Here is a 57,671-nt window from a genome sequence, read left to right as displayed (position 1 = left end):
TACCCCGGGAACGGCCCCGCTTCTGGACTGCATCCAGTCTTTAAAGCCGCCTTTTCCATCGCTGGAATCCATGGAATAACCGGTCATGACCGAGATGGCTTCCGCCAGGGTATTGGATGCCATCTCAGCGCCGTTGCTGCTTGTGGTCCAGTAGATGACCTCACCCTGGGAGTGGTAGCTGATGGTAATGGCCCACGGGTACTGTTCCGCCAGTGAAAAAAGGGCTCTGCTCTCCGGTTCCGAAAAAGGGGCGGTGCCTTTGTAGGCAGCGTAGGAAGGAGCCGCCAGTGTGGTGGACAGATCTTCCCAGCCATATGGGAAATTATAATTCAGATCCACACCGGCTGCATTTGCCTTCCATTTTGTCAGATATACTTCAAAGGAATCGGATGTACGGCCAAGGCTCACATCCCGGGCATAGCAGTCCATGATGCCCTGTTTCAGTCCCTGGTCGCGTATGGCATCAATGCCGAACTGGCTTAAGGTTACGCCGTCCGGATTTGTCATGGGAACAAAATGAATGGCCACCTTCTGAAGCATATCAGATATAGATTTGTAATTGTAGTGCCCTGTTTCATAAAATGCCAGGGCATATTCCAGCTGACCCATCATTACCAGCGGGGTCATATACTCTCTTGCATGGATAGCCCCCTGGATGAGGATCTGTGCCTTGGCATCTGGGTTTCCCAGAATGATATCATAGATATTTCTTCCGTCCAGGGAGGTTCCGATGACCTGAACGGAGATTTTATCTCCATATGTATTCTGAAGGGACTGGATATCGGCCTCCATCTGTTCATAGGAGTACCGGTCCACTGGTTTGACAATGGGATCCGCCACCTCCTGATCCAAAAAATCACTGATCCCAACCGCTGCCCTGATTCCAGGTCCCACAGCATTGGCCTCCGCATAGGAGGGCTCTGCCCCGTAACTGACAAAGCTGCCCAGCCCCACGGCCCTCTGTCCGGCGTCCCACGGTCCCGTGCTGCCCAGCCCCATATTGCCAACAACCAGGATACCGCTCAATAAAGCGCAAATCACACGTTTTGTCATTGCTTTCCCTTGCCCTTCTTTATTTATTTGCTATGTTGTACAGTTTCGATTCCATATGTTCTCAATCTAATATAAATGAGCATTTCAGTCAAATAAAGTTTTCTTACATTTTTATTCCGTTTTTATGAGTGTTAGAAATGTTTTTAATTTGAAATGATTTAAAGACAGGGATGATATGTGCGGTTGAAACATAAATCATATCGGCCTGTGAGGAAGAACGTTTCCATATGGATTTGACAAAAGGCCGGTAAGGAGGCGCTCATCCCACAGGGGAATAAAATAGGATTGAAAGATCAGCGGTCAATCAGGTATAATGTTGTCAGACGGAGGTGTTGAGATGAGTCAGTCAGACAAGGTACCCAAAGCCATCATTTTTATGGGAATACAGGCAAGCGGCAAATCTACATTTTTTCAGCAGAATTTTGCCCGGGATTTTGTACATATCAATTTGGATTCCCTGCATACCAGAACTAAGGAGGCAAAACTGCTGGAGGAATGTCTGAAGCAAAGGGCCAGTTTTGTGGTGGACAACACAAACCCCACGGCCGGGGACAGGAAGCGGTACATACAGGCGGCCAGGGAAAATGGCTATGAGATAGAAGGATATTTCTTCCAATCCCTGGTAAAGGACTGCATCCAGCGGAATTCCCGGCGTTTGGGAAAAGCCTGCGTCCCCGACAGGGCGATCGCATATACCTCCAACCGGCTGGAGATGCCGGCTCATGATGAGGGATTTGACCGGTTGTATTTTGTATGCATCCGGAACGGGGAATTTAAGGTGGACGAGTGGAAAAATCAGTGTTTTAATGGGAGGGAAAGATGAATTTTGAAACATTAGATATTAATATGCGCAGATTTGAGACCTCACTGGATCAGGTGATCCTGCCTGACCTTTATTTGGTGGTACGCATTGACGGCAGGAATTTTACAAGGCTGACCAAGGAGATCTGTGAGTTTGAGGCGCCCTTTGATACACGGTTCAGGGATGCCATGACAGATACGGTAAAGCATTTGATGGAATGCGGGTTCAGGATCGTATACGGGTATACACAGAGCGATGAGATCTCCCTTCTGTTCCATCCGGACGACAGGACATTTGGCAGGAAGACAAGGAAGATAAATTCGGTTCTGGCAGGGGAGGCCAGCGCCTTTTTCTCCTTAAAGCTGGGAGTGCTGGCTTGTTTTGACTGCCGTGTGGTCCCCCTTCCTAACCTGGAATGTGTGAAGGACTATTTTGCATGGAGGCAGGAGGATGCACACAGGAATTCACTGAATGCCCACTGTTATTGGCTGCTGCGGCAGGAAGGGAAGTCCGCCCAGGAGGCAACCAAAGAGATTGAGGGAAAATCGGTTTCCTTTAAAAACGAACTCCTCTTTTCCAGGAATATCAATTACAATGACCTTCCGGGCTGGCAGAAGCGGGGGATAGGGCTGTACTATTCCTCCTATGAAAAGACAGGGTATGATCCGATCAAACAGCAGAAAGCAGTCAGTATCCGGAACCGGATAGAGACAAACATGGATCTGGATACGGGGGATGGATATACGGACTGGGTGGTTTCACTGATGCAGGGCAGAGGATAGATCAGGGTGGGATCCCATGGAAGCGAAATATGCTTTGGTGGGATCTTTTTATATTGGCAAGCAGGACATTGCGGTGCGTTTGATTGGGGGACAGAGCAGGAGCCGCCAAGCTGATGATGCAATTATGATGCAAAAATGATGGAAATCGGATGCAAGGGTGCCTTACAATAACAGTCATAAACAAATAAACAGAATGGGCTGAAGGAGGAGATCAGAGTGAGGCGTTCGTTGTTTTTAATGGTTTTTCTGCTGGCCGCGGCAGCGGCCGGATGCGGTGTAAGGTCTGATGATACCGCCTGGGTTAGCTGTTTTAACGCTGTCCGCCCGGATGCCAGGTCTGTCCGCCCGGATGCCAAGTCTCCTCGGACAGGGCATAAAGGGGAGGAGAACTCCGGGTATCCGTACCAGGCCGTGCCTGAATCAACGGGCCGCATCGATCTTGCAGTGGAATCAGAGGGAATCTATTGGGTCCACAGCGGTGAGGCATATGGATTTATGGACGTGGAGGGGGAGGAGATAACCCCTTTTGTCTATGATGAGGCATATCCCTTCAGCCAGGGGCTGGCCTGTGTGTCCTATGAGGGGAAATACGGGTTTATCAATAAGAAGGGAGAGACGGCCCTGCCTTTTATTTATGACAGTGCCGCCCCCTTTGCGGAGGGGCTTGGGTATTTTGCCATAGGTGACAAATATGGTTTTATGGACAGGGAAGGAAATCCTGTGTTTTACCTGGATTGCGACAGTGTCAGTTCCTTTCAGGAGGGGATGGCTTATTTCAGTATGGGCGGAACATACGGGTATATTGATTTGGAAGGAAAAACCGTGATTGAACCAATTTATGATGATGCGGATTATTTCCAGGATGGCCTGGCGGAGATCGTAAAAAACGGCGCCCATGGTATGATTGACCAAAAGGGAAATGAGATCATTTCCCCGGAATATGATCGTATTGAGAGAAATGACGGGTTTGTGGTGGTTCAGTCAGACGGTCTGTACGGGTGTTTTGACAGAAAGGGTTCCATGCTGCTTCCGGCTGCCTATGACCTGATCTTCATTGAGAATGACCTGATCTGTTTTCGTACAAATGGCAGGGCCGGGTTTGCGGACAGAGAGGGCCGGGTGATCATGGAGGGCTCCTATCATCATGTTCTTCCAATTTCTGGAAGGAATCTGGCTATTGTGGAAAGCAACGGACAGTGGGGCGTGGTGGATTGTGAGGGCACGGTCAAGGTGCCTTTGATCTATCAGTGGATCGGAAGCGGCGGGCAGGACAATGAGGTGCTGATCCTTTCACTTAATGGAAAAACGGGATGCCTGAGCGCGGAGGACTGTTCAGAGCTGATACCGGTCAAGTATGACCAGATTTATGGATTTATTAATGACCAGGCAGTTGTGCGGATGGGCGGAAAGTACGGTGTGGCGGATAAGAAGGGGAATCTTAAGATACCTGTCCTGTATGATGAGATACGTCTGTTTGACAATGGCAGTATGGCTCTGACAGGCAGGGGAATCACCCGCCTGGTTGACGGCAGTGGGAAGCTGATTCATGTGGGGATCTATGATTATGTGTCTTGGCGGGGAACGTGCTATGAGGTGGAGAAGGGGCGCAAGACCGGATTCCTGGATGAGACAGGCAGGATGGTGATCGCCCCGGTATATGATTATGTGTCCTATGACAACCGGCTGTCCCCTGGCGTGTGCGTGGCATCCCTGTATCAGTCCGATATCCGCAGCCATGTGATCAAGACGGGGGAGAACGTGGATGGGGATTTGTCACAGATACTTCTCAAGAATATGATCACGCCCAAAATGGCGCTGTTTTATGAATTTGTGCAGCATAGGACCATGGGCGCAGAGGATGGATTTTTGGGCTATGGCAGGACATACAGGCTGTATGGCATAGACGGATCAGGAGAGCCTGCTTTATATGCCTGTGCGGAGCCCTATGACCAGCCTGCATTTCCCTGGTCCTGCAGCGGCTTTTATGCCATGGGGGATAATGAAGTAAAGGAGCTGGTGACCGGGTCTGAGTGCGGCGGATCACTGCGGGGGGACCGAGCGCGCCTGTGGTATGACAAAGAGACAAAAAAGACCATGGTCGGAACCCAGGGAAGCTGGGGCGGATTTGGCGGGCGGGCTTATGGCGGTGCGGTTTATGAATACAGCGGCAAAGCGGTGCGTCAGGTATGCTCGTTTTACTGCGTAAGCCGGACATCAGGGGGGACGGAGTACTCGGTCAATGGGATCCGCGCCACGGCGGAGGAATTTGAAGCTGTTTACAGGCGATTTAAGTAGAGGATGGATCAAACATGGCTCTGTACAAAATGTAAGGTTTTTTATCAGGGTATCTGTGATATAATGAAAAAGCCGGATCTTTTTTGCCAGAACAATCTAAGGACTCGCTCTGGGAACGGCCGGTTACCATATCAGGGTCAGGAGGGTCGCTCTCTATGAGGAAATATATTATGGCTGCATAGCATAGGCTGATGCAGTGAATGAAAGTAATTGTATAGCCTTTGCTATTCCGGACAGAAGAATATGTTTGGGAGGCGGCGATGCGCTATCAGAAGGCGAATGAAATTCTTCCGGAGAATCTGGTTGAATTAATTCAAAAGTATATTGACGGGGGATATGTATATATTCCCAGGAAGCAGGAAAACAGAAAAAATTGGGGAGAGTCTTCCAGGGCAAAGGAAGAACTCCGGAGACGGAATAAAGAGATATTTACAAAATACAGACAGGGGATGGGGGTAAAGTCCTTGGCTGAGCAGTATTTCCTGTCTGAAAAAAGCATACAGAGGATTGTGCTTCAGGAAAAGAAAACATTTCAGGAAAAAAAGATACTTCAGGAAACAGAGGACCAGGGCAGTGTACCGGATTGACGGGATACACTGCCTTTTTCTTGTTTCTGGGCAGTGTTTAAGGTTTATGGCAGGCAGGCTCCATGATAGAGTAGCTGATGGAGGAACTTAAAAATGAAACAGGAATATAGAAAGAAATGGATCGTCCTGCCCCAGACGCTGCCCGGGGTTTTAAGAAGGTGTCCGAAATGCGGACGGAAAGCAGAGTTTGAAAACAGCGGAACATTCAGGGTCAATGCAAATGGACGGCTGCTGGACGTGTGGCTGGTTTACCGCTGTACGGTGTGTGAGACAAGCCTTAACATGACCGTATATGAACGCGTGGAAGCGGATACGCTGGAGCAGGGGGAATATAAGGGCTTTTTAAACAATGACAGGACCCTGGCCGCTGCCTATGGAAGCAGCCGAAGCCTGTTTGCAAAAAACAGGGCTCAGATGGTGGAGCACTGGGATAAGTACACGGTGCGGGAGACAGATACCACGGTCCCCTGCAGACAGGAGCAGTGGAGCGAGGTGGAGGTATGGCTTGGGGGATACCTGAAGCCGAGGATGGACGCCCTGTTTGCAAGGCAGCTGGGAGTTTCCAGAAGCCAGATCAAAGGCCTGTGCGGATCAGGCCTGGTTTGTGTGATGGAAGGGAAGGCGGATGCCGGGGCAAGGGTGAAGAACGGACAGGTCTTTTATATCAGCAGGGAATGCCGGGCCGGGAGGAAATTGCTGGCAGTTGGGGATGCAGGTTGTTTTTATGACGGACATGCTATATACTGAAGGAATCACAGGACAGAAAGATAAGGTTGATATAGTATGACACCATCATTTCACACACATTACCATCCCTTAACATCCCGCCCCTATCTGCAAAACAGCACTTATACGGAACATACGCCCTGTCGGGCGCTAAAACCGTATGTTGCCTGTTTTTGGACATCCATGGGGGAAATGGAAGACGGGGAAGAGAAAGCTGCGGTTTCCGTTGCCGGGGAGCGGGAACCCTTATCCGGGGTTCTGGTTATCCCGGATACCTGTGTGGATGTCATTATAGAATTGAACCATGGACCGCAGACCGTCAAAAGCCGCCTTTGCGGGATCCAGGATTATTCCGTCACCGTGGGACCGGGAACAGGAAAGAGGAAGATGACTACCTTTGCGGTCAGGTTTTATTTTTGGGCCGTTCGCTTGTTCCTGGATCTGGATATGAGGGATATTTATAATGGAGTGCTGGACTTTGAACTGCTGGTGCCCGGAAGCAGGGATGCATTTCAGGAACTGTTTTATCAGCAGTCCCTGAGGGATAAAATAGAATGGATGGAAGAATATCTTCTTAAAAAACTGGATACCGGCAGATTAAATGCCAATTTTTTTAATTCCGTTGACCATATGCTAAGATCCAGGGGATGTGCCGCGGTCAAGGACATCTGCGGCTGCGCCAGTGTAAGCCAGCGGCAGATGGAACGCCTGTTCAGGCAGGAAATCGGTATTTCCATCAAGCGCACCGCCAGTCTGGTGCGGTATCAGAATGTGTGGAGGGAGATCGTATGCCGGGAGCGGTTTGAGATCCAGGAAGCAGTCGGTCAATTCGGCTATGCGGATCAGGCACATCTGCTCAACGATTTTAAACGGTTTCACAGCGTATGGCCGGTCCAGGCAAAGCAGATCGCAATGGCCAGCCGATAGGGGAAAGCCGGGGGCCGGGACCCGGACATGTCGCTTTTTTTCAATACAGTTTCCTCCGGTTGTGGTATATTTTTTCTACTATGACACAACCTGGAGGTACGAAGATGAAACAGTTAGGCGCAGCCGCATATGATGAGATACGGAAATGGATCTACCGCAATGCCAGACCACTGGACCTGGCGTTATGGCAGTTTGAATTTGAGGGCGGAAACCGGGAAACGGTGATGGAGATCCTTGGCTTATACCAGAATGAGGACGGAGGCTTTGCAAACACGCTGGATCCTGATAACTGGAGCAGGGAATCCTCACCCTATACAACTATGATTGCGGTCAGCATCCTCCGCACCTGCGGCCTTACAGATAAGGAGCATCCCATTGTACAGGGGATCATAAGGTTTCTGGACAGCGGAGTACACTGCTCCGAGGATGGATGGCATTTCACTGTCCCATCCGGAGATGACCCGGCACAGGCGCCATGGGCCGTGTACAGTGAGGAAACCAACAGGGAACAGGACATGGGATTGACCGCAGGGCTTTGTGCATTTGTCCTGCGCTACGGGGGCAGCCGGTCCGGGTTATATGCCAGGGCGGCGGGATATGTGGATAAAATATTAAAAAAGGTAAAGACAGCGGAGGATTTGGGGGAAATGGGAGCCGGCGGCCTGGGAATCCTGTTATGGGATATCGCAGAGTCAGGTTTATCCACCCGCTTTGACTGCTCAGCTATCGCCGGCGTGATGCCGGATCTGATCAACAGCCGGATGGAGCGCAACCCGGAAAAGTGGGCTTTCTATACGCCGCGGCCTTCTGAGTTTATCTGGTCGCCTGAAAGCGTTTTTTATAAAGGAAATGAGGAAATAGTGGATACTGAGTTGGATTACCTGATTGATACCAGAAACCCGGGCGGTGTGTGGAATATCACATGGACATGGTTCCGGCAGGGGGAGAAGTATCCAAAGGAATTTGCTGTCAGTGAGAACTGGTGGATGGCCAACAAGGCCATTGAAAAACTGCGTTTCCTGAAAGCGTTTGGAAGGATGTAAACGAAAGAAACCCTGGTTCACCGAGGGTAAAATAAGGAAAGGGTAATAATGGGCATGGGAATTTACAGGATCGGAGTGATCTCAGACACACATGGACTGATCAGGGATGAGGTAAAGGAGATACTTACAACCTGCCAGGTGATCCTGCATGGTGGCGATATCAACCGCCAGGCGGTATTGGATGAACTGGCTCAGATCGCTCCGGTCCATGCGGTGAGGGGCAATAATGACAAAGAGTGGGCAGAGCATATTCCGGAGACATTATGCCTTGAGATTATGGGACTTTCAATCCTTATGATCCATAATAAGCAGCACCTGCCGAAGGACCTGGGCGACAGGAACCTGATCATCTATGGGCATTCCCACCGGTATGAGGAAAAACAGGAGGGCGGCAGGACCTGGCTGAATCCGGGCAGCTGCGGCCCGAGAAGGTTTAGCCAGCCCATCACCATGGCCGTGGTGGAGGTAGAGGAGGGGAGGGAGGGGTACCGGGTACAAAAACTGGAGATCCCCCACAACTAGGGCCTGAAATCAGGTTATGAGCCGGCGCCCCGGATCCAATCCACCCATATGGAATAGTATTTACCTAATACATGGGAACCGTCTGAGGTGTATGCGGCCTTCAGGTTCCCATTTTCATCATCAAACAGTTCGTTTACGTTTATATAATAGCAGCGTTCAGCGTCTGCTATTTTTTTGATTTCCCCATTCAGTGCATTGATGTTTTCATTGTTGTAGATGGGGCTTTTAGATGATTTCTTCTGGGTTACGTGCAGGTTGGCTTCCAGGATCAGCTGGGCTTCTGGCTGCATTTCCTGTATCCTGTTTACAATGGATCGGTATTGAGCCACGGTGCGCTGGCGGTCATAGCCCAGTTCATTGATTCCCAGCATTACATAAATGGTGAGATAACGGTCCTGGGAAAGTACCTGCTCCAATGTCTTTTTGCTCCCGTCCCTGAGCGTTACCTTGGCATCAAACAGGTTGTAGACACTCATGCCTGAATTGGCAAACACCTGGGCATTGCCCAGATTTCCATATTCCCACAGCCCCACGGTTCTGGAATCTCCAATAAACAGAACACCGGAGAAATTTTCGTCCGGTATGGGCGCTGCCTGGGAGTTTGCAGAAGCATCCGCATCGGATGGCGCCTGGCCTTTTGCGGAAGCATCCGCATCGGATGGCGCCTCTGCTTCTGAAGAAAGTTTTGCAGGCATTTTCCGGGAGATCTTCTCCGGATCCGAAGCCTTATCTGTTTTCTGTGCTTTTTGCCGCGTCCATCTTCCATGGACCGGCACGGAGGCCTTTGCGTATGCAATACTTTTTCCCTGCAGATAAGACCCTGACCTGAGTACGGCGTGGTCCATCCAGCCGGGAAAGACATGAGTCACGGCAGCTCCTGCCAGACTGATGGTGAGAATAAAGGTATACCAGCATTTTCTCATAATGACATCCCCCTTAAAATCTGAAATATAGAAATGGGTCGTCAGCTCCCATTTTCATACAGTAAATACACAGCCAGAATATGGCTAACAGTGCCGCTGCCGAGATCAATCGGTATTTAACCCTGTGATAGATCCTTGCGGGCAGATCTGTCATGAAGAGAAATCCGGCGGCAATGGAGATAAAATAGAGTTTCCCGTATTTAAACACATCACCGGAGTAGTAGGTGAAATGCCTGTCCGGCGCCAAGATAGGAAACAGGCGCTGGAAGTAGACTGCCATCTGTGACAGGTCCGTAACAGCAAATACCAGCCAGGTGAGCGCAATGGCAAGCATCATATAGGCGTGGCCCAACGGGGGGATCCGTGACAGGATGCGGCTCATTCCCAGCTTTTCCACTGTTATGAGAACAAACAGGACAGCGCCCCATAATATAAAGTTCCAGCTGGCGCCGTGCCAGAAACCGGTGAGAAGCCATACTGCGGACAGGTTGAGGATGGAGCGCAGGCTGCCCTTGCGGTTTCCACCAAGGGGAATGTAGACATATTCCCGGAACCAGCTTCCCAGGGTCATGTGCCACCTTCTCCAGAATTCGGTCATGGAAACTGCTGTATAGGGATGGGAAAAGTTGTCCGGCAGCGAAAACCCCATGAGTCTGCCCAGCCCCTTTGCCATCAGGGAGTAACCATAGAAATCAAAATAGATCTGAAGGCTGAAGGCAGTCAGCCCCAGCCAGGCCAGGGGGGTGGAAATGCTGTCATAGCCAATGGCGCCCACCTGGCTCCACAGGCCGCCGATCTGATTGGCCAGCAGAACCTTTAGACCCAGGCCGATGGTAAATTCCCGCAGCCCGTCTTCAATATTGATTACGGTGTGCCTTCGCCTGCTGATCTGCCTGCGGATGGAGGAGTATGTGACGATCGGGCCAGCGATCAGCTGGGGAAACATACAGATATACATTCCAAAGTTGATAAACGAGGTTTCGTATGGCGCATCCTGCCGGTAAACGTCCACCAGATAGGATATTGCCTGAAAGGTATAAAAGCTGATGCCCACAGGAAGGATCATGTTAAAAACAGGAACAGACAGGCTGATCCCGGCCCATGAAAAGAGCTGATTTATGTTCCCGGCAAAAAAGCCGGAGTATTTGAACAGAAAAAGCCAGGAGAGGTTATAGATGATCCCCGCAGCCAGCCACCTGCCTTTGTTGATCTTCTGCCTTTTCTGGCCCAGTTTGATCCCCAGCCTGTAATTGACCAGTATGGACAAAACCAGCAGGGCCAGATAAAAGGGGTGTTCCCTGATCCCATAAAAGTAAAAAGCCAGGCTGCCGGTAAACAGGCAGAGGTTTTTCCATCTGCCCGGGCATATGGTATACAGGGTAAAAAATATTGGAAGAAATATAAATATAAAGTTTAGACTGCTAAAAACCATGTTTCGATCATCCCATCTTTTAGTATTCCATAGATTAGATGGATGGGAGGGTCGAAAAGTTGCAGCATTTGACAAAAATGAAATAAAAGATCATCGGATAGGAATATACAGGTCGATCTGGCTCTCAGGATGGTCAGATCCAAGAAAACGCTCATCATACAGTTCAAAGTCTTCCCGGTTGTCAAGTTCCTGCTCCGCCTTCAGAAACCAGGTGCCCCAGATATATTGGAAGGACAGGTTCAGGTTCCGTAAGCCGCCGGTATGGGTAAAAACCGCATACCGGCCGCCTTGAAGGACTTTTGGCACAAAGGGCCGGGGAAGGCCCTCAAATGAGGAAACCTCCAGGGCAGCTACTTCTGAAAACAGGACATCATCGTTCATGGTATACAGGTTGTTGCCGTCCCGGCAGGCTTCACAGATGCCAAAGCCGCGGCCGTCCGGAACCGCATGGGGGATCATGGGGATCATGCCCGTGAACTGTTTCCAAAGGTCGGGCAGCACATTGTTGCTGAGGCTGGTCTGTCCCCTCAGTCCGGCGGCCTTAATATCAGGAAGCTGGACGATCCGGGGATGTACCGTAAGGTTTTTAGTCAGATGGGTCATCAGCTGCTGATCCACCTTCGGCTTGGCGCTGATAAAAAGGTCCAGGCGGTTTTTCCGGTACTGGACAGGGCTTGCCTGATAAACAGACTTAAAGGCCCGGCTGAATGCTTCGCTGGACTCAAATCCATTGTCCAGCGCAATGTCAATGATCCGTTTGTCTGTGTAGAGAAGCTGGCCGGCAGCATTGGAAAGGCGGCGCTTTTTGATATATCCGCCCACATTTTCACCCAGCAGGGCGTAAAACAGCCTTGTCAGATGATAATAGGAGTAGCCTGCATGGCAGGCTACCTCCTCCACTGTCAACGGGTCACCCAGATGGTTCTCTATATACAGGATAGCCTGTTCCAGCGCTTTTTCGTAATTCATATACTGCTCCTGTTCTGAAAGATGGATGGAGGGGCAGGCTTGTTGCAGATGGTGATGCTCCTGCTTTCCTCACAAAACGGTTCATGGATGGAGAAATGCCGCCATCCGTTTTCTTCCCGTCCGCCCCAGCACAGATCCATGGTAAGTTCTTCCGGGTCTATGACCATGCTTTTGGTGGTTCCAAAAAAGTCTTTGTAAAAGGGGCAGGAAAGTCCGCCGGGATAGGGGGTGAGAAGAAACTGCTTCAGTTCCTCCTGCCCGTACCCGCCCTTTTTCTTGGTTAAAAAATGTTCCATGGTTTGGCAGCGCACCAGGGAGTGCTCCATGGCCTGGGATTCCCGAAGGATCATTTCATTGAGAAGGGGATGGTTGGCAGCAAACAGGTATTGATCCCGGGATGAGGGGTCAATGGACTTATACGCCTTGTGTCCGTCAAGGGTTTCATAAAGGGCCGCATTTTTGCCCCTGTCCACCAGGATCAGATTCATGTTATAGGCAATGGGCATATCCTCCAGGCGCTCCAGGGATTCTTTTACATCCCGGCAGGTGTCAAGAAGGGTGCGGATCACGGCCCAGAACTGAAGCCCGGTAACGGCAGGGCGGCGCATGCCTGGATTGGCTCCCACAGGAAAACCGCAGGAACTCATGGTTACGGATAGTCCGTGTTCATTGAGTCCGTCATCCCGTCCGATCCCCAGCACACTGGTGCCAATGTGGGTATAGGTGTCCTTGATGCAGGTCCTGATCAGAGTAAAGTCTTCCATCTCATCATTGAATTCGTAATTGCGGGCCACCAGGGGATGGCTGTTTGACGTCATGGACGGAAGGAGGGCCATGTGGCTGCAACCGGGATGAAGCCAGGTCATGGCGTAATAAACCAGGTTTTCCGGCCGAGTCTTAAGTCCATCGGCGAATCCGGCCAGCTCCTCATTGAGGCCGGGGCAGCAGCTGGAGAACAGGTCGGCTGCCATTGCCGTCTCCTTTGCCCCCAGTCCCGGGAATCCGGCCGTACAGATATGTTTGTGTGGTGAATGAACTGACATCCAGGTTCCCAGGTGATAACCTGCCTCATAGTGGGTGCCTGTAAGTTCAATGGTGTGTGTGGTTATGGTTTTCATATGATTCTTCCTCCTTGTGCGGTACATATGTATGCCTTAATTGTACAGGAGAAAGAATATTAATCATGATATTTCCTGCTGTTTTTTGCCGGCGGCTACAGGATCTCCCCCAAAATCTCCTTTTCCGCAAACAATGCGGTGGCCCCTCCTGTATGCCAGAACACCACGGTGCTGCCCTGGGGAACCCTGCCTATTCGTATATGATCCAGCATTCCGGCAAATGCCTTCCCAGTATACACCGGGTCAATGAACAGACCCTCCGTTTGGGCCAGCAGCCGGATGGCTTCGGTGGCGCTTTCGCTGGGGATCTCATAGCCGGGCAGGTAGTAATTTAAGTCCGTATGGATATCTCTGGAAGCTTCCACTGATACAGGCGCTCCTAGAAGCGCCAGGCTTTCATTGGCCAGGTCCTGGGTGCGTTTGGGATAGCCTTCATCCTTCCAGCTAACATTGATGGAGATGATCTCTGTATCCAGGCCGGTCAGCACCTTGCCGGCGGCCAGCCCTGCCATGGTCCCGCCGGTTCCGGTTCCGTGGAAGATATAGTCAGGGTGGATACCCATGTCAGCCACCTGTTCAGCAAATTCCACAAAACCTTCAATAAAGCCCACAGAACCCACCGGGCTGGCTCCTCCCATGGGCACCTCGTAGCATTTGTGTCCCTGGGTTTCCAGCTGTTTCATATGTTCCCTTGCCATCTGGACGGAGCGTTCCTCCGCTTCCGCTTCCTCCTCGCCCGGATTCATCCTTACCACGTGGATCTCCGCCCCCATGATCCTATCCAGGAGCAGGTTGGAGCGCAGATCCTCCTCGTCCGGTTCCACGATCGCTACCAGGTACAGCACGGGCTTTAGTCCGCAGCGGCGGCAGGCGGAAACGGTCTGCATGGCGTGGTTGGACTGGGTCGCTCCAAAGGTAAACACATATTCACATCCCTTTGCGGCAGCATCCCCGATGAGATACTGGAGTTTGCGGATCTTGTTTCCGCCAAACAGGTTCATCCCTGTAAAGTCATCCCTTTTAATATACAGATTCACGCCCAATTCCTCTGACAGGTGGTCCAGCTTGTAAAGAGGAGTAGGGAAAAACCCCAGGTCTGCCTTGGGCATTTGTTTTAGAAGGTTTCTCGCAGCAGCGCATGTTTCTTTTAAATGGTCCATATTTTATTCCTCCGTCCTTTTGATCATGTATACCTATGTGACCGATGACCATAGTATACCATAAAATACCGGTTCCACAAAGCGTGTATCAAGTATAAACAGAATCTGATTGCAGGATGATAAGCGTGTGGGGTATAATATCCACGTAGACGGTGAGCCGGGAGAGCAGCGAAACCTGAGACTTTGGCAAAACGTGCCGGAGGACGGTCATTTAGAAAAGGAAGGGGGCAGGTTCATGAAAAAGAATCCCCAGGGAAAACGCTGGCACAGGCTGGACAATACGGGAAAGATCTTCCCCATGATCGCCAACGAAAACCTGAGCAACGTATTCCGCATATCAGTCGTATTAAAACATGAAATCGATCCAGTACTTCTTCAGCAGGCCCTGGAAGATACCCTGCCGCGCTTTAAAGGATTTAAAGTCAAGTTAAAGCGGGGTTTTTTCTGGTACTATTTTGAGGGAAATAAACGGACCCCTTATATAGAGAAGGAAAACACCTGGCCCTGCCGTTATATTGATCCAAAAAGTAATCAGCTGTACCTGTTCCGGGTAAGCTATTACCAATGCCGTATCAACCTGGAAGTGTTTCATGCTGTTACGGACGGGATGGGGGCCACGAACTTTATCCGTGAGCTCACTGCCCGGTATCTTGATTTGAGAAGCGGCCGGCAGCAGGAACTCAGGGAGGAGGAGCAGGGGCCGGCTGATAAGATCGAGGACAGCTATCTGAAAAATTACAGGGAAATGCCGCGGACCCGGTACAGCTCCAAGCCGGCCTACCATCTGGAGGGAAACTATCTTCCCCTGGGAGGGGAGAGCGTCATACACGGCCGTGTCAATATACGGGATCTGAAGCAGGCATGCCGCGCCCGGAAGGTGAGTGTCACAAAATACCTGACCGCCTCTCTGATCTGGTCCATCTGCCAGGTCTACATGGACGGTAAGCCCGGCCCCCAGCGGATTGAAGTCAACCTTCCCATTAACCTCAGGGCTTTTTTTGGGTCTGACACATCCTCCAATTTTTTTGCGGTAACAGGCATTTACTATGGTCAGCCCCAGGGAAACGGGGATTTTGACTCCATCCTTGCCTCTGTATGTACCCAGATGGATGAAAAGATCGTCAAGGAAAAGCTGGAGCAGACCATTTCCTATAATGTATCCAATGAAAAGAAGTGGTATGTGCGTATACTGCCCCTTTGTGTCAAATGGCTGGCCCTTGGGTTTATCTTTAAACGCAATGACAGGGCCCATACCATTACCCTGTCCAATATCGGCCCCATATCCATGGATGAGAAATATCAGGAGGAGATTGAGAACTTCCTTCTGCTCATCGGCGTATCCAAACGCCAGCCGGCCAAATGCGGGATCTGCGCCTACGGTGACACGGTCACCATTACCTTTACCAAGGTGTTTGATGATGACCGCCTGGAGGACTGCTTTTTTCAGCGCCTTAAAGAGGATGGGGTTCCAGCGGAGCTGGAAAGCAACGGTCTTGTAAAGCCCCTGTGCTGGAAGGGGAATTATCCAGTGATCGAGTATGATAAAAATAAATGGAAAAAACTGGTCTATCTGTTTTATGGGGTGCTGGCCGCCATGGCCATTGTCCTGGGACTTGTGAATATAGCCACTTATGACCATCTGTGGTGGTCGGGTATCGCCATTCCGGGCATTGCCTATGCTGGCCTTACCATGCGCTATTCCATTTTGCGCCATGCCAATCTGGGCAAGACAGTGATGATAGAAACCATTGGAATGCAGGTGCTTCTGGTGATGATCGACTGGGTGCTGGGATATGAGGGATGGTCTGTAAATTATGCCGTTCCCGCAACCATCCTGTTCGCGGATGTGGCGGTTGTGTTCCTGATCCTTGTTAACAGGCTGAATTGGCAGAGTTATTTTATGTATCAGCTGGCCATTACTATTTTCAGCTTTATCCCGCTGATCCTGTGGGCGGCGGGACTTGTAACCCGGCCTCTTATGGCTGTGATAACCGTGGTTCTGACCGTGTTTATCCTGGCCATGACCATTTTCCTGGGAGACAGGGGCGTAAAGAACGAGCTGATCCGGCGGTTCCACCTGTAATGAGATGCCGGGGCGGAGCAAACAGAGAGGAAACAGACAGAGAGGAAACAGACAGTATGCGGAGTAAAAAGGTAAGCATCCGGGGAGGCCTGATGCGCGATATGATCCACGATATTATGGAAACCTCCCTGGGAAAGCCGATAAAGACAGGAGAATTCCGGAAAAATCCGGTAGAGCCGGCCTGGGTCTGCCCGTCCGGTTACGAATATGAGATCATTGAAAATGACCCCTTTAAAATGGAATACCTAAAGCCCGAGGGTGTGGTCACCGGAAGGGTGGTGCTGCAGCTGCACGGGGGAGGTTATATTGGTCCCATGAAAAATATTTACCGCAAATTTGCGGTGCGCTATTCCCGCCTAAGCTTTGGGGGGGATGTGCTGACCATCGATTACCGGGTGGCTCCGGAGGATCCCTACCCTGCGGCCCTGGAGGACGCCATCCATGCCTACCAGTGGCTGGTCAAAGAAAAGCATTACAGGCCGGGGCAGATCGTGGTGGCCGGGGATTCAGCGGGGGGAGGTCTTGCCCTTGCCCTGTGCCTCTACCTCAGAGACAGGGGGCTTCCCCAGCCGGCCGGCCTGGTGCTTATGTCCCCGTGGGCCGATGTCACATGCAGCGGTGACAGTTATGAATTTAATTTCCAAAAAGACCCATTATTTGGAAATACCAGGGAGAGTATGCTGTACAATTCCTCCTACGTGGGGGATGCGGATCCGAAGGACCCATATCTTTCCCCGATTTTTGGGGATTTTCGGGGACTTCCGGCCATGCTGCTTCAGGCAGGAAGCTTTGAGATGCTTCTCAGCGATACGCTGTCGGTTGCTGAAAAGGCCAGGGAAGCGGGGGTGCGCCGCCGCGTGTCTGTTTACGAGGGAATGTTCCATGTGTTCCAGATGAGCATGGATCTGATACCCGAAAGCCGGGAGGCCTGGGATGAAGTGGCCAGGTTTATGCAGATCGTGTTCCGGATCGACAGAAAGCCGGAAGGCCGTGTGGTAAGGAAGGTCAAGAGGACAAACAGAACAAAAAACGAAAAATAAAAGGGATAAGAAAATGTGATTCTGCATTTTCTTATTTTTTTGTATTTTTTCAGATGGGCTCCAGTCATATTTTCAGGCATGTCTCATATATTGAGGTAAAAGGGGTGAAGCTCATGGCAAAGAAGGAAGAGATATTAAAAATATTTCCCAGGGAACTGAGGACCATATTGGGACAGGTCCCTGTGGACTTTAAGGAAGTGCAGGAAATACGCCTGAGATCAGGGAAGCCGATGATGATGATCTGCGAGAACAGGGAATACCTGGTGACCAGGGAGGGCAGGCTTCGGCAGGATCAGGGCGGTCTGGACATGAATGGATTTCTTACCGTCACCCAATCCCAGATGAAGGAAACCGTGGAGTATATGAGCAGTTTTTCCCTTTACGCGGAGGAGGAGGAGCTGAGGCAGGGATTCCTGACCATACAGGGAGGGCACCGCATTGGAGTGGCGGGAAAGACACTGGTCCAGGGGCAGGATATCCGGCTGATGAAATTCATTTCCTTTATCAATATACGGGTGGCCCACGAGATTTTGGGCTGTGCGGATCCGGTTATGGATTACCTGTACATGGACCGTTTCCTGAACACCCTGATCATTTCACCTCCAAGATGCGGTAAGACCACACTGCTCCGGGATATCATACGCCAGGTCTCCAACGGAAGAAGCAGGGACCGGTGGATTCCGGGCATGAGCGTGGGCGTGGTGGATGAGCGGTCGGAGCTGGCGGCCTGCTATCAGGGCATTCCCCAGAATGACCTTGGAGTGCGCACGGATGTGCTGGACTGCTGTCCCAAAAGCCAGGGCATGATGATGCTGGTGCGCACCATGGCGCCGGGGGTGATCGCAGTGGATGAGATCGGAAGCCGCCAGGATATGGAAGCCATTGAATATGTAAGGAACTGCGGCTGTTCCCTGGCGGCAACCATTCACGGCAATTCCCTGGAGGACATCAGGCAGAAGCCCTGCATGGGAGAACTTCTGGCCCAGGGCACCTTTGAGCGGCTGATCCTGTTAGACAGCCGGGGAGGGCCGGGGCATGTGAGATCCATATGGGACAGGGGCGGAAATGTCCTTTATGGGGAAAAAGATCCGGGCAGCTGAAGGGAGAGGAGGTAGCCATGGCATTTAAGTGGTTGGGAAGCCTGCTGGTACTGTTTGCGGCAGGCGGATTTGGCGTATGGTCAGCCATGCAGTGGCGGGAACGGCTCCGCCTGCTTGAGAAGCTGCGGCAGATGATCTATTTTTTAAAAGGTGAGATCACATACAGCCATGCGCCTCTGGCCGAAGGGCTGGAGCGTGTGGGAAAGCGGGACCCCGGTCCGCTGGGAACGCTTTTTACCTCAGCGGCGGAGGGAATCTGCCGCCAGGAAGGGGAATCCCTTCAGGAGATATGGAGCAGGGAGGTAGGGCTGCTTTCCTCTCCTAAGGTAAGGCTTCCCCTCACAGATGAGGATCTGGAACAGCTGACCGGCCTGGGGGAACATCTGGGGTATCTGGATGTGGACATGCAGGAGCGTACCCTGAAGCTGTATTTAGAACAGCTGGATCTGTCCATTGATTATCTGAGGACTAACCAGAGGGAAAAATGCAGGCTTTATACCAGCCTTGGCATTATGGGGGGTATGTTCCTTGTCATTATGATGTATTAATACCGGATCATGATGTACGAATGCCGGATCACGCTCCGGCGCGTGTTGAAATGGAATATTAAAAGTTGAGGAGACGGCAAATGGGTGTAAATCTGATATTTAGAATAGCGGCAGTTGGAATCCTGGTTTCCGTAATCTGCCAGGTGTTAAAACACAGCGGCAGGGATGAACAGGCATTCCTGACAAGCCTGGCAGGGCTGGTCCTGGTGCTGTTCTGGATGATACCATACATATATGATCTGTTTGAAACCATGAAGAACCTGTTTGCGTTATAGGGAAAGGCGGTGGCTGTATGACAATCATCACAATCGCGGCAGCCGGGATTGCCACCGTATTGCTGGCAGTGCAGTTAAAGGGGATCAAAGGGGAGTATGCGGCCTATATGGTCATGGCGGCAGGCTTTTTTATCTTTTTTTACGGCACTGGCAAGCTGAGGGCGATCCTGGATGCGCTGGAACAGATCCAGGGATACATAAAGGTAAACAGCGTGTATCTTGTGACCCTTCTCAAGATGATCGGCATTACATATGTGGCGGAATTTGCCTCAGGCATCTGCAAGGATGCGGGATATGGCTCCCTGGGAAACCAGATTGAGATCTTTGGAAAGCTGTCCATACTGGGCATCAGCATGCCCATCCTGCTGGCCCTGTTTGGCACCCTGGAGACATTTTTGTCATGAGAGGGACGGAAAAATGGTTTACAAAGGCAGCTGTTGTCACGGGCCTGGTCATTCTGCTTTCTGCCTTTGGAGCCGGCAGTGCAATGGCCTGGGCCGTTACCGCGGATACCTCTGCTTATAATATGGACGGATTGCCGTCCGTTTTGGATGGGAGCGTTTCGGAAGATTCAGGAACGGACATGGACCATGCGGCCCAGGAACTGGGCATCCAGGATGAGATGGAAGGGCTTCAGCAGTTTTTAAACGAAGTCATGGGACAGCAGGATGGGATCCAGGGAAATTTTTCCTTCTGGGAACTGATGAAGGAGCTGGTCAAGGGAAATCTGAAAGGGATTTTGGGACAGGCGGGAGCAGGGATTCAGAACACGCTGTTTTCCGAGGTGAGAAGGGGCGGGCACATGCTGTTTCAGGTGGCGGCCATTGGGATCATAGGGGCTGTGTTTTCAAATGTATCATCCGTGTTTAAGGGCGGACAGACTTCAGATACGGGATTCTTTGTAACCTACATCCTTCTCTTTACATGTCTGGCAGCCAGTTTTGCGGCCAGCCTTCAGGTGGCGGCCCAAGTGCTGGATCAGATCCTGGAATTTATGAAGCTGATGATGCCCGCATACTTTATGTCGGTGGCATTTTCCGGGGGAAGCATGAGCGCCCTGGCGCTATATGAAGGAATGCTGGGGGCAGTGACCCTGGTCCAGTGGATCTGCAGTACGGTCCTGCTTTCCATGGTGAAGATCTACGTGCTGATGGTCCTGGGCAGTCATGTGGTGAAGGAAGCCCTTCTAACCAAGCTTACGGAACTTCTGGAACAGGCAGTGGGATGGGGCCTTAAGACACTTACCGGCCTGGTGGTGGGGTTCCATCTGATTCAGTCCATGATTTTACCCTATGCGGATGCGGCCGGTCAAGCGGGAATGAAGCGGCTGCTGGAGATTATACCGGGTCTGGGCCAGGGGGCCGGAGCCATGGCCCAGATGGTTCTGGGCTCAGGTGTATTGATCAAGAATACCATGGGAGCGGCGGCCGTGGTGGTGCTGGCAGTGATCACCGTGATCCCCATTATAAAACTCATGGTGCTCATGGTACTTTACCAGTGCGTGGCTGCCGTCATGCAGCCGGTGTGCGACAAGCGGGTGGTGTCCTGCGTGTCGGGGGTGTCCAAGGGGCACAAGCTTTTGATCCAGATCGTTCTGTACTCCATGTTCCTGTTTATGATATCCATTGCCATTACCTGTGCATCCACGAATGTGAATTATTTCGCATCCTAGAGTTTGAGTGAACAGAGCGCCGGATGATTTCTGAAATTATTTAAATGGAGGTTTGTATGGAGTCTGTCTACAGCTGGGTAAAAAACATCATATATTATATGATCTTCCTGTCCGTGGTGAGCAACCTTCTGGCAGACTCTAAATATGAGAAATATATCCGCTTTTTTGCCGGAATGGTGCTGATCCTCCTGGTGGTAAGCCCTCTGACCGGTAAGCTGCGCCTGGATGAACAGATATCCTCCATGTTCCGGTCCATTTCCCTGTATAATGATACGGCGGATCTAAAAAGCCAGCTGTGGGAGATGGATGACAAGAGGCTGGACCGTATTATGGGAAAGTATGAGGAGGCTGTGGAACAGGATGTGGCAGCCATGGCCGCTGCTGACGGCTTTGCCTGTGTCAATGCCAGGGTGCAGATCGACAGTGACAGGAACAGCAGCACATATGGGCAGGTGACGGACATTCAGATGCAGATCCGGCGCAGTGAAGGGGAAGAAAAGGGAAAGGAAGACTATATGGGCAGCCGCCCTGTGAACGTGGAGGCCAACCAGGTGGACAGTATCATGGTGGAACCGGTGGAGCTTGGGGAAGAGAGTCAGGCAGGTGACCGGGCAGATGGCCGGGGTGACGGCCGCAGAGGTGGCAGGGAAGATGATGGGGAAAACGGATCATCTGGGGGAGGGGAAGCTGCCGGGGGCAGGAATCAAATCATTCACCGTTTAACGGGAAAGGTGGCGGGGTATTATGGGATTGAAGAATCGCATATCCAAATTCAGTGGAAAAATGACTAAGGAAAAGTGGCTGCTGTTATTGCTCATAGGGGTTCTTTTGATGATCCTGTCATTTCCTTTGCCGGGCAGCCAGAAAAAGGATAAAGGGAAGGAGAACCAGACTGCTGCAGACAGCCAGGGTCCGGGGGCGGTGCCCCTTTGGACCGGAGACGCACAGGATCCGGCACAGACCGGAGAGTCCTCCATGTTCGGGTCATTGGGCCAGGATCACATGGGCGGCGGTTCCTCTGAAAACAGTGAGGGGGATCCTGCATATCCCGCATCAGCGTCTCCTGGCGGGGAAGGTTCCTATGAGACCCAGATGGAAAACCGGATCAAGAACCTTCTTAAGTCAGTGGACGGGGTGGGAAAGGTGGATGTTATGGTGGTCTTAAAATCCTCCAGTGAAAAGGTGGTAAGGGTAGACCGATCCACCAGTTCCAGCACAACCCAGGAAAAGGATTCGGGCGGGGGCACCAGGGAAGTTGCAAACAGCCAGTCGGATGAGAGCACGGTGTTGTCCGGCTCAGGTTCCAACGGAAGCGGGAACGTGCCTATCATAGAGAAAGAACTGAGTCCGGAGATCTCCGGAATCATCATCAGCGCGGAGGGCGGAGGCAGTCCAACGATAAAAGCTGAAATTTCTGAGGCAATGGAAGCATTATTTGGCCTTCCCCCACATAAAATAAAAGTATTAAAGAGGGTGGAATAAATAAAGGAGTGCAGGATATGAAAATCAAGAATATGAAACAGGTCAAAGAGCATATGAAGGACATGAACATGAAACGTTTGTTCCGCAGGAACCAGATCATCATCACCACGCTGGCTGTCATGATCGCAGCGGCAGGATATCTGAACTATGCGGGGAAAAAGGATCTGGCAAACGGAAACACGGTGTACGAGGCAGGGGCCATGGACATATCAGATGAGGATATCCTGGCGGAGAATCAGGCAGCTTCCCTGACCGGACAGTCAGGACTTCAGGAAATACCCAGTCTTGACCAGGATCCATCGGATCTGGATGCGGTCAGCGATGCGGACGGTGCCCAGGCGGCAGCTGATCCTGGAACGGATGCAGGAGCTTTGGCTCAGGCCGGGAATAACGCAGCGGTTGAGGAAGCAACCCAGGCCGCAGACGCAGGACAGACAGCAGACGCGGGACAGATGGCTCAGGCAGGAACAGACGGTTCAGCCCAAACCGGCCTTGAGAACCCGGGGGAAGCGGTCCTGACCAGCGGGATGAGCGTGGCTGATTACATAGCAAATGTGCAGCTCAGCAGGGAACAGATCCGTGCAAAGAATAAGGAGACCCTGATGACCCTGATCAACAGCACCAGCATTGATGAGGCTGCCAAGCAGCAGGCAATCCAGGATATGATCAAACTGACCGAGGTTTCCGAGAAGGAAAATGCCGCAGAAACCCTCCTGATGGCAAAAGGCTTCTCAGACCCGGTGGTGAGCATCACCCAGGATAAGGTAGATGTTGTGATCAATGCCCCGTCCATAACCGATCCCCAGCGCGCACAGATCGAGGATATCGTAAAGCGCAAGGCAGAGGTTGGGGCTGACCAGATTATTATCACACTGCTCAATATGGCGGAATAACGGAGAGTTAAGCGCTTATATGAAAATGGATTTGAACAGGGACATGGATATCCGTGCCCCTGTTTTGCATATACACTGTTTATTATGGAAGAGTGTATTTTTTTGCTTGTGTGATGGGAGGCCCTGTAGTATAATTTTTTGCAGATCGAAAAGATAAAAAAGGGGATACATATGGCGGCACTTACTAAAATGGCGATTGTAAAAGCGTTTGAGGAACTGGCAAGGGTTAAAAATGTGGACAGGATCACCGTAAAGGAGATCACGGATAAGTGCCAGATATCCAGGAATACCTTTTACTATCATTTTAAAGACATATACGATGTACTGGAAGAAATGCTGAACCAGAGAGTAGAGCAGATGATCGAGACCCTTGAACTTAATATGCAGAGCGGAAACAGCGTGCAGGATACCAGAAGGGCAGGCATGAGGTATATTTTGGACAACAGGGAGTTGTTTTTTAACCTGTACCAGTCTGCGGGCGTGCAGGAGGTCAAGATGTATCTGGATAAATCCTCCTCCGTTCTGGGGCACTACCTGATCGACCGGCTTTCAGAGGGGATGAATGTGTCGGAGCGGGATAAGGACCTGATCATTTCATTTTACCAATATGCCCACGCAGGGATGATGGCGGAGTGGCTGGAAAAAGGAATGAAGGATGACCTGGAGGAAAGAATGAACAGGATGGATGTGCTGTTCGAGGGGGATATTGTTATGGCCCTTGAGAGAAGCGCCCGCAATCCGGAATAAGAGGATCAACGTATCTATCAATTAAAAATTTGTCTGGTTTTAGTACAAATAGGGGCCGGGTGCACAAAAATTGTGCACCCGGCCCTTATTTGACCATTGAAGAACAGACCGTGTGGATTGTATTATATGCTGGTGCTGCACAGTAAAAGCAGCACCGGCAGCCATAAAGGGAGCAGAAGAAGGATACAGGAGATGAGCGTACATGCCAACACAGAAATTTTTAAACCTGTGCATTTACAAAAAGCAGTTGATCGTAAATGCAATGAAGCAGGAGATACTCCGGGTCCCGTATTCGGAGATAACCGTAAGCCGTGTTGCCAAGACAGCGGGAATCAGCCGCGCCAGCTTTTATACGTATTTTGACGGAAAGGAAGATTTGTTTTCCTATATGCTGTGCCAGGTTCTGGATCATATGGAATCATTGCTGATCCTTGCATTTCAGGAGGAAGACGGCTGCTTTGGCAACAGCATGAAACGGGTGTTTCATATGTTTACCCGGGACGATACAGGCGCGCTCCTTAACAGGATCCGCAAGCAATCCGCAGAGGACCGGGAAGTGGAACGGATCTTTACCATGGCTGAGATGCAGATCTACAGCGAGGAGCGCCGCAGGCACAGGGGGAAACAGTGTTATCAGACCATAGATCCGTCCGCGTATCCGGGGCTGGATGAGGAATATCTGACCTGTGCCATCGATATTGGTATCATGATCATTTTCAAGACATTATTTCAATATTGCGGGAACACAAGCCAGGGGGATGAGTTGAATAAAGTTGCTGAGATACAGCTGGATATACTGGAAAAAGGAATCGGGGCTTAATTTCCCCAAACAGAAAGGAAGGCGTGAACATGAGGAAAACAACAAAAAGGCTGCTGGCGGGAGGACTTGTACTTGTGGCAGCAGCGGGGATCGGATGGAATGTAATAAAGTCAATGGAACAGCCGGCACAGTACGAAAACCGTCCTACCATATCGGCGGAACATCCTGAGACAGGGGATATTATTTTGTATACGGACCTGACAGGTACGGTGGAGCCCCGGTCCAGGGCATCGGTCCAGCCCAAAATAGGAGGGGAGATTCTGGAGGTGTATTTTCAGGCCGGGGACCATGTGCAGGCCGGGCAGGAACTGTGCAGGATCGACTCGGATGTGCTCACATCCTTAAAACTGCAGATGGATGCGGCAAGCGTATCATCCAATGAAGCGGCCAGGGAGCTGGCCAGGCAGGAGCCCCTTTACGCTGCCGGCTATGTGTCACAGCAGCTGATTGAACAGGCGCGCGATTCTGCCAAAAGTGCGCAGATCGCCTATGAATCAGCAAAGCACCAGTATGAGCTGCAGCTTGATTATACCACGGTAAAGGCGCCCATCAGCGGAGTGGTGGAGACAAGGAATGTGGAACCACATGACCATGTGGACACATCAGCGGAGATCTGTGTTATCTCCGCAGGTGAACAGCTCCAGGTAAAGTTCGGGATCACGGAAACAATATTAAAACATATGAAAGCAGGAGACACTGTTTCCGTGGAAAAGAACGGAACCAGTTATGAGGGGCAGGTGACCGAGGTGGGCACCATGGCCAATCCTTCCACCGGCCTTTATGACGTCAAAGCCGAGATCAGCCAGACAGGAGGTCTGACCAGCGGAACAAAGGTGAAACTGACCGTGGTGATGGATCAGGCCAGGTCTGTGATGACCGTGCCGGTGGACGCAGTGAACTATGACAACGGTGAAGCATTTGTTTACTGCTACCAGGACGGCAGCGCCCGTAAAACAAAGATTGTAAGCGGTATCTATGACTCCGGACGCATGGAGGTAATATCAGGTCTTGACAGCAGCAGTCTGGTGATCACCAGCTGGAGCAATGAACTCCTGGACGGCGCGCAGGTGATACTGGATACCCGGGAAGCAGGTGAATAGGGATGGTTAATATCACTAAATTCGCAGTAAAAAGGCCCACTACCATTATCCTGTGCCTTATCACTATTTTCTTTTTCGGGATCCAGTCCCTTTTAGGAACCAAGGTTGAGCTGACCCCGGAGATGGAGCTGCCCATGCTGGTCATCAGTACCGTGTATGCAGGGGCAAGCCCGGATGATATCAATGAACTGATCACCATGAAGCAGGAGGATGCCATCACATCCCTGGACGGTGTGGACACAATACAGTCCTACTCCCAGGAAAATGTATCGGTGATCATGGTCCAGTATGAATACGGAACCAATATTGATACAGCCTATATCAATCTGAAAAAGGCCATGGACGGCATCCGCAGCGATCTGCCGGATGATGCCAATGAACCCACCATTATGGAACTGGACCTGAACGCCCAGCCGGTGGTGACCCTGGCGGTCAGCGGGCAGGTGGACGGAAACCTTTATACATATGTGGACAACAATGTGGTCCCACTGTTTGAAAAACTGGGGTCCGTGGGCGAGGTGTCCCTGTCCGGCGGCCAGAAAAGCTATATCAGGGTGGAATTGATACCGGAAAAACTGGAGCAGTATCATCTCACCATGTCTGCAGTGGGCCAGATCGTGGGAGCAGCGGATTTTACCATTCCGGCAGGTGAGGTAAAGGTCGGAAAACAGAACCTGGATGTCAGTGTGGGCAATGACTATGACAATGCGGAAAGCCTGAAGTCCGTGGCTATTCCGCTGGCAAACGGGGATGTCATCCATCTGTCCGATATTGCAGAGGTGTATGATGCCCTGGAGGATGCGGATTCCATTGGCCGCTACAATGGAAGTGATATCATTTCCTTGGGCGTAAAAAAACAGCAAAGTTCCACGGCTATTGATGTATCCAGGGACGTTATGAAGGAGATCCAGGAGATTGAGGCCGTCAACCCGGGAATCCGGATCACAGTTGTAAATGATTCCAGCGAGATGATCACGGAATCCATTTCAAACGTATTTCAAACCATGATCATGGCGGTGATCCTTTCCATGATCGTTCTGTGGCTGTTCTACGGCGACCTGCGGGCATCTGTGATCGTTGGAACCTCCATTCCCATTTCCATTATGCTGGCTCTGATCTCCATGAGCGCCATGGGATTTTCCTTAAACGTTATTTCCCTCACATCCCTGGTTCTGGGCGTGGGCATGATGGTGGATAATTCCATCAATGTGCTGGACGGCTGTTTCAGGGCAAAGGAAAAACATAATTTTTATGACGCGTCCATTGAGGGCAGCCGTACCATGATCGGCTCCATTACAGGCGGCACGATCACCACCTGCGTGGTGTTCCTTCCCCTGGCAATGCTGAGCGGAATGTCGGGACAGCTGTTTAAGCAGCTGGGGTATACCATTGTCTTCTGTATGATCGCCTCCCTGTTCTCGGCAGTGAGCATTGTGCCTTTGTGTTATTACCAGTGGCATCCCATGGAAAAAGAAAATGCCCCGGTAAACCGCCTGATGAAATCCCTACAGGCATGGTACCGCAAAAACATGCCCTCCATCATACCCAGGACCAGGCTGATCATGGGTACCAGTGTCCTGCTGCTGGCAGCGGCCTTTCTTTTAGCCTCCAGGCTGAATGTGGATCTCATGTCATCCGTGGATGAGGGGATCGTACAGGTGACTGTCAAGACAAAACCCGGACTGTCCATTGAATCGGTCAATGAGACTCTGGCACAGGTGGAGGACATGATCATAAATGACGAGTCCGTGGACCATTACCTTTTAACATATGGCTCCAGCGGGCTGAGTACGGGCGGGGGTGGCGCTACCCTGAACGCATATCTGAAGGATGACCGCAAACTGTCCACCGATGAAGTGATCGACCAATGGAGGCGGGAGATGGAACGGTATAAGGATGTCTCCATTACGATGGAGCAGGGAAGCACCACCAGCTCCTCAGCCATGAGCAGCAGCGACCAGATCGAGATCGACCTGCAGAGCACGGACTATGACGCGCTGAAAATGGCGGCAGATGAGCTGGCTGACGCCCTTCGGGAGAGGGAGGATGTGATGCAGGTCCACTCCTCCATTGAAAACGCGGCTCCGGTCATCAAGGTAAAGATCGATCCTGTGAAGGCACAGGCCGAGGGGCTGACACCTGCGGGCATCGGCTCGGTCATATACAGCAGCCTGAGCGGAATGGATGTTTCCACCGTGCGCATCAATGGTGAGGACGTGGATATCCGGGTGGAGTATGCGCCGGACCGGTACGATACCATTGATAAACTTCAGGGAATGATGATCACCACGGCCACGGGTACAACTCTTCCTCTGGAAGACCTGGGGGATATTTATTATGAGGACAGTCCCCAGCAGATTGAACGGAAGGATAAGCAGTACCAGGTAGCCATCACCATGGAACCACAGGCAGACTATAAAAAGACGGCTGAAAAAAATGTAAAAAAGTTTGTGGATTCATGGGAACTTCCGGCGGAGGTGGAGCCGGCTGCCAATTCCATGGATGAAATGATGGGAGAAGAGCTGGGCGCGCTGGGAGGTGCGCTGGGAACCGGCGTGTTCCTGATATTTATTGTCATGGCGATCCAGTTTGAATCACCCAAGTTTTCCCTGATGGTCATGACCACCATTCCCTTCAGCCTGATCGGTTCATTTGGGCTCTTGTTCGCGGCGGACAGTCCCATCAGTATGGTTTCCATGCTGGGATTTCTGATGCTCATAGGAACCGTGGTCAATAACGGGATCCTCTATGTGGAAACCGTGAACCAGCTGCTGGCGGAAATGCCTCTGGACCAGGCGCTGGTGGAAGCAGGCGCCATCCGTATGAGACCCATTTTCATGACCACCCTGACCACGGTCATATCCATGGTGCCCAATGCGCTGGCTTACGGAAAGGCGGGAGCCATGATGCAGGGGCTGGCCCTTGTAAATGTGGGCGGTCTGATCGCGGCCACGGCACTGACCCTGATCATGCTTCCCACTTACTATAAACTGGTTTACAACCTGGGCCGAAAGAGCCTGGGACTTGATGAGGAGAATATTTCAGACTAAAACTGTCGGAAAAATTAACCTATACATATTTCGCCCTTTTTGTTATAATAGTAAAATAATAGTTTACAAGTCATAACAGGAGGCAAATTGTGATGGCAGAGGAAAATCGCAGTACCCATAAATTATACGAGAAAGATAAGATCGGCGAAGTACAGATAGCGGATGAGGTGGTGGCGATCATAGCCGGACTGGCTGCCACTGAGGTGGAGGGTGTGGACTCCATGGCGGGCAACATTACCAACGAACTGGTAGGCAAGCTGGGAATGAAGAACCTGAGCAAGGGAGTGAAGGTGGATGTGACGGAGGAGCATGTGTCCGTGGATCTTTCCCTGAACATCCGGTATGGGTATAATATACCGGCCGTAAGCGAGCAGGTACAGGACAAGGTGAGCGCAGCCATCGAGAATATGACAGGGCTGACCGTGCTGGATGTGAACATAAAGATTGCCGGTGTCAACATGGACGAAGGCAAGTAGCAGCGTATATAAGATGGATAAGACACTCCCTGGAGCGTTGTTCAGGGAGTGTTTTATACATTTTTTATTGTTTTTATGCAGTGGTTTTGCTATAATGTCTACAACGGAACTTCCTTTTTCAGGGGGAGAACCAACCAACATTGAAGAAAGGAAAATGTACCAAAGGCTGAGGATGTGAACATTACATGGATCGGCTTTTACGTACAAGAAGAGAAAATGACCAGAAGAGAATTGCGGGAGCACTGTTTTAAAATGTTGTTCTCGGCAGACTTCTATCCCACCCAGGAAGAGGCCATCGCCCAGCTGGATCAGTATTTCCAGTCGCCGGAAGAAGAAGACGTAGACACAGAGGGTGTTCTTCAGGTATTGCATAAAGTAGAATTAAAAACCGAGGACAGTGAATATCTTCAGGCAAGAACAGCAAACATAATAGATAAGATTCCTGAGATTGATGCAAAGCTGAACGAGGTGGCGGCCGGATGGAAGACAAAGCGCATGGGTAAGGTGGAACTTACGATTCTGCGTCTGGCGCTCTTCGAGATGGCGTATGATGATACCATTCCGGAAAAGGTGTCCATCAACGAGGCCGTGGAGCTGGCCAAGAAGTTTGGCGGCAACGATTCACCGGCATTTGTCAATGGGATCCTTGCAAGATTCATAGGTAAGGAAAGCAAAGAGCAGGCATAACACATGGCAAGCGTTTATACCGTAACACAGGTAACAGCATATATAAGGAACATGTTTACACAGGACTTCGCACTGAACCGTATTTCTATCAAGGGCGAGGTCTCTAATTGTAAATATCACACATCCGGTCATATATATTTCACCCTGAAGGACGGCGGCTCACAGATTGCCGCCGTCATGTTTGCAGGGCAGAGAAAGGGGCTGACCTTTGAACTGGAGGAAGGCCAGGAAGTTACTGTCACCGGTAATGTGGACGTGTATGAGCGGGACGGCAGGTACCAGCTCTATGCAAAGGAGATAACCAGGGAAGGCCGAGGCGATCTGTTTGCCCGTTTTGAGAAGCTGCGCAATGAATTGGAGGACATGGGCATGTTTGACGGCTGTTATAAGCAGCCCATACCCAAATATGCATTAAAGGTAGGGATCGTCACGGCCAGTACCGGGGCTGCCATCCGGGATATCATGAATATTTCCGCCAGAAGGAATCCCTATGTGCAGCTGATCCTGTACCCTGCCCTGGTCCAGGGAGAGAGGGCAAAGTTCAGCATTGTAAAAGGGATCGAAACCCTGGACCGCATGGGACTTGATGTGATCATTGTGGGCCGGGGCGGAGGCTCCATTGAGGATCTTTGGGCATTTAATGAGGAGATGGTGGCCAGAGCCATATTTAACAGTACCACTCCCATCATCTCAGCCGTTGGCCATGAAACCGATGTGACCATTGCGGATTACGTGGCCGACCTGAGGGCGCCGACTCCGTCCGCGGCAGCAGAGCTGGCTGTGTTTGACCTCAGCCAGTTTGAAGAACAGGTAAAGCTGTACAGCCAGGTCTTAAACCGTTCCATGGAGCGGAAGGTTGAGAAGCTTGCGTTCCGCCTGGAACAGGGAAAGATGCGGCTGACGCTTCACAGTCCAGAGCGGCAGTTGGTGGACCGCAGACAGAGGCTGGCTGATATTGAGAGCCAGATGGAGCGGATCATGAAGGAACGGCTTGGGTCAGACAAAAGGCGCCTGACAGACATTGAAAAACGTTTGAGTTTTTTAATAGAGGGAAGCCTGAAAGCAGGAAAGCACCGCCTGGCCCTTGGCGCCGGGCGTTTGGAGGCACTGTCCCCTCTTAAGAAGCTCAGCGCCGGATATGGGTTTGTGACGGATACACGGGGAAATGCCGTCAGGACCATTGCCCAGACAAAGCCCGGGGACATAATAGGAATCAGCGTGAGGGACGGCCGGATCGAGGCCCAGGTTGAACACGTGTTTGAAAGTGAGGGATAAGGCATGCCGCGCAGGAAAGCAGACACACAGGAAAAGGAAGAGCAGCAGGCTGGCAAGGAAGAACGGCAGGCTTGTAAGGAAGAACAGCAGGCTGGCATTGAGGAAAACTTTGTACAGCTGGAGGAGATCATAAAAAAGCTGGAGGCAGGGGACAGTACGCTGGAAGAATCATTTGCCTGTTATGAGGCAGGTATGAAGCTGGTGAAGTCTCTGAACAGCCAGATAGATAAAGTAGAAAAGAAAATTCAGATATTGAGCGAGGGTGATGAAAATGAGTGATAAGGAAACATTTAAGAAGGAACTGAACGAACGTACAGCAGAGATCGAAAAGTTAATTGAAACCTATCTTCCGGAAGAAACCGGCCATCAGAAGACCATCCTGGAAGCTATGAATTACAGTATAAGGGCCGGCGGCAAGCGCCTGCGCCCCATGCTGATGCAGGAGATGTGCCGCCTGTTTACAGGCTGCCTTCTGGAATCTGTGATACCATTCATGGCAGCGGTTGAGATGATCCATACCTCCTCACTTGTGCATGATGACCTTCCCTGTATGGATGATGATATGATGCGCAGGGGTAAGGCCAGCACATGGGCTGAATTCGGGGAGGATATCGGCGTTCTGGCAGGAGATGCGCTTATGATGTATGCATTTGAAACGGCCTCCTGCGCATTTGAGACCAGTGTGGATCCGGATGAACTCTCCAGGATTGGAAAGGCCATAGGGATCCTTGCACGAAAGACCGGGGTGTATGGTATGATCGGCGGCCAGACGGTGGATGTTGAACTGGCAGGCGGACCGATTCCGGCGGACAAGCTGGATTTTATCTATCATTTGAAGACAGGCGCCCTGATTGAGGCGTCCATGCTCATCGGCGCCGTGCTGGGCGGGGCTGCGGATGAGGACTGCAAGATCGTGGAATCCCTGGCGTCCAAGATCGGTATGGCATTCCAGATCCAGGATGATATCCTGGATGTGACCGGCAGCGAAGAGATCATCGGCAAGCCGGTAAACAGCGATGAAAAGAATAAAAAGACCACCTACGTGACACTGGAAGGTCTGGAAAAGGCAAAGCAGGATGTGGAGAAGATATCTGCTGAAGCCATAGAGGAACTGAATAAACTGCCCGGGAACAATGATTTCCTGGAACAGTTGATCCATCTGCTGATCCACAGGCAGAAATAAGCCGGTATAACCATTTGGAGAAACATCAATATGATATTGGAGCATATTAAGGGGCCGGAGGAGTTAAAGTCTCTTCCCCCCGAGGAATTAAAAAAACTGTCCCAGGAGATCCGTGAATTCCTGATCGAAAAGATCAGCCATACCGGCGGCCATCTGGCCTCCAACCTGGGTGTGGTGGAGCTGACCATTGCCCTGCATCTCACATTCAACCTCCCGGAGGATAAGGTGATATGGGATGTAGGGCACCAGTCTTATACCCACAAGATCCTGACCGGGCGTATGGCTGAGTTTGATGAGCTGCGCCAATACGGAGGACTCAGCGGATTTCCAAAGCGCAAGGAGAGTCCCTATGATTCCTTTGACACAGGGCACAGTTCCACTTCCATCTCAGCAGGCCTTGGGATCGCTCTTGGCCGTGATCTGAAGGGACTGGATTACAAGGTGGTATCAGTGATCGGAGACGGGGCCCTGACAGGCGGCATGGCCTACGAGGCCCTTAATAATGCCGCCAGAATGAAGCGGAATTTCATTATTGTGCTGAACGACAACAATATGTCTATTTCGGAAAATGTAGGGGGCATGTCCCGCTACTTAAATGGCCTGCGCACAGGCAGCGGTTACAATGACCTGAAGAAGAATGTGGCAGATGCCCTGGACCGGATACCGGTGGTGGGATCTGTGATGATAGATAAGATCAAGCGCACCAAGAACAGCATCAAACAGCTGTTCATACCAGGCATGCTTTTTGAAAATATGGGCATTACCTATCTGGGGCCGGTGGACGGACATAATATCCCCGCCCTGTGCAAAGTGCTAAGGGAAGCACAGAAGTTGGACCACGCTGTCCTGGTCCATGTGATCACAAAAAAAGGTAAAGGCTACAGGCCGGCTGAGAAGAATCCTTCCCACTTCCACGGGGTAGGTCCGTTTGACGTGGACACGGGCAAGCCGTTGTCGGAGCAGAAGAATCCATCTTATACGGATGTATTTTCCAGGAAGATCTGTCAGCTGGGGGAGCAGTATCCCAATCTGGTGGCTGTGACCGCAGCCATGCCCGATGGTACGGGGCTGACTGCCTTTGGAAAAAAGTATCCCCACCGTTTCTTTGACGTGGGTATTGCGGAGGCGCATGCGGTGACCTCTGCGGCAGGCATGGCGGCAGCCGGATTAAAACCGGTGGTTGCGGTCTATTCCTCCTTTTTGCAGAGGGCATATGACCAGATCCTTCATGATGTATGCATCCAGAACCTTCCCGTACTGTTTGCGGTGGACCGGGCAGGCCTTGTGGGCAGCGATGGGGAAACCCATCAGGGAATATTTGATTATTCCTTTCTTACGTCCATCCCCAACATGAGCGTCATGGCTCCCAAAAACATGTGGGAGCTGAGGGCCATGCTGGAATTTGCCATGGAGTATGACCGTCCCCTGGCCGTGCGCTATCCAAGGGGAGAAGCATACCGGGGACTGAGGGATTTCAGGCAGCCGGTGGCCTACGGAAAAGGCGAGATGCTTTACGAGGAAAAGGATATTGCGCTGCTGGCAGTGGGCAGTATGGTGAGCACAGGAGAGCATGTGAGGGAGAAGCTGAAAAAGGAAGGCTATGCATGTTCCCTTGCCAATGGCCGCTTTGTAAAGCCCATTGACATAGAATTGATAGATCGTCTGGCCGGGAATCACGGCCTGATCGTAACATTGGAGGAGAATGTCCTTCAGGGAGGATATGGGCTGGCGGTGACTGCGTATATCCATCAGAATTACCCACATATCAAGGTGTTAAATGTGGCCCTGCCTGATGATTATGTGGAACATGGTAATGTTTCCATATTGAGGGAAGGACTTGGAATAGACAGTGATTCCATCATAAGGACCATGAAGGCCGGAGGATGGATGAATGGGCTGAACTAGGGAGGAAAAGATGAAAGAGCGTTTGGATGTGCTTATGGTGCAGAGAAGTCTGGCTGAGTCCAGAGAAAAGGCCAAGGCCCTGATCATGTCAGGAATCGTCTATGTAAATAGACAAAAGGAGGATAAGGCGGGAACCTCCTTTGACGATACGGCTCAGATCGAAGTCAGGGGAAGCACTCTTAAGTATGTGAGCCGCGGAGGCCTGAAGCTGGAAAAAGCCATGAGTCATTTTGGCGTGGAGCTTGAGGGAAAGGTCTGCATGGATGTGGGGGCTTCCACAGGAGGATTTACAGACTGTATGCTCCAGAACGGGGCAGTGAAGGTGTACAGCGTGGACGTGGGGCACGGACAGCTGGCATGGAAACTGCGGAATGATGACCGTGTGGTGTGTATGGAAAAAACAAATATTCGCTACGTGACCCCGGAGGATATTGGGGACAGGATCCGGTTTGCAAGTATTGACGTGTCCTTTATCTCCCTTACCAAGGTTCTGGGACCGGTGAAGGCGCTGCTTACAGAGGATGGACAGATTGTGTGCCTGATCAAGCCGCAGTTTGAGGCGGGACGTGAAAAGGTGGGCAAGAAAGGGGTTGTCAGGGAAAAGAGTGTGCACCTGGAAGTGATCCGGATGGTGATCCAGTATGCGCTCAGCATAGGGTTTGAGGTGCTGAACCTGGAATATTCCCCTATTAAGGGACCGGAAGGAAATATTGAGTACCTTCTTTATCTTCAGAACCATGGCGGAAACCAGATTGGGGATCATGATGGGAATCATGATGGGTATCATGCCGGGGACCATGATGCAGTTGCAGATGAGGAAACCGTAATCTACAGTCACGTGCCGGTGGATCCCAAGATGGTTGTGGAGGAAGCACACACTTCACTGGATAAATAACAGGAGCCTAACAATGAAATATTTCTATATTATTGCCAATCTGAGCAAGGAATATGTAAAAGACGCTCAGGTGTTTATCAAAACATACCTTGAAGCAAAGGGCGCTGTGTGCAGGTTGAACAGCGCATCTTTGCGGGACAGGGAGAGCACCCATACAAATTCCGGGATGGTACCGGAGAATACGGAGTGTGTTATCACCATCGGCGGGGATGGGACCTTGATCCAGGCAGCCAGGGATCTGGCCGGAAGGGGGATCCCTATGGTTGGCGTCAACCGTGGCCATTTGGGTTACCTGAACCAGATCAGCAGGCAGGAAGATATTGCCCCTGTTATGGATGCGCTTTTGGAGGACCGTTATCAGCTGGAAAAACGGATGATGATACAGGGAACGGCATTTCACGATAAGGAGCCTGTATTGTCGGACATTGCGCTGAATGAGATTGCAGTTACCAGGCAGGATCCTCTGAAGGTCCTGCGTTATTCCGTTTACGTCAATGACGAATATCTCAATGAATACGCGGCGGACGGGGTGTTGGTGGCAACACCCACGGGTTCCACGGCATACAATCTCTCCGCGGGAGGCCCGGTCATTGCCCCCTCGGCCCGGATGATGGTGCTGACGCCCATCTGTTCCCATTCACTTAATGCCAGGAGCATTGTTCTGGCGCCCGAGGACAGGATAGAGATCAGGCTGTTAAACAGCGGCCAGGTGGTGTCCTTTGACGGGGACAGTTCCATGGAGCTGTCCGCAGGGGACAGCATTTGTATTGAGTGTTCCCATCTGGAGACGGTTATGGTGAAATTAAAACAGGTATCATTTATGCAAAATCTCAGCAATCATTTGGGGAGAATATGACATGAAAGTAGAGAGGCACAGTAAAATCGTAGAATTAATCGGTAAATATGACATAGAGACTCAGGAGGAGTTGGCTGAAAAACTGAATGAGTCAGGCTTTAATGTGACTCAGGCAACTGTTTCCCGGGACATCCGGGAGCTGAAGCTGACCAAGATGCAGTCCGAAAACGGCAGGCAGCGGTACATGGTCCTGGAAAGCCCCAGGGGTACCTCGGCTATCAAGTTTATCCGGATATTAAAGGACGGTTTCATGTCCATGGACATGGCGCAGAATATCCTGGTGATCAAAACTGTTTCAGGCATGGCCATGGCGGTGGCAGCTGCCCTGGATGCCATTCAGTTTACTGAGATAGTGGGATGCATTGCAGGGGATGACACCATTATGTGCGCCATCCGCAGCGTGGATGATACGATTATTGTGATGGAGAAGATCAAGAAGATGGTGGAGGATTAAGACATGTCCCAGGGGGTGCAGGGGACATGCTTTAGCGTTAACCGGTGTTCAGATACGTTTTAGCGTCAATGAAAGAGGTGCATTATGTTACTGGAGCTGCATGTAAAAAACCTGGCCCTGATCGAGAAGGCGGACGTGGAGTTCGGCGAAGGGCTCAACATACTCACCGGAGAGACAGGAGCCGGTAAATCCATTATCATCGGTTCCGTGACCATGGCGCTGGGGGGCAAGGCTTCCCGGGAAAGCATACGCCATGGAGCGGATTATGCCTATATTGAACTTGTGTTTTCCGTTTCAGGACAGGAAAAAACAGAAGCCCTAAAAGCGCTGGAGGTAGAACCCACAGAAGATGGGCTTGTAATTGTCTCGCGCAAGATCATGGCTTCCAGGAGTGTGAGCCGTATCAATGACGAGACAGTTACCACGGCCAGACTGCGCCAGATCACAGGCCTGCTGCTGGATATCCATGGCCAGCATGAGCATCAGTCACTTTTGTACAAATCCAAACATCTTGAAATCCTGGATGCCTATATAAAGGCCAATTCCCAGCCGGTAAAACAGAATATATACAGGGAATACCAGACCTACCGCACCCTGAAGGAGCGGTTGGAGGGATTTGACATGGACAGCGAAAGCCGTATCAGGGAGACTGATTTCCTTCGTTTTGAGATACAGGAGATTGCGGATGCCGCCTTAAAGGAAGATGAGGAGGAAGCGTTGACCGCGGTCTACCGCAGGTTTGCCCACTCCCAGAAAATAGCCGAGAGCCTGGGTGCAGCCTATGAGGCAGTGGAGGGGGAATGGATTTCACGTGCCCTGAGGGAGGTTGAGCGGGTGGCAGAGTATGATGGAGCACTGGGAGGGATACGGGACCAGCTCTATGATGCGGATTCCATTTTGGAGGACGCCAAACGGGAGATATCTTCCTACATGGATTCCATGGAATTTGACGAGGAAACATTCCGCCAGACAGAGGAGCGTCTGGACCTGATACACAACCTTCAGGCAAAATATGGCGCAACGGTGCCTCTGATCCATAAAAAATTGGAAGAAAAAAGGAAGCGTCTGGATGAACTGGAGGATTATGACTTTCACAGGGAACAGACCAGGAAAGAGCTTGAAGTGTGTGTGAATCATCTGGAGGGATTCTGTGCACAATTAACTGAGATACGTAAAAAGGCATCCAGGGATCTTGTAAAAAAAATCAAACAGGGACTGGTTGACCTGAATTTTCTGGATGTGGATTTTGATATGGAGTTCCGGCAGATGGAGCATTTCGGCCCTTCTGGATGGGATGAGGCGCAGTTTATCATTTCCACCAATCCCGGGCAGCCTATGCGGCCGCTAAAAGACGTGGCTTCCGGCGGAGAACTGTCCAGGATCATGCTGGCGATTAAGACCGTGCTTGCTGATTCAGACGATATTCCAACCCTGATCTTTGATGAGATCGATACTGGTATCAGTGGAAGGACGGCACAGAAGGTATCTGAGAAGCTTTCCTATATTGCAGGGAACCACCAGGTCATCTGTATCACCCATCTTCCCCAGATCGCAGCCATGGCAGACGCTCATTTTGAGATATCAAAATCTGCCAAAGATGGAAGCACTCTCACAACCATACGGCTTTTGGACCGGAAAGCATCGGTGGAGGAACTTGCCAGACTCTTAGGCGGCGCACGGATTACGGAAACAGTGCGCAAAAATGCGTTGGAGATGAAGGAATTGGCAGACAGAACAAAATAAAACAGATTGAAATCCGCGGTACGGATAATACTAAGAAAGAGGCAGTGAGCATGCGTCTTTCTTTTTTTGACCGAAAACAGCTTTAAAAGACAGAACATGCCTTTGCCGAAATCTAATACAAGACTATATAAGGAGGCAGGGCGATGACAGGAAAATCAAAATTTTACCGGTGGCTGGGGCGTGTTTTCTGGCTTTCCGTTGTAGCTGTTACGGGATACACGTGGTATTACATGGACCAGGCGGTGCCGGACCGGGTGAGCATCATTCAAAACCAGGAGGAGGAATTTTCCTTTGGTCTGCCTTTAAAAGCAACAATATCAAGCGATAGTAAGGAAGTGTCCCTGGGAAATGAGAGTAATATCCCGGCGGACCAGATTACGATCAGCGGCAAGCAGCACTTCTCCATGTTTGCCCAGGAGCAGGGAAGCTACCAGGTGGGCCTGAAGCTGTTTGGAGTTATTAAGCTGAAGGATATTCAGGTGGATGTGGTGGATACAAGGTATGCCATACCATGTGGAAAGCCCATAGGGATCTATCTGAAATCAGACGGTGTCATGGTAATCGGAACGGGGCGTATCACCGGAACGGACGGAATGGAAGTGGAGCCTGCCTACGGGGTTTTAAAATCAGGGGATTATATAGAAGCATTTAACGGAAAACCAATGAAGACAAAAGAGGATCTCATCAATGCTGTTAACGAGTCGGGAGGACAGGATTCAGTTGTGTCTATCCGGAGAGAGGGAGAGCCGGTGGATGTGAGTGTAAAGCCGGTGGAGAGTTCGGACGGCCACTACAAACTGGGAGCATGGGTCAGGGACGATACGCAGGGGATCGGAACCATTACTTATGTGGACATGAATGGAAATTTCGGGGCACTGGGGCATGGGATCAGCGACAGCGATACAGGTGATCTGGTAGAGACGTCTCAGGGAGCTCTTTACTCAACGGAGATCATGGGGATAGAAAAGGGTACTATTGGGAAACCGGGCCTTTTGTCCGGTGTGATCTACTACGGTCCCCAGTCTCACATGGGAGATATAACCTTAAATACAAATGAAGGGATTTTTGGAACCGTGAACCAGCAGTACAAAAAGCAGCTCACAGGCGAACCCATGGAGATCGCCTGCCGCCAGGACGTAAAACCCGGGATCGCATATATCAGAAGTGACGTCTCAGGCCAGCTTGAGGATTATGAGATAGAGATACAGAAGGTAGATTACAATGCCAGCCATAAGAATAAAAGTATGGTTATTAAGGTAACGGATCAGAGGCTCTTGGATCTGACCGGGGGAATCGTGCAGGGAATGAGCGGAAGCCCGATCATACAGGATGGGAAGCTGGCCGGGGCGGTGACCCATGTGTTTGTGCAGGATGCGAGCCGGGGGTATGGGATTTTGATTGAGAATATGTTGGAGCATTGAGGGTGAGGGAGGATAGAGTGGGCATATAGGTGCTGTGATCCTGCGTTCTTGGCTCTTATAAGCCTTTGTCCACTCTATCTTATGGAGTAAAAATTTTTGGTGCTTAGACGAAGTAGTGAGCGGATAGAGGAAGAGATGTAAGGGGAGCAAGATTTTGAACCATAATTTTGGTATATAAATACTTGATAATGTAAGTTACTATATTGGTGCGAATGCCAAGTGCACATGAAAAGCATAGGAGATTCGCACTTGGTTTTTAAGAAAAATTTGAGAAAAGAGAATAATTTAGATATCATGGGTTGTAAAATGATTAAGAGAGTTGTATGATTTGTATAGAATATGTCTTGTATAAAAAAGAAAATTAGACATATTTGCTGTCAGCTTCCGCGAGGGGGCTGTGGATTGAAATGCACTGTGGTAAGGATCATATGGGAACGTGGAGAGTCAGCTTCCGCGAGGGGGCTGTGGATTGAAATCCAAAATCCCTGAAAGTGATATGATGCGGCTTCAGCGTCAGCTTCCGCGAGGGGGCTGTGGATTGAAATACAGGCATCTTCCAGTTCTCGCATTTTGTCCCTGGTCAGCTTCCGCGAGGGGGCTGTGGATTGAAATATTTTTGTATTGTACATTATCCAGGCTCGTTATGTGTCAGCTTCCGCGAGGGGGCTGTGGATTGAAATGGATCCCTGGGAATCATATCCTCCGGTACGTAGCGTCAGCTTCCGCGATGGGGGCTGTGGATTGAAATTTACGGATGATAAACTATCTGAAGCTGAAAAGCTGGTCAGCTTCCGCGAGGGGGCTGTGGATTGAAATAATTGGATAATAAAATTAATTCTGTAGAAAATCGTCAGCTTCCGCGAGGGGGCTGTGGATTGAAATCCCGGATTTGACATGAATGACGAACTGAACAACCGTCAGCTTCCGCGAGGGGGCTGTGGATTGAAATATAATGAGACTGGCTGTAAAACATGGAATAATGGGTCAGCTTCCGCGAGGGGGCTGTGGATTGAAATATTAGAAATTAAAATCAGCATGCGGAATTCTGACCGTCAGCTTCCGCAAGGAAGCTGTGGTGATAGAAATCCATTGTAATATTGATGTCGCTGCTCCCTAAACGGTCAGCCCCAGCATAGGTTAATTCAATCCGAATAAATTAAGTCATATAATATAAAAAATATTAAAACATCAGATGAAAGCACTATTCTGATAAACCCGACTATCCTGTTCTTCCAGCGTACCGAATAAGTGATCGACATGCAAAAGAAATCAAAGAAATCAAATCACCCCAATACAAAGACCACATAGCCTCCCTCCATTAATTATTCCAATACACCCATCTTCCCAAAATAACATCTCCAATTTTTCCCAAAAAACAAAAACATCACTTCTACAATAAAGAAAACCAAACACACTCCCATTCCAATAACCCAAAAGTAATCACACGTTCAAACATCATATGCCTCAATTATCCATCACACTAAAAAGCATTCAACGATCATATACGGATCCTTCACCTATGTGGCAATGGAACAAAAGAAATTTTTATTCAGAAGTGGCGCAGCCTGCCTCAGAATATCATATCCTCCAGCGGCCAGCGGATGTGAAGAATATCCTAGTGAAATTATGTCAAACAGAAATGGCAGGAGTTTATATCAATCATCAATCCGCCGATATAAGCTAGATTGAATCCCCCAAAAAGAAGAACATGCCACATCAGATCGTCCATCCACCTCTACACCAAAAAAACTCAGAACATCCCTTCGCACAAACACGAACCAATCTAACTTAATAACCCTAATTGTCACCTTATATCCAATCATTGAAATAAATATAACTCCCCCTCCTACGCGCGGGCTTCACGTACAAACTACCAATTTAATGATTTACCACAGTGAAATATTTTGCTAAAATATCCAGATTCATGTCACTTCCCGCTGCGACACATGAGGGACAAAGTATAAAAGGGTTACAAAATTACATGGTTTTTACGCGTAATTCACAAAGAAAATACAGCCCATGGGTATCTTGCTGATGCATGAATTTGAGGAATCCGGCAGAAAAAGACAAGGAGAAAATGTGCGTTGGATGCGTTCTATAATAGTGCATGATGAAATATGGGTTAATTAGTCGATTACTGGCGATTTATGACAAAATGTGTGTCGAAATGTGAAAATATGCTAAAAATATAGTGGTTATTTGTTACGGATTCGTTAACTTGCAAAACAATAACTTGCAAAATATAACCCTCAATGATACAATTATAATTCGACATGTGTCTAAAATTGCGACCACGAATCGTTGATATATGTTATGGGGAACATATATAATAAGATTCGCGAGGAGCTCAGGACGAATGATATGGATTTTTGTAAACCAGAAGGTCGAAAATCAACTAACACATATTTTAGCAGGTAGTTTAGCACAGGCAAACAATTTTAGGAGGTAAAAGGAAGTGGAAAAGCTGAATGTTGCGATTGTTGATGACAATCCGCTGATTCTGAATACTCTGGATGAGCTGATCAATGCTGAGGATGGATTATCCGTAATTGGTAAGGCAGATAATGGCGCTGATGCCATTGACATGATTGTGGATACAACGCCGGATATCGTGCTGTTGGATCTGGTAATGCCGAAAATTGACGGGATATCCGTGGTGGAAAAGGTAAAGAGCGAACATACATTTATGAAAAATCCTGCGTTTATCATTTTAAGTGCAGTAGGTGGAGAGCAGATGACAGAAGACGCGTTCAAAGCGGGAGCGAACTACTATTTGATGAAGCCGTTCGACAAAGAGATTCTGGTCAACAAGATCCGCCACATTGGAAAGCTGCCGGAAAAGCAGACCATGGGTAAGGTGGTGACAGCTCCCTTTGAACCGGGAGAGGAGTCACATATCACAAGAGAGGAATACATGAAGGAGCATTTGGAGACAGATATCACGAAAATGCTTCACGAGTTAGGGATTCCTGCTCATATCAAGGGGTATCAGTATTTAAGGGACGCAATCGCAATGTCTGTGGAGGACCAGGAAATGATGAGCTCTGTCACGAAGATCCTTTATCCGGCCATTGCAAAACGGAACCAGACAACGGCCAGCCGCGTGGAGAGGGCCATTCGTCATGCGATTGAAGTTGCCTGGGGAAGGGGAAAGATGGAAACCATTGATGAAGTATTCGGATATACGATCAGCACAGGAAAAGGCAAACCCACTAACTCTGAATTTATTGCGCTGATATCAGATAAAATACTTCTGGAATACAAAAAAATTTAAAGTAATTTAATCAGAAAGAACTTCCTAATTTCGGTAAAATACGGTATACTATATGGAAAGGCATAAGGAACCTGTTCGTCAGGAGAGGGAGGTTTGGATGAAGAAAATATTATTTGCAGCTTCAGAAGCAGTGCCGTTTATCAAGACAGGAGGACTGGCAGATGTAGTTGGCTCTCTGCCTAAGTGCTTTGACAAAGAGTTTTTTGATGTAAGGGTTATAATCCCCAAGTACCTGTGTATCAAGCAGGAGTGGCGTGACCGTATGGAATATGTGAATCACTTCTATATGGACTATCTGGGACAGAGCCGCTATGTAGGGATTCTTAAATATGAGCATGAAGGCGTCACTTTCTATTTTATTGACAATGAGAGCTATTTCAACGGACCTAAACCTTACGGTGACTGGTACTGGGATCTGGAAAAGTTCTGCTTCTTCTGCCGGGCGGCCCTGTCGGCCTTGCCGGTCATTGGTTTTCAGCCGGATGTGGTGCATTGCCATGACTGGCAGACTGGTCTGATTCCTGTACTTCTTAAGGACAGATTCCACGAGGGAGATTTTTTCCGGGATATGAAGTCGGTCATCACGATCCACAACCTGAAGTTCCAGGGAGTATGGGATGTGAAGACTATTCAGCGCTTTACAGGATTGCCGGATTACTATTTTGCACCGGATAAGCTGGAGGCATACAAAGATGGTAACCTGCTGAAAGGCGGAATCGTATTTGCGGATGCCATCACTACAGTGAGCAGCACCTATGCGGAAGAGATCAAGATGCCGTTTTACGGTGAGGGTCTGGACGGCCTGATGAGAGCCAGGGCAGACAGTCTCAGGGGGATTGTGAACGGAATTGATTATGACGAGTTCAACCCGGAGACGGATCCGCATATTTTCCAGAACTATAATGCCAAGAATTTCCGTAAGGAAAAAGCAAAGAATAAAAAGGCGCTTCAGGATGAACTTGGCCTGCCTGTAGATGAGAAGAAGTTTATGATCGGTATTGTATCACGTCTTACGGATCAGAAGGGATTGGACCTGATACAGTGCGTGATGGATGAACTGTGCAGCGAGGATCTGCAGCTGGTGGTGCTGGGAACGGGTGATGAGCGGTATGAGAATATGTTCCGTCATTACGATTGGAAGTATCACGACAGGGTGTCTGCCCAGATTTATTATTCAGAGCCCTTGTCCCATAAGATTTATGCAGCATGCGATGCGTTCCTGATGCCGTCTCTGTTCGAGCCATGCGGTCTGAGCCAGCTTATGTCGCTGCGCTATGGCACGGTGCCCATTGTCAGGGAAACAGGCGGTCTAAAGGACACTGTGGAACCTTACAATGAGTACGAGGGAGCGGGAACCGGATTCTCCTTTGCTAATTATAACGCCCACGAGATGCTGGGCAGTGTGCGCTATGCGAAGTATATCTACTACAGCAAGCGCCGTGAGTGGAATAAGATCATTGACAGGGCCATGGCCAGGGATTTCTCCTGGGGGGCATCTGCCGCTAAGTATCAGGAACTTTACGATTGGCTGATTGGATATTGACAGAGGACCTGGAATATCAGATAATATATCTGATAAAGGAAGAAAGGTGTGATGCCCATGGAGCCATCAGGGTTATATGAATACACAAGTGATCAGGAATATATGGAGTGTGTGAAGGATATTTTGGAACATCCTGTATTCCAGTCTATGGACCAGTATATACAGCATGGGACAACGACCTGCAAGACCCATTGTATACAGGTTTCATATCTTGGATATAAGTTCTGTAAAAGGTTTGGAGGAAATTGGAGAAGCGCTGCGAGAGCAGGGCTTCTCCATGATTTGTTTTTATACGACTGGCATACCCATGCCAGGGAGACGGGGAAGCATTTTCATGGATTCACCCATCCCAGAGAAGCACTCCGCAATGCGGACAGATATTTTAATCTGTCATGGGAGGAGGAGACGATCATTCTCCGTCATATGTGGCCCCTGACACCGGTACCTCCGGTAACAAAGGCCGGGTATGCAATTACCTGTGCGGATAAACTATGCAGTACGCTGGAGACAACGGCCCGGTTTAAGCGCTGGCTCATGATGTGCTTTTTTGCACAGCCGGCCAGACGTTAACGAAAGGGGAAAGAGAAGAACGATATGAATGTTTGGACACAAATGCTGGGCAACCAGATTCTTGTCAGCGCAGTAATGGGATGGGTGGTTGCCCAGTTCCTTAAGACACTGATCGACTTTTTGCTGAATAAAAGCTTTAATGCGGAGCGGCTGGTGGGATCAGGCGGTATGCCAAGTTCCCATTCCGCCACGGTTTGCGGTATGACGACCGCGGCCATGCTGAGATATGGGGTTGGTTCCTTTGAGTTTGCCGTGTCATTTGTGGTATCTATGGTTGTTATGTATGACGCCATCGGGGTGCGCCGGGAGACTGGTAAGCAGGCCAAACTTCTCAATTCCATCCTGATGGAAAATCCGCTGAAGCTGAATGCGGAGGTGCTTCAGGAAAAACTTAAGGAGTATGTGGGACATACCCCGCTGCAGGTTATGGCAGGTGCGATATTGGGAATTCTGCTTGCACTTGCAATGGATCCTTACTTTTAATGTGTTGGGGGAGACGTCACATTAGACAGGAAGGACAGAAGATAGCATGAATATTTACAGCTTCATTAACTGGTTTTTTCTATATAGTTTTCTTGGATATCTGCTGGAATGCGTTGTCCTCAGTGTTGAATATAAGCGGCCTGTGGTGGACCGTGGCTTTGGCCATGGCCCCTTTTGCATCATATACGGTTTTGGTGCTCTTGGGGCATGTATGCTGTTAAAGCCTGTGTCAGGAAGGCCCGTAGAACTTTATACGGCATCCATGGCCATGGCCACTACGATGGAATTGGTGACAGCCAATATCATGGTACGCCTGTTCGGTGCGTTCTGGTGGGATTACAGCCACAAGGCATTTAATTACAGGGGCATGGTTTGCCTGGAGAGCAGCCTGGCCTGGGGGTTATTGGGGCTGTTTTTCTTCTATTTTCTGGATCACTGGGTACGTTCCCTGGTGTTTAGCATACCTGGAAATTTGGGCAGTATGTTAGCGGTTGGCCTGACTGTGTTTTACCTGGTGGATTTTATCCATTGCCTGCGTCTGCGCATGGGCGGTATGGAAGAAGAGGAAAGGGCGATCGGCCGCCTGAAGATATATTAGTATTAAAGATATATTTGCACTAAATAGTACTAAAGCTCTATTAGCATTTTGGTTTTCTGCGTATTTTATATCTGGCGGACATTTAAAGGAGAATGACATGAATAGAAATGAGAACTGGGGCGGATACCGGGTTATACTGGCGTCCGCCTCTCCCAGGAGAAAAGAACTTCTGAACCAGATTGGGATCGAACCTGAGATAAGGCCGAGCCATATGGCGGAGGAAACCGGTGAACGAAAGCCGGACCGGGTGGTGATGGAACTGTCCAGACAAAAGGCAGAAGACATAGCTGCAGAATACGGGGCAGGAACCATGGTCATTGGTGCGGATACCGTGGTGGCTGTGGGAAGTGAGATCCTTGGTAAGCCCGGGACCCCCATGAAGGCCTATGAGATGATTGAGAAACTCCAGGGCCGGACCCATCAGGTATATACCGGTGTAACGGTGCTGCTGTGCCAGGGCGGGGGGATGACCCATGGTATTACCTTTGCGGAAAAGACGGATGTCCATGTATATCCCATGACGCCCATGGAGATCAGTGAATATGCAGGATGTCCGGAACCGCTAGACAAAGCCGGAGCATATGGCATACAGGGCCGGTTTGCAGCTTATATAAAAGGAATTGACGGGGACTACGCCAATGTGGTGGGCCTACCTCTTGGCAGGCTTAACCAGGAGATTAAAGGACTTTTGGAGGATAGGGAAGATGATTAAGCTCATTGTATCAGATGTGGATGGAACACTTGTACAGGACGGCTCGCCCAGTGTAAACCCTCAGGTATTTGATACCATTCTTAAGCTGCGTGAAAAGGGAATCCAGTTTGTCATTGCCAGCGGAAGACCATGGGCCAGTGTGGAGCATGCTTTTGAACCTGTGAAAAAAAAGATTTTTTATGTTGCTAATAATGGGGCATATGTGGGATGCTGTGGAAGAAGCCTTTATGTATATTCCATAGAGCCGGAGATCGTTCACCGTATTATCAGGAAGGTGCGCCGGTATCCGGATCTGGAAGTGGTTTATGCAGGTGCCAATGGAGATTATATAGAATCCCCCAATGAGGAGTTGTTCAGGTGGCTTACCGAGAGCTATAAATTCAACCTGACCAGGGTAGATGACCTTCTGGAGCTGGATGAGCCCTGTGTGAAGGTTTCTATTTATAAGCCGGAGGGAATCGAAGCAGCCACCAAAGATATTTACGAAGAGTTTAAGGATGAGTTAAAGGTAGCATGTGCAGGCGATATGTGGATGGACTGCATGGCTAAGGGTGTGAACAAAGGAAAGGCCATTGAGACGATCCAGGATAGTTTGGGGATCAAACCTGAGGAAACTATGGCATTTGGTGACCAGCTGAATGATATTGAGATGCTGGGCCGGGCATATTACAGTTTTGCTGTGGCAAATGCAAGGGAAGAAGTGAGGAAAGCAGCCAGGTTCCAGGCTGACAGCAATGAGAATGACGGTGTCCTCAAGATTTTAAGACATCTGCTGTGAAAGGAGTTCTTTATTGGACGGAAGTAAGATCAACAGAATACGGGGGATGAGAGGAAAAGCTGTTGCTGTAATGATTGCAGTCTGTATGGCGGTTATGCTGCCTGCCGCAGGCTGCTCCAAAAAGGCTGCGTCTTCCAACGGTGTTAAGACCGTGGAAAAGGATTATACCAAAGGACAGATCATGGTCATAGCAGCCACTGAGCGGAACCGTTATCAAAACATATATACCAGTGAACTGTGGTCCGTAAAAGCGGACGACAGTGGTGTCACCTTTGAGGACAAGCTGATCGATCAGATTGAGCAGTTCCTCATTGAACTGGCTACCACGAATATGATGGCGGACGAACAGGGAGTGGAATTGACAGGTCAGGAAAAGGATTCCCTCAAGACCTTGTCAAAGGAATACTACCGCAGTCTGTCAGACCAGGATAAGGACTATATAGATGTATCAGAGAGTGAAATATATGACTTATATTGTGAATATTACAGAGCAGATAAGCTGGTTGGGGAACTGACCAGGAATGAAAATCTGGAGGTCAGTGACGCGGAGGCAAAGGTGATCCAGGTTCAGCAGATTGAACTGGATACCAGGGAGAGGGCGGAGGATATCCTGTCTCAGGTCCGGCAGGAAAATGCGGACTTTTTTTCCATTGCTACACGAAGCTCCAAGGATGCTCAGATTTTATATACCATGGAATGGAATGACCATCTGGACAGCAGGCAGGAGGCAGCATTTGCTCTGGAGCAGGATGAGATCAGCGGCATTGTGGAGCAGGACGGAAAGTATTATATTTTCAAGTGTACCAATGCATATGATGAGGAAGCGACTGCTGCTAGGAAGAGTATGCTGGCCCAGGATAAAAAGACCAGGGCATTTCTGGCCATCTATGAACCGTTTGTACGGGAACATGCAGTAAAGCTTAAGGATGACCTGCGTGAGGTGGTGGATTTTTCCGGTGGACAGGGTTGTGTGACAGACAGCTTTTTCCAACTATATCACAGTTATTTTACTAAATGATCGAAAGCTGCCGGCTGAATAATGATAACAGCCGGCAGCTTTTTTGCTATGGAAAAGTCCGGCATTTTATGAAATCGATTATTATATATGATAATATAGGTAATAAGAAAAGCCGTGGACATGCATTTTGAACCCACATTGGAGTTTCACAGGATTGCAAAAACAAACGGGATCAGTGTGATTGGTGCTACCCATTATTCAACTGAGAAATTTGCATGTATTGCCATGGCGGAATATTTCCAAAAACTAGGACTTGAAGCTGTATTTTTAGAAGGAACATACTATCTGAAAGATTTATGAGGTCTTTTTCTGTCACAGATGTGGAAAACTGCTGTCTAATAATAGGGAGGTGGGTGTTGAATTTTATTCAGCTGTAAAACAGTATAAACAGCAGAGAGCAGGAAAGGACAAGAATATGAGAAGAGATGAAAATGAAATTCGTGTATTAATTGATGAGGCAATCGCTGGAAACAATCGATCTCTTGAGGAATTGCTGGATAGTGTGCAGGATATTGTGTTTAATTTGTCGCTGCGCATGCTGGGCACGGTCCAGGATGCAGAGGATGCGGCCCAGGAGATATTGATCCGAATCATGACCCATTTGTCTTCCTTTCGCAGGGAGAGTTCCTTTCGTACATGGGTGTACAGGCTGGCGGTCAATTATCTGAAAAATCATAAGAGGTCTATGTTTGCCGGTCAGCCGCTGGATTTTGAGTATTATGGAAATGACATCCGTTATGCGGATATGGGAAGTATTGATGACCTGGTGGATGATATCAGCAGAGAAACACTTGCTGAAGAGTTAAAAATGTGCTGTACCAATGTAATGCTCCAGTGCCTGGACCCGGAAAGCAGATGTATTTTTATTTTTGGAACGATGTTTAAGCTTGACAGCCATACGGCCGGAGAAATCTTAGATCTGACTCCGGAGAATTACCGCAAAAAGCTTTCAAGAATACGGAAAAAGGTAGCGGCTTTTCTGGATGTTCACTGTGGTCTAACGGAAAAAGGTATCTGTTCCTGCAGCAGGCGGGTCAATTATGCTATTTCTCAGAGGCGGATCAACCCGGAAAAATTAGATTATCTTAAGCTTCAGACAATGGACCAGGAAGTTTCAAAAGAGTTTATGGATGAGATGGAAAAACTGGATGCATTAGCCCTTACCTTTGAAATGCTGCCCAGCTATCAGTCGCCGGTGCGGGCGCAGGATGTGGTCTGTAAGATTTTGCAGTCAGCCTCATTTAAAAAGATTCAGGAACTTTAGGGGGAGCTGTAATGAAAAACAGTATGATTTCCTATCTTTCAGATTTGGAGCAGAATAATGATCGCCAATGGTATCATGGCCACAAAGAGGAGAAACGGGCAGCTGTCAAGGAGTTTGAGGATCTGATTCAGGCCCTTATACTTGAAATCGGAACATGGGATAGAACCGCACTTCACAATGAACCACGAAATTTGATGTTTAAACTGAGCCGGGATACCAGGTTCAGCGCGGATAAGCAGCCTTATCATCCTGTGTTCCGGTGCCATATTGCGGCTGCAGGTAAATTGCCTGTTCCGGTAGGTTATTTTCTTTACATATCGCTGGAGAAAGTCATTTTTGGGAGGAGGGCTGTTTGCAGATATGTTCAAGGACGTCACATACCGCATCAGGGAATACATACACGGGCATGAGGAGGAGTTTTTGGGCATAGTGGAATCACCGGAATTTACTGCACATTTCAGGATTATGGGAACATCGTTGAAAAATGTACCCAAAGGATATCCTTCTGATTGTCCGGCTGCAGAATATCTAAAATATAAAAGCTGGTTTGTTGAATATCACCTGAAGGACGGCGTGTTTGATGATTTAGAAAGGTCTGTAAAGATTGCAGGGGAAATGTACCTGCTGATAAAGCCATTTAATGATTTTCTGAACAGGGCACTGGATGGGTTTGTCATGCCGGATAGGCCGATATAGGGGGAAGTACGCTGTCAGCGTTATCTTAGAGCGATGGATGTACAGGATACAGCCGGGTTATCTTTTTATGGATAACCCGGTTGTTCACCATGGCGATCGATCAGCAGATCAGCAGAAACTTACCATTCATGGATGACAGCAGTCATGGAAGATAACTGTAGCCATAGAAGATAATTGCATCCAGATTACGGAGCTACGTTGCCCAACCGCATAACAATAAGGGAAACATTGCTGAAAATAAATCCTGCTTCATCTACCACTACGCGAAGGGTTACAGGCGGTGCGGTAACCGTGAATGGTACTGTAAATGCAAGGGTGGCTGTTTCATTTGAAAAAGTAAAGGTATGTCTTGCTATGGCTCCGGGAACAGATACACCGTCAGCTTCCAGCCTGACTGTTACCGTGGTGGGAATGGTTATGCAGGCGCCCACTGTTACTGTGGAATGGAAGGCTGCCTGATAAACTCCAGCCTCACTGATAATGATATCGGTAGAACCGGCCTGCTGGCTAATGGACTCGCCGGACAGGAGAGGTGCATCATGAAACGTCAATGCACCGCCAGGTGTTGAATCCTGGTAAGTGGGGTCAACAGTTGCAAGTACGTCAAGAGTTGCATCCGCACCGGTAGCACCTGTGGCACCGGTAGCACCTGTGGCACCGGTAGCGCCAGTAGCGCCAGCGGCGCCGGTAGCGCCAGTGGCGCCGGTAGCACCTGTGGCGCCGGTAGCACCGGTTGCACCCTGGATGCCCTGAGGTCCTTGGGGACCGGTAGGTCCGGCAACACCCTGTATACCCTGAGCGCCAGTAGCGCCAGTGGCTCCAGTAGCCCCAGTAGCCCCTTGGATACCCTGAGGCCCGGTGGCACCGGTAGGCCCGGCAACGCCCTGAATACCCTGAGGTCCGGTAGGTCCGGCAACGCCCTGTATACCCTGAGCACCCGTAGCGCCAGTAGCACCGGTAGGTCCCTGGATGCCCTGAGGCCCGGTGGCACCGGTAGGTCCGGCAACACCCTGGATGCCCTGAGGCCCGGTAGCCCCGGTAGGTCCGGCTATACCCTGTATACCCTGAGCGCCGGTAGCGCCGGTAGCACCCGTGGCGCCCGTAGCGCCGGCAGCACCAGTGGCACCGGCAGCACCTGTAGCTCCCTGGATGCCCTGCGGTCCCTGAGGTCCGGTGGCCCCGGTAGGTCCGGCAACACCCTGTATACCCTGAGCGCCCGTAGCACCGGCAGCGCCAGTGGCACCGGCAGCACCTGTAGCTCCCTGGATGCCCTGCGGTCCCTGAGGCCCGGTGGCCCCGGTAGGTCCGGCAACACCCTGTATACCCTGAGCACCTGTGGCTCCGGTAGCACCGGCAGGACCCATGGCTCCAGTATTACCGGTAGGCCCGGCAGGCCCGGTAGCCCCACGAGGAATAATAAAGTCCAGGACATGGTCAGGTCCGCCGGTTATATCGATCACTTCGGCCGGTTCACCTGGATTTCCGGTGATTGTATTACGGATGGTGATAGTTTCACTGGTACCAGTGGCTCCGGTAGCGCCAGTGGCACCGGCTGTGCCGGTTATTCCTTTAGGTCCCTGAGGTCCGGTAGGTCCGGTAGCTCCGGTAGAACCTGTATTTCCATTTACACCCTGTGCGCCTGTTGGTCCGACCGGTCCTGTTGGCCCCACATAACCTTGTGGTCCCATGGCTCCTGTGGGCCCTACTGGTCCCTGGATTCCGGGGCATCCTCTCGGCCCAACGGGTCCCATAGGTCCTCTTGGCCCAGTTGCTCCCATGGGTCCTCTTGGTCCCTCTGGTCCCATAGGTCCCCTTGGACCTGTTGGTCCTCTATTTGGACAGCATCCTGGATTCGGGCATGGATTGCAGCATCTGCAATCGCAGTTACATCTGCAGTTGTCAGGACAATCACAGCTGTCAGGACATCTACAGTTATCGGGACATTTGCATCTGTCAGGGCATTTGCATCTGTCAGGGCATTTGCAGTTATCGGGGCATTTGCATCTATCGGAGCATTTGCAGTTATCAGGGCATTTACAGTTTCCAGAGCATTTGCAATCCCCGGGACACCTGGATTCTCCCATACATCCGGATGAAGTATTAAAGTCATTTTCAAATGGTTGACGGTTCGTATTATCATGCATATTTATATTATCGGGATAATTATAATACATTTCTCCCCCTCCTTTTGGGTAATAGGAATGTTGCAAGGCAAGTTAATGGATAAGCTTTTATGGAGTGATGTTTGTTACCGGTTTTTTATCTAAAAGACCTCTGGTTTGGCCTCGGATAATGTGGGAGGAGAAGTGGTGGCGGCTCCTCTGCTTTCTATGAGCAGGTAATACCTGTATCAGCACGGTTCCGGAACTGCAGGAGAATCGAACCTGCTGAACCGGAATTTCATTTCTGTTGGCAACACGTGTGTGAAAAAGGGCCATGATAAAGTCTGGATTGTAATGTATCTTTTGTATTTTAAACACTTAAATTTCATATCCATAAATGGAATACCTCCGGCTCTGTTGGTGAACTGATCCAATGGAACCAGAAAGAGCCGTATTTCATCTGTGTATAATATTGTTTTCATCCGATTTCGGATGGTTTTGGTTTATTTTGATATGATTTCGGCTTTGCAGGCAGAAACAAAGGTTGGATCATTGTTATTGGGACCAACGAGAACTAACATACCGAATTCATTTATTAAAACAGTCCCCTGTGCAACGGTCTGACCGCCGGCTTTGATATCTACACCGCTGGTTCCGACTGGCAGATATGCCCGTATTGCATTTTGACAATCTGCACCACATCCAATTGGTAGAGGTTCTGGAGCAGGAAGATAAGTGATGCTGTTGTTGTAAGTTGAACTGGTGATTCGTATAGCCGTAATCCGGCAGATTGACACCGCTTCCTGGGGAACCCCCTGGCTATTCACCAATTGGAACAGACCGGCGTTGGGATTGGTATTGGGGGCGGGTAAAAGTGAACCCGGACGTCCGCTGACATTGTTGCCGCTTTCCATGGCAACAATAATCGTATCATTGGGGTAAAGGCTGATGATCTGCCGGATCAGATTTCTCATCTGTTCAACGCAGAAGCATTCTACAGCATTGCCGGCAGCCCCCGTAGCCCCCGTGGCTCCCGTAGCGCCTGTGGCTCCCGTAGCTCCAGCAGCCCCCGTGGCCCCAGTAGCGCCGGTAGCCCCAGTGGCCCCTGTAGGTCCGGTAGGACCAATCGGACCCTGGTTACCTTGAGAACCTGTGGCCCCGGTAGTCCCAGCCGGTCCCTGAATCCCTTGAGCCCCGGTAGCCCCAGTGGCGCCTGTGGCCCCAGCAGGTCCGGTAGCCCCAGCAGGCCCCTGTATGCCCTGAACTCCCTGAGCGCCGGTAGCGCCGGTGGGTCCGGCAGGCCCCTGGATCCCCTGGATACCCTGAGCCCCTGTTGCACCGGTGGGTCCAGCAGGCCCCTGTATGCCCTGAACTCCCTGAGCGCCGGTAGCGCCCGTAGCGCCGGCCGGTCCCTGGATGCCCTGAATTCCCTGAGCTCCTGTGGCTCCGGTAGCGCCGGTAGCACCCGCAGCCCCGGCCGGTCCCTGGATGCCCTGCGGTCCCTGAACTCCCGTGGCACCTGTGGCACCGGTAGCACCTGTGGCACCGGCAGCACCCGTAGCGCCGGCTGGTCCCTGTATGCCCTGCGGTCCCTGAATCCCCTGAATGCCTGTTACACCTGTGGGCCCCTGGATGCCCTGCGGCCCCTGAAGCCCGGTTGGTCCGGTAGCGCCGGTAAGACCGGCCGGTCCCTGTATTCCCTGTGGCCCCTGTGGTCCTGCGGGGCCAGTGGCGCCGTTAAATCCTCGCGGCCCCATAGGCCCGGTTGGTCCGGTGGGCCCTACATAACCCTGTGGTCCCATGGCACCGGTAGCGCCTGTGGGTCCCTGGATTCCGGGGCAGCCTCTGGGGCCTTGAGGCCCGGTTGGTCCAGTAGGACCCCTGCCATTACAGCAGCAGTCGCAACAGTCACAATCACAGCCGCATCCACAGCCTGAGCCTGCCAAACGGCTGCCCTCAGTGGTGCCGCAGCCTGGACGGCGCTGTTCCATGTTCATGGAATCGCTGCGGCTGTCCATATGATAGTCTGGATATGGGTTCATTCGTTGTGGAAAATCATAATACATAACAACCTCTCCTTGCTTTATTATCTGGAAGCATCTGCTTCCGTTCAATGTTTTAAGATGCGTTCAAAATATGCCTGATTCTGCTTTACGGCCTCATGATCCGGTTTTAGATTCCGGGCTTTTTTGTGATAGTAGTAGGCCCGTTTGGGATCACCCAGCTTGTCATAGCAGACACATAGCTGAATGGCAGGAAGAAAGCCATAACAATCTTTTTGGACAAAAGCTCCTGAGCGTTCATCCGGACTGCATGCCAGGGCTTGGCTGTACCAGTAGACGGCTTCCCGTAAGGTTCCGTTTTCCAGTTTAAGACGTCCCATTTCGCAGCACGCTTCCGCCCGGGGAATGTCATAGACGAAGCTTTTAGTAAGAGCCATCATGGCATGTTCCCGCTGCCCCGTCCTGTCATAACAATAGGACAGGTGAAGGCATGCATCGATCTTATTTTCAATCCATCCGTCCGGTTCCCTGAGAAAGTTCTCAAGTACTTGGATGGCATCGGAAAAACGTTCATGGTAATACAGCTCCCGGGCGTAATAAAACTGGTGTCTGGGTTCCAGTTTTTCTCCTTCCTTTAGCATGGTCTCGTAAATCCTTAGATTGCGGTCCCTGTCGCCGGTGCCCTCCTTTTTATGCTGTATTTCTATATCGGAATACAGGATATTACCTCCCGGAGTCACGGCCTCATGGACCCTTCCCTGCCACAGAAATCCCCGGTGGTTCTTAAGGATCCGCTCTCTATAGTAGGAAAATGTAGTCCTGCCTTTGGAGTCAAAACCTGTGGCGTATCTCATCATCACCACATCAGTGGACGGATCCAGACTTTCTTTTAACTTAATAAGTTGTTTTACAGTCTCCGGACTTACCGTATCATCGGCATCCAGCCACATCCAGTAATCCATGGATGCCTTTTCGCAGACCGCATTTCTGGCTGCGGCAAAATCATCTTTCCAGGGAAAATCATAGACTTCCTGGGTATAACGGCGTGCAATCTCTTTTGTCCTGTCAGTGGATCCGGTATCCATAATGATGATCTGGTCTGCTGCCAGGGACATGGGCTTTAGAATTCGCTCCAGCACTGCCTCTTCATTTTTAACAATCATACAAAGACTTAAGGTAATCAAGAAATAATCCCCCTGTACTAAACTGTTTATCTGACCGGGCTTTGGAATATGGGTGGATCTTGGATTGATGGTCTTCCGGCCCGATACTGATCTGCATCAATAACCGAAGTGCGGCGTCTATTGCCCCTGATGGGATATTCCCTGGCTTTTGGCCCGGTCCGTGAGACGGACATGGGATTGGATTCGGATATGCCTTGGGCGGTTCAGGCGCTTTATTTACGGTTATTTACGCAACTCAGTACTAGTAATACTATATGAAAATGGAACAAGTTTGGTGTATGGGAAAATGGACAGTAAATTCCCTGAACTGAGGATCGGAAAGGAGATTTCAATCATCGGTGTTTTGTGGTATGATAGAGTGAGAACAAGGACAAAGGAGGAATTTCTTATGAGAAGGAGATGGGAAGGGGCCGCTGTCGCCGGTCTGGCTCTGGTGGCTGCAATGTCCATGTCCCTGGTCAGTTTCGCGAAAGAAGAACGGACAAAAGTGGGGACCATTGGGCTTACGTTCGCTTCCGACATACAGGCAGGGGAATCAGGCGGAACGGTGGATGTTACGCTGGACAGTGGGGAATGCTCCATTGAAAGCGTGGATATTGTAAATGAAGGAGATTACTGGATCGGTGGTGACAAGCCAAAGGTGGAGATATGGCTGTCGGCGGATTCTGATTACTACTTTTCCAAATCAGGCAAGAATGCATTTAAATTTGACGGGGATAAGGTAAAGTATGTGTCCAGTTCTGTTAAGAGCGACAAATCCGAGATGGTGCTCACCGTTACCCTGGAAAAGCTGGATGAGGATGATGAGGATCTGGATGTGGACGGACTGATCTGGGATGAGGACAACGGAATCGCCCACTGGGATCACCTGGATCTGGCAAAGACATATAAGGTACGTCTGTGCCGCAGAGGGAACAGCAGCTCTGATGATGGGATCGGAACTGTCTACACAGTGAAGGAGAACAGCTTTGATTTCTCGGGTAAGTTTCCCAGAACAGGCACCTATTACTTTAAGGTAAGAGCCATTGACGCAAGGAATCATGCAGGGGACTGGGAGGAGTCATCTTATATTGAGATAACCGACCAGGACCTGGTAAGGCTGAATGGACAGTGGATGAGGGATGACAGAGGCTGGTGGTATGTAAATACGGACGGAAGTTATACAAAGAACAACTGGCAGTATATCCATTCCAAATGGTACTTTTTTGACGAGGAAGGTTATATGAGGACCGGATGGATCTCCTGGGGAGATAAGCAGTATTACTGTGATGAAAACGGAGCCATGCTCTCCAGCACGGTCACACCGGACGGATTTACGGTTGGTGCAGACGGAGCCAGGGCCAACTAACGGAGCCGGGACCAACTAACGGAGCCGGGGCCAACTGACAGGGCAGTCAGGTAA

Annotated in this window: 56 protein-coding genes and 1 CRISPR repeat array (1 of these 57 only partly in view); of the genes, 46 read left to right on the top strand and 10 right to left on the bottom strand. The window is 50.2% G+C overall.

Annotated elements, in window-relative coordinates; genetic code table 11:
* Window positions 1-1,053: the 5' portion of a M14 family zinc carboxypeptidase gene (locus tag CLFS41_RS27760; protein WP_045094207.1), read on the bottom strand. Its footprint begins 117 nt before the window's first position; only the first 1,053 of its 1,170 coding nucleotides appear in the window; the start codon lies at window positions 1,051-1,053; its stop codon lies off the left edge, out of view.
* Between the two features lie 337 nt (window positions 1,054-1,390).
* Here CLFS41_RS27760 and CLFS41_RS27755 point away from each other — a divergent pair, with 337 nt between their 5' ends.
* The 9 genes from CLFS41_RS27755 (at window position 1,391) to CLFS41_RS27720 (ending at window position 8,737) form a co-directional block, all read left to right on the top strand.
* A complete protein-coding gene (locus CLFS41_RS27755) occupies window positions 1,391-1,876 on the top strand; it encodes an AAA family ATPase (RefSeq protein WP_007860519.1) in 486 nt (161 codons plus the stop codon).
* Window positions 1,873-2,637 (top strand): tRNA(His) guanylyltransferase Thg1 family protein, encoded by a 765-nt coding sequence (locus CLFS41_RS27750; protein WP_007860518.1) that lies wholly within the window; start codon window positions 1,873-1,875, stop codon window positions 2,635-2,637. Before CLFS41_RS27755 ends, CLFS41_RS27750 begins: the two co-directional genes overlap by 4 nt.
* A 16-nt stretch (window positions 2,638-2,653) precedes the next feature.
* Window positions 2,654-2,776 (top strand): hypothetical protein, encoded by a 123-nt coding sequence (locus tag CLFS41_RS31075; RefSeq protein ID WP_007860517.1) that lies wholly within the window; start codon window positions 2,654-2,656, stop codon window positions 2,774-2,776.
* A 77-nt stretch (window positions 2,777-2,853) separates the two neighbouring features.
* Window positions 2,854-4,932: a WG repeat-containing protein gene (locus CLFS41_RS27745; RefSeq protein WP_147329415.1), complete on the top strand. Its 2,079-nt coding sequence runs from the start codon at window positions 2,854-2,856 to the stop codon at window positions 4,930-4,932.
* Between the two features lie 260 nt (window positions 4,933-5,192).
* A complete protein-coding gene (locus CLFS41_RS27740; protein ID WP_007860515.1) occupies window positions 5,193-5,519 on the top strand; it encodes a CD3324 family protein in 327 nt (108 codons plus the stop codon).
* A 93-nt stretch (window positions 5,520-5,612) separates the two neighbouring features.
* Complete coding sequence (locus CLFS41_RS27735; protein ID WP_045094205.1) at window positions 5,613-6,266, top strand: DUF1062 domain-containing protein; 654 nt, start codon at window positions 5,613-5,615, stop codon at window positions 6,264-6,266.
* A 36-nt stretch (window positions 6,267-6,302) separates the two neighbouring features.
* Window positions 6,303-7,172, top strand: coding sequence for a helix-turn-helix domain-containing protein (locus CLFS41_RS27730; RefSeq protein ID WP_045094204.1), 870 nt, complete (start codon window positions 6,303-6,305; stop codon window positions 7,170-7,172).
* Between the two features lie 104 nt (window positions 7,173-7,276).
* Window positions 7,277-8,215, top strand: coding sequence for a hypothetical protein (locus CLFS41_RS27725; RefSeq protein WP_045094203.1), 939 nt, complete (start codon window positions 7,277-7,279; stop codon window positions 8,213-8,215).
* Window positions 8,216-8,263: 48 nt separating this feature from the next.
* Complete coding sequence (locus CLFS41_RS27720; RefSeq protein WP_007860511.1) at window positions 8,264-8,737, top strand: metallophosphoesterase family protein; 474 nt, start codon at window positions 8,264-8,266, stop codon at window positions 8,735-8,737.
* Between the two features lie 14 nt (window positions 8,738-8,751).
* Here CLFS41_RS27720 and CLFS41_RS29670 read toward each other — a convergent pair whose 3' ends face one another.
* The 5 genes from CLFS41_RS29670 to CLFS41_RS27695 all read right to left on the bottom strand — a co-directional run bounded on the left by CLFS41_RS29670 (window position 8,752) and on the right by CLFS41_RS27695 (window position 14,339).
* Window positions 8,752-9,660: a GDSL-type esterase/lipase family protein gene (locus CLFS41_RS29670; RefSeq protein ID WP_045094202.1), complete on the bottom strand. Its 909-nt coding sequence runs from the start codon at window positions 9,658-9,660 to the stop codon at window positions 8,752-8,754.
* Between the two features lie 13 nt (window positions 9,661-9,673).
* Entirely contained in the window at window positions 9,674-11,092 is a 1,419-nt protein-coding gene (locus CLFS41_RS27710; RefSeq protein ID WP_045094201.1) for an MBOAT family O-acyltransferase, read from the bottom strand.
* Between the two features lie 90 nt (window positions 11,093-11,182).
* Window positions 11,183-12,061, bottom strand: coding sequence for an AraC family transcriptional regulator (locus CLFS41_RS27705; protein WP_007860507.1), 879 nt, complete (start codon window positions 12,059-12,061; stop codon window positions 11,183-11,185).
* The gene (locus CLFS41_RS27700; RefSeq protein ID WP_045094200.1) at window positions 12,058-13,179 is read right to left on the bottom strand and encodes a C45 family peptidase; all 1,122 of its coding nucleotides are present in this window, start codon (window positions 13,177-13,179) and stop codon (window positions 12,058-12,060) included. The genes CLFS41_RS27705 and CLFS41_RS27700 overlap by 4 nt, the downstream gene beginning before the upstream one ends.
* 95 nt (window positions 13,180-13,274) lie before the next feature.
* The gene (locus CLFS41_RS27695) at window positions 13,275-14,339 is read right to left on the bottom strand and encodes a D-cysteine desulfhydrase family protein (protein WP_007860505.1); all 1,065 of its coding nucleotides are present in this window, start codon (window positions 14,337-14,339) and stop codon (window positions 13,275-13,277) included.
* 127 nt (window positions 14,340-14,466) lie between these two features.
* Between CLFS41_RS27695 and CLFS41_RS27690 the strand changes: the two genes are divergently transcribed.
* The 36 genes from CLFS41_RS27690 to CLFS41_RS31230 all read left to right on the top strand — a co-directional run bounded on the left by CLFS41_RS27690 (window position 14,467) and on the right by CLFS41_RS31230 (window position 50,980).
* Window positions 14,467-16,422, top strand: a complete 1,956-nt coding sequence (locus CLFS41_RS27690; RefSeq protein WP_330376671.1) for a DUF6320 domain-containing protein — start codon at window positions 14,467-14,469, stop codon at window positions 16,420-16,422.
* 56 nt (window positions 16,423-16,478) lie between these two features.
* On the top strand, window positions 16,479-17,462 hold the full coding sequence (locus CLFS41_RS27685; protein ID WP_045094225.1) for an alpha/beta hydrolase: 984 nt from the start codon (window positions 16,479-16,481) through the stop codon (window positions 17,460-17,462).
* Window positions 17,463-17,575: 113 nt separating this feature from the next.
* A complete protein-coding gene (gene spoIIIAA, locus CLFS41_RS27680; RefSeq protein ID WP_045094198.1) occupies window positions 17,576-18,562 on the top strand; it encodes a stage III sporulation protein AA in 987 nt (328 codons plus the stop codon).
* A gap of 17 nt (window positions 18,563-18,579) precedes the next feature.
* A complete protein-coding gene (locus CLFS41_RS27675; RefSeq protein WP_007860498.1) occupies window positions 18,580-19,110 on the top strand; it encodes a stage III sporulation protein AB in 531 nt (176 codons plus the stop codon).
* An 80-nt stretch (window positions 19,111-19,190) separates the two neighbouring features.
* Entirely contained in the window at window positions 19,191-19,385 is a 195-nt protein-coding gene (gene spoIIIAC, locus CLFS41_RS27670; RefSeq protein WP_002569682.1) for a stage III sporulation protein AC, read from the top strand.
* 17 nt (window positions 19,386-19,402) lie between these two features.
* Entirely contained in the window at window positions 19,403-19,789 is a 387-nt protein-coding gene (locus tag CLFS41_RS27665; protein ID WP_007860470.1) for a SpoIIIAC/SpoIIIAD family protein, read from the top strand.
* On the top strand, window positions 19,786-21,057 hold the full coding sequence (locus tag CLFS41_RS27660; RefSeq protein ID WP_045094197.1) for a stage III sporulation protein AE: 1,272 nt from the start codon (window positions 19,786-19,788) through the stop codon (window positions 21,055-21,057). The genes CLFS41_RS27665 and CLFS41_RS27660 overlap by 4 nt, the downstream gene beginning before the upstream one ends.
* A 56-nt stretch (window positions 21,058-21,113) precedes the next feature.
* Complete coding sequence (locus tag CLFS41_RS27655; protein ID WP_007860466.1) at window positions 21,114-21,848, top strand: stage III sporulation protein AF; 735 nt, start codon at window positions 21,114-21,116, stop codon at window positions 21,846-21,848.
* Entirely contained in the window at window positions 21,802-22,539 is a 738-nt protein-coding gene (locus tag CLFS41_RS27650; protein WP_007860464.1) for a hypothetical protein, read from the top strand. The genes CLFS41_RS27655 and CLFS41_RS27650 overlap by 47 nt, the downstream gene beginning before the upstream one ends.
* Before the next feature lie 17 nt (window positions 22,540-22,556).
* Complete coding sequence (locus CLFS41_RS27645; protein WP_007860462.1) at window positions 22,557-23,432, top strand: SpoIIIAH-like family protein; 876 nt, start codon at window positions 22,557-22,559, stop codon at window positions 23,430-23,432.
* A 171-nt stretch (window positions 23,433-23,603) separates the two neighbouring features.
* Complete coding sequence (locus tag CLFS41_RS27640) at window positions 23,604-24,179, top strand: TetR/AcrR family transcriptional regulator C-terminal domain-containing protein (protein ID WP_007860460.1); 576 nt, start codon at window positions 23,604-23,606, stop codon at window positions 24,177-24,179.
* A 202-nt stretch (window positions 24,180-24,381) separates the two neighbouring features.
* Entirely contained in the window at window positions 24,382-24,999 is a 618-nt protein-coding gene (locus tag CLFS41_RS29215) for a TetR/AcrR family transcriptional regulator (RefSeq protein WP_048929801.1), read from the top strand.
* Window positions 25,000-25,028: 29 nt separating this feature from the next.
* Window positions 25,029-26,099: an efflux RND transporter periplasmic adaptor subunit gene (locus tag CLFS41_RS27630; protein ID WP_045094196.1), complete on the top strand. Its 1,071-nt coding sequence runs from the start codon at window positions 25,029-25,031 to the stop codon at window positions 26,097-26,099.
* Between the two features lie 2 nt (window positions 26,100-26,101).
* Window positions 26,102-29,149, top strand: coding sequence for an efflux RND transporter permease subunit (locus CLFS41_RS27625; protein ID WP_045094195.1), 3,048 nt, complete (start codon window positions 26,102-26,104; stop codon window positions 29,147-29,149).
* 92 nt (window positions 29,150-29,241) lie between these two features.
* On the top strand, window positions 29,242-29,625 hold the full coding sequence (locus CLFS41_RS27620) for an Asp23/Gls24 family envelope stress response protein (protein ID WP_007860452.1): 384 nt from the start codon (window positions 29,242-29,244) through the stop codon (window positions 29,623-29,625).
* A 216-nt stretch (window positions 29,626-29,841) separates the two neighbouring features.
* Window positions 29,842-30,312: a transcription antitermination factor NusB gene (gene nusB / locus CLFS41_RS27615; protein WP_040415120.1), complete on the top strand. Its 471-nt coding sequence runs from the start codon at window positions 29,842-29,844 to the stop codon at window positions 30,310-30,312.
* 3 nt (window positions 30,313-30,315) lie between these two features.
* Window positions 30,316-31,587, top strand: a complete 1,272-nt coding sequence (gene xseA / locus CLFS41_RS27610) for an exodeoxyribonuclease VII large subunit (protein ID WP_045094194.1) — start codon at window positions 30,316-30,318, stop codon at window positions 31,585-31,587.
* Between the two features lie 3 nt (window positions 31,588-31,590).
* Complete coding sequence (gene xseB, locus CLFS41_RS27605; protein ID WP_045094193.1) at window positions 31,591-31,866, top strand: exodeoxyribonuclease VII small subunit; 276 nt, start codon at window positions 31,591-31,593, stop codon at window positions 31,864-31,866.
* On the top strand, window positions 31,859-32,770 hold the full coding sequence (locus CLFS41_RS27600) for a polyprenyl synthetase family protein (protein WP_007860444.1): 912 nt from the start codon (window positions 31,859-31,861) through the stop codon (window positions 32,768-32,770). Before xseB ends, CLFS41_RS27600 begins: the two co-directional genes overlap by 8 nt.
* A gap of 30 nt (window positions 32,771-32,800) precedes the next feature.
* Entirely contained in the window at window positions 32,801-34,675 is a 1,875-nt protein-coding gene (gene dxs, locus CLFS41_RS27595) for a 1-deoxy-D-xylulose-5-phosphate synthase (RefSeq protein ID WP_045094192.1), read from the top strand.
* A 10-nt stretch (window positions 34,676-34,685) separates the two neighbouring features.
* Window positions 34,686-35,570, top strand: a complete 885-nt coding sequence (locus tag CLFS41_RS27590) for a TlyA family RNA methyltransferase (RefSeq protein ID WP_045094191.1) — start codon at window positions 34,686-34,688, stop codon at window positions 35,568-35,570.
* A 13-nt stretch (window positions 35,571-35,583) separates the two neighbouring features.
* The gene (locus CLFS41_RS27585; RefSeq protein WP_007860441.1) at window positions 35,584-36,426 is read left to right on the top strand and encodes an NAD(+)/NADH kinase; all 843 of its coding nucleotides are present in this window, start codon (window positions 35,584-35,586) and stop codon (window positions 36,424-36,426) included.
* A gap of 1 nt (window position 36,427) precedes the next feature.
* Complete coding sequence (gene argR, locus CLFS41_RS27580; RefSeq protein ID WP_007860440.1) at window positions 36,428-36,880, top strand: arginine repressor; 453 nt, start codon at window positions 36,428-36,430, stop codon at window positions 36,878-36,880.
* An 84-nt stretch (window positions 36,881-36,964) separates the two neighbouring features.
* Complete coding sequence (gene recN, locus CLFS41_RS27575) at window positions 36,965-38,623, top strand: DNA repair protein RecN (protein ID WP_045094190.1); 1,659 nt, start codon at window positions 36,965-36,967, stop codon at window positions 38,621-38,623.
* A gap of 143 nt (window positions 38,624-38,766) precedes the next feature.
* Window positions 38,767-40,044 (top strand): SpoIVB peptidase, encoded by a 1,278-nt coding sequence (spoIVB, locus tag CLFS41_RS27570; RefSeq protein WP_007860438.1) that lies wholly within the window; start codon window positions 38,767-38,769, stop codon window positions 40,042-40,044.
* A gap of 376 nt (window positions 40,045-40,420) precedes the next feature.
* Window positions 40,421-41,128: a CRISPR direct-repeat array (repeat unit 33 nt; unit sequence GTCAGCTTCCGCGAGGGGGCTGTGGATTGAAAT).
* A gap of 1,371 nt (window positions 41,129-42,499) precedes the next feature.
* The gene (spo0A, locus tag CLFS41_RS27565) at window positions 42,500-43,318 is read left to right on the top strand and encodes a sporulation transcription factor Spo0A (protein WP_007860423.1); all 819 of its coding nucleotides are present in this window, start codon (window positions 42,500-42,502) and stop codon (window positions 43,316-43,318) included.
* A gap of 97 nt (window positions 43,319-43,415) precedes the next feature.
* Window positions 43,416-44,861, top strand: coding sequence for a glycogen synthase GlgA (gene glgA / locus CLFS41_RS27560; RefSeq protein WP_045094189.1), 1,446 nt, complete (start codon window positions 43,416-43,418; stop codon window positions 44,859-44,861).
* Window positions 44,862-44,912: 51 nt separating this feature from the next.
* Window positions 44,913-45,431 (top strand): hypothetical protein, encoded by a 519-nt coding sequence (locus CLFS41_RS27555; RefSeq protein ID WP_007860419.1) that lies wholly within the window; start codon window positions 44,913-44,915, stop codon window positions 45,429-45,431.
* 24 nt (window positions 45,432-45,455) lie between these two features.
* Window positions 45,456-45,914 (top strand): divergent PAP2 family protein, encoded by a 459-nt coding sequence (locus CLFS41_RS27550; protein WP_040415113.1) that lies wholly within the window; start codon window positions 45,456-45,458, stop codon window positions 45,912-45,914.
* A gap of 46 nt (window positions 45,915-45,960) precedes the next feature.
* A complete protein-coding gene (locus tag CLFS41_RS27545) occupies window positions 45,961-46,512 on the top strand; it encodes a putative ABC transporter permease (protein ID WP_007860415.1) in 552 nt (183 codons plus the stop codon).
* A 97-nt stretch (window positions 46,513-46,609) separates the two neighbouring features.
* Window positions 46,610-47,224 (top strand): Maf family protein, encoded by a 615-nt coding sequence (locus CLFS41_RS27540; protein WP_045094188.1) that lies wholly within the window; start codon window positions 46,610-46,612, stop codon window positions 47,222-47,224.
* Window positions 47,217-48,002, top strand: a complete 786-nt coding sequence (locus tag CLFS41_RS27535) for a Cof-type HAD-IIB family hydrolase (protein WP_007860412.1) — start codon at window positions 47,217-47,219, stop codon at window positions 48,000-48,002. Before CLFS41_RS27540 ends, CLFS41_RS27535 begins: the two co-directional genes overlap by 8 nt.
* Before the next feature lie 13 nt (window positions 48,003-48,015).
* Complete coding sequence (locus CLFS41_RS27530; protein WP_007860410.1) at window positions 48,016-49,020, top strand: peptidylprolyl isomerase; 1,005 nt, start codon at window positions 48,016-48,018, stop codon at window positions 49,018-49,020.
* A 415-nt stretch (window positions 49,021-49,435) separates the two neighbouring features.
* The gene (locus tag CLFS41_RS27520) at window positions 49,436-50,284 is read left to right on the top strand and encodes an RNA polymerase sigma factor (RefSeq protein ID WP_045094224.1); all 849 of its coding nucleotides are present in this window, start codon (window positions 49,436-49,438) and stop codon (window positions 50,282-50,284) included.
* A gap of 11 nt (window positions 50,285-50,295) precedes the next feature.
* A complete protein-coding gene (locus CLFS41_RS31235) occupies window positions 50,296-50,694 on the top strand; it encodes a DUF2461 family protein (protein ID WP_347469144.1) in 399 nt (132 codons plus the stop codon).
* Entirely contained in the window at window positions 50,621-50,980 is a 360-nt protein-coding gene (locus CLFS41_RS31230) for a DUF2461 family protein (protein ID WP_330412748.1), read from the top strand. Before CLFS41_RS31235 ends, CLFS41_RS31230 begins: the two co-directional genes overlap by 74 nt.
* A 185-nt stretch (window positions 50,981-51,165) precedes the next feature.
* Here the strand turns inward: CLFS41_RS31230 and CLFS41_RS27510 are convergent, their stop codons facing one another.
* The 4 genes from CLFS41_RS27510 to CLFS41_RS27500 form a co-directional block, all read right to left on the bottom strand.
* Window positions 51,166-52,731 carry a collagen-like protein gene (locus tag CLFS41_RS27510; RefSeq protein ID WP_278280210.1) on the bottom strand — a complete coding sequence of 522 codons (1,566 nt, stop codon included), beginning with the start codon at window positions 52,729-52,731 and terminating at the stop codon, window positions 51,166-51,168.
* Window positions 52,683-53,096, bottom strand: coding sequence for a hypothetical protein (locus tag CLFS41_RS30920; RefSeq protein ID WP_242856934.1), 414 nt, complete (start codon window positions 53,094-53,096; stop codon window positions 52,683-52,685). The genes CLFS41_RS27510 and CLFS41_RS30920 overlap by 49 nt, the downstream gene beginning before the upstream one ends.
* 489 nt (window positions 53,097-53,585) lie before the next feature.
* On the bottom strand, window positions 53,586-55,148 hold the full coding sequence (locus tag CLFS41_RS27505; RefSeq protein WP_045094185.1) for a collagen-like protein: 1,563 nt from the start codon (window positions 55,146-55,148) through the stop codon (window positions 53,586-53,588).
* Between the two features lie 44 nt (window positions 55,149-55,192).
* Entirely contained in the window at window positions 55,193-56,269 is a 1,077-nt protein-coding gene (locus tag CLFS41_RS27500) for a glycosyltransferase family 2 protein (RefSeq protein ID WP_045094184.1), read from the bottom strand.
* A 388-nt stretch (window positions 56,270-56,657) separates the two neighbouring features.
* Between CLFS41_RS27500 and CLFS41_RS27495 the strand changes: the two genes are divergently transcribed.
* The gene (locus CLFS41_RS27495) at window positions 56,658-57,617 is read left to right on the top strand and encodes a hypothetical protein (protein ID WP_045094183.1); all 960 of its coding nucleotides are present in this window, start codon (window positions 56,658-56,660) and stop codon (window positions 57,615-57,617) included.
* Window positions 57,618-57,671: the final 54 nt, after the last annotated feature.

This window comes from Clostridium sp. FS41, from assembly GCF_000954015.1.
Lineage (GTDB): Bacteria > Bacillota > Clostridia > Lachnospirales > Lachnospiraceae > Enterocloster > Enterocloster citroniae.
This window is presented reverse-complemented; position numbering and strand designations above follow the sequence as displayed.

Coding starts and splice junctions, on each gene's coding strand:
- CLFS41_RS27755 (WP_007860519.1), top strand. CDS start 1,391: ATGAGTCAGTCAGACAAGGTACCCAAAGCCATCATTTTTATGGGAATA.
- CLFS41_RS27750 (WP_007860518.1), top strand. CDS start 1,873: ATGAATTTTGAAACATTAGATATTAATATGCGCAGATTTGAGACCTCA.
- CLFS41_RS31075 (WP_007860517.1), top strand. CDS start 2,654: ATGGAAGCGAAATATGCTTTGGTGGGATCTTTTTATATTGGCAAGCAG.
- CLFS41_RS27740 (WP_007860515.1), top strand. CDS start 5,193: ATGCGCTATCAGAAGGCGAATGAAATTCTTCCGGAGAATCTGGTTGAA.
- CLFS41_RS27735 (WP_045094205.1), top strand. CDS start 5,613: ATGAAACAGGAATATAGAAAGAAATGGATCGTCCTGCCCCAGACGCTG.
- CLFS41_RS27730 (WP_045094204.1), top strand. CDS start 6,303: ATGACACCATCATTTCACACACATTACCATCCCTTAACATCCCGCCCC.
- CLFS41_RS27725 (WP_045094203.1), top strand. CDS start 7,277: ATGAAACAGTTAGGCGCAGCCGCATATGATGAGATACGGAAATGGATC.
- CLFS41_RS27720 (WP_007860511.1), top strand. CDS start 8,264: ATGGGCATGGGAATTTACAGGATCGGAGTGATCTCAGACACACATGGA.
- CLFS41_RS29670 (WP_045094202.1), bottom strand. CDS start 9,660: ATGAGAAAATGCTGGTATACCTTTATTCTCACCATCAGTCTGGCAGGA.
- CLFS41_RS27710 (WP_045094201.1), bottom strand. CDS start 11,092: ATGGTTTTTAGCAGTCTAAACTTTATATTTATATTTCTTCCAATATTT.
- CLFS41_RS27705 (WP_007860507.1), bottom strand. CDS start 12,061: ATGAATTACGAAAAAGCGCTGGAACAGGCTATCCTGTATATAGAGAAC.
- CLFS41_RS27700 (WP_045094200.1), bottom strand. CDS start 13,179: ATGAAAACCATAACCACACACACCATTGAACTTACAGGCACCCACTAT.
- CLFS41_RS27695 (WP_007860505.1), bottom strand. CDS start 14,339: ATGGACCATTTAAAAGAAACATGCGCTGCTGCGAGAAACCTTCTAAAA.
- CLFS41_RS27685 (WP_045094225.1), top strand. CDS start 16,479: ATGCGGAGTAAAAAGGTAAGCATCCGGGGAGGCCTGATGCGCGATATG.
- spoIIIAA (WP_045094198.1), top strand. CDS start 17,576: ATGGCAAAGAAGGAAGAGATATTAAAAATATTTCCCAGGGAACTGAGG.
- CLFS41_RS27675 (WP_007860498.1), top strand. CDS start 18,580: ATGGCATTTAAGTGGTTGGGAAGCCTGCTGGTACTGTTTGCGGCAGGC.
- spoIIIAC (WP_002569682.1), top strand. CDS start 19,191: ATGGGTGTAAATCTGATATTTAGAATAGCGGCAGTTGGAATCCTGGTT.
- CLFS41_RS27665 (WP_007860470.1), top strand. CDS start 19,403: ATGACAATCATCACAATCGCGGCAGCCGGGATTGCCACCGTATTGCTG.
- CLFS41_RS27660 (WP_045094197.1), top strand. CDS start 19,786: ATGAGAGGGACGGAAAAATGGTTTACAAAGGCAGCTGTTGTCACGGGC.
- CLFS41_RS27655 (WP_007860466.1), top strand. CDS start 21,114: ATGGAGTCTGTCTACAGCTGGGTAAAAAACATCATATATTATATGATC.
- CLFS41_RS27650 (WP_007860464.1), top strand. CDS start 21,802: ATGGGATTGAAGAATCGCATATCCAAATTCAGTGGAAAAATGACTAAG.
- CLFS41_RS27645 (WP_007860462.1), top strand. CDS start 22,557: ATGAAAATCAAGAATATGAAACAGGTCAAAGAGCATATGAAGGACATG.
- CLFS41_RS27640 (WP_007860460.1), top strand. CDS start 23,604: ATGGCGGCACTTACTAAAATGGCGATTGTAAAAGCGTTTGAGGAACTG.
- CLFS41_RS29215 (WP_048929801.1), top strand. CDS start 24,382: ATGCCAACACAGAAATTTTTAAACCTGTGCATTTACAAAAAGCAGTTG.
- CLFS41_RS27630 (WP_045094196.1), top strand. CDS start 25,029: ATGAGGAAAACAACAAAAAGGCTGCTGGCGGGAGGACTTGTACTTGTG.
- CLFS41_RS27625 (WP_045094195.1), top strand. CDS start 26,102: ATGGTTAATATCACTAAATTCGCAGTAAAAAGGCCCACTACCATTATC.
- CLFS41_RS27620 (WP_007860452.1), top strand. CDS start 29,242: ATGGCAGAGGAAAATCGCAGTACCCATAAATTATACGAGAAAGATAAG.
- nusB (WP_040415120.1), top strand. CDS start 29,842: ATGACCAGAAGAGAATTGCGGGAGCACTGTTTTAAAATGTTGTTCTCG.
- xseA (WP_045094194.1), top strand. CDS start 30,316: ATGGCAAGCGTTTATACCGTAACACAGGTAACAGCATATATAAGGAAC.
- xseB (WP_045094193.1), top strand. CDS start 31,591: ATGCCGCGCAGGAAAGCAGACACACAGGAAAAGGAAGAGCAGCAGGCT.
- CLFS41_RS27600 (WP_007860444.1), top strand. CDS start 31,859: ATGAGTGATAAGGAAACATTTAAGAAGGAACTGAACGAACGTACAGCA.
- dxs (WP_045094192.1), top strand. CDS start 32,801: ATGATATTGGAGCATATTAAGGGGCCGGAGGAGTTAAAGTCTCTTCCC.
- CLFS41_RS27590 (WP_045094191.1), top strand. CDS start 34,686: ATGAAAGAGCGTTTGGATGTGCTTATGGTGCAGAGAAGTCTGGCTGAG.
- CLFS41_RS27585 (WP_007860441.1), top strand. CDS start 35,584: ATGAAATATTTCTATATTATTGCCAATCTGAGCAAGGAATATGTAAAA.
- argR (WP_007860440.1), top strand. CDS start 36,428: ATGAAAGTAGAGAGGCACAGTAAAATCGTAGAATTAATCGGTAAATAT.
- recN (WP_045094190.1), top strand. CDS start 36,965: ATGTTACTGGAGCTGCATGTAAAAAACCTGGCCCTGATCGAGAAGGCG.
- spoIVB (WP_007860438.1), top strand. CDS start 38,767: ATGACAGGAAAATCAAAATTTTACCGGTGGCTGGGGCGTGTTTTCTGG.
- glgA (WP_045094189.1), top strand. CDS start 43,416: ATGAAGAAAATATTATTTGCAGCTTCAGAAGCAGTGCCGTTTATCAAG.
- CLFS41_RS27555 (WP_007860419.1), top strand. CDS start 44,913: ATGCCCATGGAGCCATCAGGGTTATATGAATACACAAGTGATCAGGAA.
- CLFS41_RS27550 (WP_040415113.1), top strand. CDS start 45,456: ATGAATGTTTGGACACAAATGCTGGGCAACCAGATTCTTGTCAGCGCA.
- CLFS41_RS27545 (WP_007860415.1), top strand. CDS start 45,961: ATGAATATTTACAGCTTCATTAACTGGTTTTTTCTATATAGTTTTCTT.
- CLFS41_RS27540 (WP_045094188.1), top strand. CDS start 46,610: ATGAATAGAAATGAGAACTGGGGCGGATACCGGGTTATACTGGCGTCC.
- CLFS41_RS27535 (WP_007860412.1), top strand. CDS start 47,217: ATGATTAAGCTCATTGTATCAGATGTGGATGGAACACTTGTACAGGAC.
- CLFS41_RS27520 (WP_045094224.1), top strand. CDS start 49,436: ATGAGAAGAGATGAAAATGAAATTCGTGTATTAATTGATGAGGCAATC.
- CLFS41_RS31235 (WP_347469144.1), top strand. CDS start 50,296: ATGAAAAACAGTATGATTTCCTATCTTTCAGATTTGGAGCAGAATAAT.
- CLFS41_RS27510 (WP_278280210.1), bottom strand. CDS start 52,731: ATGGGACCCGTTGGGCCGAGAGGATGCCCCGGAATCCAGGGACCAGTA.
- CLFS41_RS27505 (WP_045094185.1), bottom strand. CDS start 55,148: ATGTATTATGATTTTCCACAACGAATGAACCCATATCCAGACTATCAT.
- CLFS41_RS27495 (WP_045094183.1), top strand. CDS start 56,658: ATGAGAAGGAGATGGGAAGGGGCCGCTGTCGCCGGTCTGGCTCTGGTG.